At 41.1% G+C, this 57,671-nt stretch carries 48 protein-coding genes, 1 pseudogene and 2 riboswitches (2 of these 51 running past the window's edge); of the genes and pseudogenes, 32 read left to right on the plus strand and 17 right to left on the minus strand.

Annotated elements, in window-relative coordinates; translation table 11 throughout:
- The 4 genes from UP17_RS02350 to UP17_RS02365 form a co-directional block, all read left to right on the plus strand.
- On the plus strand, window positions 1–2,010 hold the 3' portion of the coding sequence (locus UP17_RS02350) for a GTPase domain-containing protein (RefSeq protein WP_250211742.1). The gene continues 732 nt to the left of window position 1, outside the view; the window shows 2,010 of its 2,742 coding nt (coding positions 733–2,742); the start codon falls outside the window, past its left edge; its stop codon occupies window positions 2,008–2,010.
- A 96-nt stretch (window positions 2,011–2,106) separates the two neighbouring features.
- A riboswitch (SAM riboswitch) is annotated at window positions 2,107–2,212 on the plus strand.
- A gap of 116 nt (window positions 2,213–2,328) precedes the next feature.
- Entirely contained in the window at window positions 2,329–3,441 is a 1,113-nt protein-coding gene (locus UP17_RS02355) for a sugar ABC transporter substrate-binding protein (RefSeq protein ID WP_061461366.1), read from the plus strand.
- A gap of 56 nt (window positions 3,442–3,497) precedes the next feature.
- A complete protein-coding gene (locus UP17_RS02360; protein ID WP_061461369.1) occupies window positions 3,498–5,000 on the plus strand; it encodes a sugar ABC transporter ATP-binding protein in 1,503 nt (500 codons plus the stop codon).
- A 1-nt stretch (window position 5,001) separates the two neighbouring features.
- Window positions 5,002–6,006, plus strand: a complete 1,005-nt coding sequence (locus UP17_RS02365; RefSeq protein WP_061461371.1) for an ABC transporter permease — start codon at window positions 5,002–5,004, stop codon at window positions 6,004–6,006.
- A 539-nt stretch (window positions 6,007–6,545) separates the two neighbouring features.
- On the opposite strand, the gene UP17_RS02370 is transcribed toward UP17_RS02365, so the two are convergent.
- Complete coding sequence (locus UP17_RS02370) at window positions 6,546–6,962, minus strand: hypothetical protein (RefSeq protein ID WP_061461373.1); 417 nt, start codon at window positions 6,960–6,962, stop codon at window positions 6,546–6,548.
- A 125-nt stretch (window positions 6,963–7,087) separates the two neighbouring features.
- Between UP17_RS02370 and UP17_RS02375 the strand changes: the two genes are divergently transcribed.
- The 9 genes and pseudogenes from UP17_RS02375 to UP17_RS02415 all read left to right on the plus strand — a co-directional run bounded on the left by UP17_RS02375 (window position 7,088) and on the right by UP17_RS02415 (window position 17,644).
- A complete protein-coding gene (locus UP17_RS02375; protein WP_061461375.1) occupies window positions 7,088–7,807 on the plus strand; it encodes a hypothetical protein in 720 nt (239 codons plus the stop codon).
- Window positions 7,808–8,008: 201 nt separating this feature from the next.
- Window positions 8,009–9,244: a S1C family serine protease gene (locus UP17_RS02380; RefSeq protein WP_061461377.1), complete on the plus strand. Its 1,236-nt coding sequence runs from the start codon at window positions 8,009–8,011 to the stop codon at window positions 9,242–9,244.
- Window positions 9,245–9,513: 269 nt separating this feature from the next.
- Window positions 9,514–9,828 (plus strand): hypothetical protein, encoded by a 315-nt coding sequence (locus tag UP17_RS02385; protein WP_061461379.1) that lies wholly within the window; start codon window positions 9,514–9,516, stop codon window positions 9,826–9,828.
- Between the two features lie 628 nt (window positions 9,829–10,456).
- Window positions 10,457–11,908, plus strand: a pseudogene (locus UP17_RS02390) (IS1182 family transposase).
- Window positions 11,909–12,884: 976 nt separating this feature from the next.
- Entirely contained in the window at window positions 12,885–13,829 is a 945-nt protein-coding gene (gene qoxA, locus UP17_RS02395; RefSeq protein WP_061461381.1) for a cytochrome aa3 quinol oxidase subunit II, read from the plus strand.
- A 73-nt stretch (window positions 13,830–13,902) separates the two neighbouring features.
- Window positions 13,903–15,849 carry a cytochrome aa3 quinol oxidase subunit I gene (gene qoxB, locus UP17_RS02400; protein WP_061461383.1) on the plus strand — a complete coding sequence of 649 codons (1,947 nt, stop codon included), beginning with the start codon at window positions 13,903–13,905 and terminating at the stop codon, window positions 15,847–15,849.
- Window positions 15,849–16,445: a cytochrome aa3 quinol oxidase subunit III gene (gene qoxC, locus UP17_RS02405; protein ID WP_061461385.1), complete on the plus strand. Its 597-nt coding sequence runs from the start codon at window positions 15,849–15,851 to the stop codon at window positions 16,443–16,445. The genes qoxB and qoxC overlap by 1 nt, the downstream gene beginning before the upstream one ends.
- A 1-nt stretch (window position 16,446) precedes the next feature.
- On the plus strand, window positions 16,447–16,731 hold the full coding sequence (gene qoxD / locus UP17_RS02410) for a cytochrome aa3 quinol oxidase subunit IV (RefSeq protein ID WP_061461387.1): 285 nt from the start codon (window positions 16,447–16,449) through the stop codon (window positions 16,729–16,731).
- Window positions 16,732–17,194: 463 nt separating this feature from the next.
- Window positions 17,195–17,644 carry a YfmQ family protein gene (locus UP17_RS02415; RefSeq protein ID WP_061461389.1) on the plus strand — a complete coding sequence of 150 codons (450 nt, stop codon included), beginning with the start codon at window positions 17,195–17,197 and terminating at the stop codon, window positions 17,642–17,644.
- A 274-nt stretch (window positions 17,645–17,918) separates the two neighbouring features.
- Here UP17_RS02415 and UP17_RS02420 read toward each other — a convergent pair whose 3' ends face one another.
- Entirely contained in the window at window positions 17,919–18,053 is a 135-nt protein-coding gene (locus tag UP17_RS02420; RefSeq protein ID WP_061461391.1) for a BA3454 family stress response protein, read from the minus strand.
- A 526-nt stretch (window positions 18,054–18,579) separates the two neighbouring features.
- Window positions 18,580–19,437 (minus strand): DMT family transporter, encoded by an 858-nt coding sequence (locus tag UP17_RS02425; protein ID WP_250211743.1) that lies wholly within the window; start codon window positions 19,435–19,437, stop codon window positions 18,580–18,582.
- 127 nt (window positions 19,438–19,564) lie between these two features.
- Window positions 19,565–19,610, plus strand: a riboswitch (PreQ1 riboswitch).
- 108 nt (window positions 19,611–19,718) lie between these two features.
- On the opposite strand from UP17_RS02425, the gene queF reads away from it, so the two are divergent.
- Window positions 19,719–20,219 (plus strand): preQ(1) synthase, encoded by a 501-nt coding sequence (queF, locus tag UP17_RS02430; RefSeq protein WP_061461394.1) that lies wholly within the window; start codon window positions 19,719–19,721, stop codon window positions 20,217–20,219.
- A 203-nt stretch (window positions 20,220–20,422) separates the two neighbouring features.
- On the plus strand, window positions 20,423–21,769 hold the full coding sequence (locus UP17_RS02435) for an aspartate kinase (RefSeq protein WP_061461396.1): 1,347 nt from the start codon (window positions 20,423–20,425) through the stop codon (window positions 21,767–21,769).
- 189 nt (window positions 21,770–21,958) lie between these two features.
- Here the strand turns inward: UP17_RS02435 and UP17_RS02440 are convergent, their stop codons facing one another.
- Window positions 21,959–22,519 (minus strand): nitroreductase family protein, encoded by a 561-nt coding sequence (locus UP17_RS02440; protein ID WP_061461398.1) that lies wholly within the window; start codon window positions 22,517–22,519, stop codon window positions 21,959–21,961.
- 447 nt (window positions 22,520–22,966) lie between these two features.
- Between UP17_RS02440 and UP17_RS02450 the strand changes: the two genes are divergently transcribed.
- Both UP17_RS02450 and UP17_RS02455 read left to right on the plus strand, forming a co-directional pair.
- Window positions 22,967–24,715, plus strand: coding sequence for an ABC transporter ATP-binding protein (locus UP17_RS02450; protein ID WP_061461402.1), 1,749 nt, complete (start codon window positions 22,967–22,969; stop codon window positions 24,713–24,715).
- Window positions 24,690–26,480, plus strand: a complete 1,791-nt coding sequence (locus UP17_RS02455; protein ID WP_250211744.1) for an ABC transporter ATP-binding protein — start codon at window positions 24,690–24,692, stop codon at window positions 26,478–26,480. Before UP17_RS02450 ends, UP17_RS02455 begins: the two co-directional genes overlap by 26 nt.
- Before the next feature lie 236 nt (window positions 26,481–26,716).
- On the opposite strand, the gene UP17_RS02460 is transcribed toward UP17_RS02455, so the two are convergent.
- Window positions 26,717–27,115, minus strand: a complete 399-nt coding sequence (locus UP17_RS02460; protein WP_081108672.1) for a hypothetical protein — start codon at window positions 27,113–27,115, stop codon at window positions 26,717–26,719.
- Here UP17_RS02460 and UP17_RS02465 point away from each other — a divergent pair.
- The 8 genes from UP17_RS02465 (at window position 27,093) to UP17_RS02505 (ending at window position 36,432) form a co-directional block, all read left to right on the plus strand.
- Window positions 27,093–27,740 carry a CPBP family intramembrane glutamic endopeptidase gene (locus tag UP17_RS02465; protein WP_081108673.1) on the plus strand — a complete coding sequence of 216 codons (648 nt, stop codon included), beginning with the start codon at window positions 27,093–27,095 and terminating at the stop codon, window positions 27,738–27,740. The two genes, UP17_RS02460 and UP17_RS02465, sit on opposite strands and share 23 nt — an antisense overlap.
- 196 nt (window positions 27,741–27,936) lie before the next feature.
- Window positions 27,937–29,991 (plus strand): carbon starvation CstA family protein, encoded by a 2,055-nt coding sequence (locus tag UP17_RS02470; RefSeq protein WP_061461411.1) that lies wholly within the window; start codon window positions 27,937–27,939, stop codon window positions 29,989–29,991.
- A 13-nt stretch (window positions 29,992–30,004) separates the two neighbouring features.
- Window positions 30,005–30,208, plus strand: a complete 204-nt coding sequence (locus UP17_RS02475) for a YbdD/YjiX family protein (RefSeq protein ID WP_061461413.1) — start codon at window positions 30,005–30,007, stop codon at window positions 30,206–30,208.
- Between the two features lie 295 nt (window positions 30,209–30,503).
- Window positions 30,504–31,718, plus strand: coding sequence for an ammonium transporter (locus tag UP17_RS02480; protein WP_061461415.1), 1,215 nt, complete (start codon window positions 30,504–30,506; stop codon window positions 31,716–31,718).
- A 15-nt stretch (window positions 31,719–31,733) separates the two neighbouring features.
- On the plus strand, window positions 31,734–32,096 hold the full coding sequence (locus UP17_RS02485; RefSeq protein ID WP_061461417.1) for a P-II family nitrogen regulator: 363 nt from the start codon (window positions 31,734–31,736) through the stop codon (window positions 32,094–32,096).
- 513 nt (window positions 32,097–32,609) lie between these two features.
- Window positions 32,610–33,260 (plus strand): LytTR family DNA-binding domain-containing protein, encoded by a 651-nt coding sequence (locus UP17_RS02495; RefSeq protein WP_061461422.1) that lies wholly within the window; start codon window positions 32,610–32,612, stop codon window positions 33,258–33,260.
- A 131-nt stretch (window positions 33,261–33,391) separates the two neighbouring features.
- Complete coding sequence (locus tag UP17_RS02500) at window positions 33,392–34,918, plus strand: succinyl-CoA:acetate CoA-transferase ScpC (RefSeq protein WP_061461424.1); 1,527 nt, start codon at window positions 33,392–33,394, stop codon at window positions 34,916–34,918.
- Between the two features lie 407 nt (window positions 34,919–35,325).
- Window positions 35,326–36,432 (plus strand): AI-2E family transporter, encoded by a 1,107-nt coding sequence (locus UP17_RS02505; protein WP_061461426.1) that lies wholly within the window; start codon window positions 35,326–35,328, stop codon window positions 36,430–36,432.
- Window positions 36,433–36,496: 64 nt separating this feature from the next.
- Here the strand turns inward: UP17_RS02505 and UP17_RS02510 are convergent, their stop codons facing one another.
- The 5 genes from UP17_RS02510 to UP17_RS02530 form a co-directional block, all read right to left on the minus strand.
- Window positions 36,497–37,915 carry an NAD-dependent succinate-semialdehyde dehydrogenase gene (locus UP17_RS02510; RefSeq protein ID WP_061461428.1) on the minus strand — a complete coding sequence of 473 codons (1,419 nt, stop codon included), beginning with the start codon at window positions 37,913–37,915 and terminating at the stop codon, window positions 36,497–36,499.
- 216 nt (window positions 37,916–38,131) lie between these two features.
- Window positions 38,132–39,400 carry a dicarboxylate/amino acid:cation symporter gene (locus UP17_RS02515; RefSeq protein WP_061461430.1) on the minus strand — a complete coding sequence of 423 codons (1,269 nt, stop codon included), beginning with the start codon at window positions 39,398–39,400 and terminating at the stop codon, window positions 38,132–38,134.
- 219 nt (window positions 39,401–39,619) lie between these two features.
- Window positions 39,620–40,540: a ketopantoate reductase family protein gene (locus tag UP17_RS02520; RefSeq protein ID WP_349817585.1), complete on the minus strand. Its 921-nt coding sequence runs from the start codon at window positions 40,538–40,540 to the stop codon at window positions 39,620–39,622.
- 146 nt (window positions 40,541–40,686) lie between these two features.
- Complete coding sequence (locus UP17_RS02525; protein ID WP_061461434.1) at window positions 40,687–41,247, minus strand: 3D domain-containing protein; 561 nt, start codon at window positions 41,245–41,247, stop codon at window positions 40,687–40,689.
- A 397-nt stretch (window positions 41,248–41,644) separates the two neighbouring features.
- Entirely contained in the window at window positions 41,645–42,709 is a 1,065-nt protein-coding gene (locus UP17_RS02530) for a M20 family metallopeptidase (RefSeq protein WP_061461436.1), read from the minus strand.
- Window positions 42,710–42,872: 163 nt separating this feature from the next.
- Here UP17_RS02530 and UP17_RS02535 point away from each other — a divergent pair, with 163 nt between their 5' ends.
- Window positions 42,873–43,379, plus strand: coding sequence for a YflT domain-containing protein (locus tag UP17_RS02535; RefSeq protein ID WP_061461438.1), 507 nt, complete (start codon window positions 42,873–42,875; stop codon window positions 43,377–43,379).
- A gap of 28 nt (window positions 43,380–43,407) precedes the next feature.
- On the opposite strand, the gene UP17_RS02540 is transcribed toward UP17_RS02535, so the two are convergent.
- The 4 genes from UP17_RS02540 to UP17_RS02555 all read right to left on the minus strand — a co-directional run bounded on the left by UP17_RS02540 (window position 43,408) and on the right by UP17_RS02555 (window position 46,103).
- Window positions 43,408–43,641 (minus strand): methyl-accepting chemotaxis protein, encoded by a 234-nt coding sequence (locus UP17_RS02540; protein ID WP_155727182.1) that lies wholly within the window; start codon window positions 43,639–43,641, stop codon window positions 43,408–43,410.
- Between the two features lie 5 nt (window positions 43,642–43,646).
- On the minus strand, window positions 43,647–43,922 hold the full coding sequence (locus UP17_RS02545) for a hypothetical protein (protein WP_061461442.1): 276 nt from the start codon (window positions 43,920–43,922) through the stop codon (window positions 43,647–43,649).
- A gap of 217 nt (window positions 43,923–44,139) precedes the next feature.
- Window positions 44,140–45,606: a PH domain-containing protein gene (locus tag UP17_RS02550; protein ID WP_061461443.1), complete on the minus strand. Its 1,467-nt coding sequence runs from the start codon at window positions 45,604–45,606 to the stop codon at window positions 44,140–44,142.
- A 2-nt stretch (window positions 45,607–45,608) separates the two neighbouring features.
- A complete protein-coding gene (locus UP17_RS02555; RefSeq protein WP_061461445.1) occupies window positions 45,609–46,103 on the minus strand; it encodes a PH domain-containing protein in 495 nt (164 codons plus the stop codon).
- Window positions 46,104–46,349: 246 nt separating this feature from the next.
- On the opposite strand from UP17_RS02555, the gene dacB reads away from it, so the two are divergent.
- Entirely contained in the window at window positions 46,350–47,840 is a 1,491-nt protein-coding gene (gene dacB / locus UP17_RS02560; protein WP_061461447.1) for a D-alanyl-D-alanine carboxypeptidase/D-alanyl-D-alanine endopeptidase, read from the plus strand.
- Here the strand turns inward: dacB and UP17_RS02565 are convergent.
- Window positions 47,820–48,503, minus strand: a complete 684-nt coding sequence (locus tag UP17_RS02565) for an HAD hydrolase-like protein (protein WP_061461449.1) — start codon at window positions 48,501–48,503, stop codon at window positions 47,820–47,822. The two genes, dacB and UP17_RS02565, sit on opposite strands and share 21 nt — an antisense overlap.
- 96 nt (window positions 48,504–48,599) lie before the next feature.
- Between UP17_RS02565 and UP17_RS02570 the strand changes: the two genes are divergently transcribed.
- Entirely contained in the window at window positions 48,600–49,205 is a 606-nt protein-coding gene (locus UP17_RS02570; protein WP_061461450.1) for a uridine kinase family protein, read from the plus strand.
- Between the two features lie 107 nt (window positions 49,206–49,312).
- A complete protein-coding gene (gene bluB, locus UP17_RS02575; protein WP_061461453.1) occupies window positions 49,313–49,954 on the plus strand; it encodes a 5,6-dimethylbenzimidazole synthase in 642 nt (213 codons plus the stop codon).
- A 556-nt stretch (window positions 49,955–50,510) separates the two neighbouring features.
- Here the strand turns inward: bluB and UP17_RS29410 are convergent.
- Complete coding sequence (locus UP17_RS29410; protein WP_349817598.1) at window positions 50,511–50,630, minus strand: RNA polymerase factor sigma-54; 120 nt, start codon at window positions 50,628–50,630, stop codon at window positions 50,511–50,513.
- A gap of 437 nt (window positions 50,631–51,067) precedes the next feature.
- Between UP17_RS29410 and UP17_RS02580 the strand changes: the two genes are divergently transcribed.
- The 3 genes from UP17_RS02580 (at window position 51,068) to UP17_RS02590 (ending at window position 55,617) form a co-directional block, all read left to right on the plus strand.
- Window positions 51,068–52,393, plus strand: a complete 1,326-nt coding sequence (locus UP17_RS02580; RefSeq protein WP_061461455.1) for an aminotransferase family protein — start codon at window positions 51,068–51,070, stop codon at window positions 52,391–52,393.
- An 18-nt stretch (window positions 52,394–52,411) separates the two neighbouring features.
- Window positions 52,412–53,845, plus strand: coding sequence for an aldehyde dehydrogenase family protein (locus tag UP17_RS02585; protein ID WP_061465947.1), 1,434 nt, complete (start codon window positions 52,412–52,414; stop codon window positions 53,843–53,845).
- Window positions 53,846–54,096: 251 nt separating this feature from the next.
- Entirely contained in the window at window positions 54,097–55,617 is a 1,521-nt protein-coding gene (locus UP17_RS02590) for an aldehyde dehydrogenase family protein (RefSeq protein ID WP_061461457.1), read from the plus strand.
- Window positions 55,618–55,840: 223 nt separating this feature from the next.
- Here UP17_RS02590 and UP17_RS02595 read toward each other — a convergent pair whose 3' ends face one another.
- Window positions 55,841–57,671: the 3' portion of a molybdopterin oxidoreductase family protein gene (locus tag UP17_RS02595; protein WP_061461460.1), read on the minus strand. Its footprint extends 218 nt past the window's final position; the window shows 1,831 of its 2,049 coding nt (coding positions 219–2,049); the start codon falls outside the window, past its right edge — the gene reads right to left on this strand; the stop codon is at window positions 55,841–55,843.

Raw genomic sequence — 57,671 nt, forward strand, 5'->3', positions numbered from 1 at the left:
ATCGAATTAAACCAAGGGGATGTATGGGATGAGCTTTCCGTCTATTACAGGGATGCATATGCAGGTCTGTTGGAAGGAACGCACCTAATCAAAGATTTAAGCCCTGTCGTGCCAAGGTTGCTGGAAAACTGGCTGAAAATCGCAGATGGGGAGCTTTCGCTGTTTGCGGCGGCATCCGCGCTGTCCTGGAATGAAATCTTCCCGGATACGATTAATGCGCTGGTCATTCAGGATGCAGAAAGCCTACTTTCGAAATCGCCTAAATTGGGAGGCGGACTGGAAGCGGGAGAGAAACTGTTCAATTCTATCATCCAATGGGCTGAGGAGAATGATTTAAGGGTTGGCAATAAGCTTAAATGGATGGTCGAGGGGCTTAAGGATACCGGAAATTTCAATCTTCTTCTTGTGGGAAGTACAGGAAATGGCAAGACATCCTTTATACAGTCAATAGTTGGCGAGAGCATCGCTGCCGAAGATCATTCTTCACTAGTCAGCGTCAAAGACGGGGATGATTTGGAAATCCTTGAAATTACCGATACAGATAGCAAGGTTGTCATGGAGCTAACTGAATTGGATGAAACACGCCGCCAGCGCGGGACTATTGTCGATGTGACGCTTATTAGTGACTATCTTAGAAATAATCGTCTGCGATTATTGGATACACCGGGGTTCAATGGGGAAAAAAGCGTGGAATCGGATTTCCAAGGCTATTTACATGGCAGTGATGGCCTGATGTTCGTTCTTGATGCCCGGGCGCCTTTCACCGGTAGTGAACGGGACCTGTTATTGGAAATTCAAATGATGGCTCCGAAACTGCCGATTCATTTCTTATTAAATAAAATGGATACGATATACAGTGATCAAGTCGCGGTCCGGATGGAAGACGAAACATGGGATAAAGTGAATGCATATTTCCCGAATGCGAAAGTGTTCGCTTTCTCTAAACTTTATGACAGCAAGCAGCAGTTGAATGACCTTTCTGCATTCCTTCAATCGAATTATCAAGATGATAATTGGAAAGAAAGAAGATCTGAAAAAATCCTTGCTTTCATTCGTAAAACTTTATCTTATCTGTTAGAAAAACGGACAGCCAATGAACGGAAATGCGAGCATTCCATCTCTTGGAATGAACAGATGGAAGTCAAATTGAATGGTGCGGTCAATCAACTGGCTGATTTAGAAAAAGAAAAAAGTGAAAATATCATAAGGTCGTACCGTGTGCTTAAGGATGAAGTGAAAAGTCAGCTTTCTTCTAAAATTCCTGAATTACTGAGAGATTGCTCTAAATCGTTAACGGAAAGCAGTGATTTCAGTCAGGTCCATATACAGTTGAACCATGAAATGAATGAGCGGATTCAAGCCTTCATTTCTGACAAGATCATGCCTCAATATTACCGTTCTCTTCAAGATTGGATTGCTAGTTCCCAAATGGAGTTCTCACAAAGCCAACAGTTTATGGATGAGATGAGTGCCGGATTCAATGAATTATACAAAGAAGAACGGATTATGCTGGCAGGTGACTTCAGGGTATTGGATGACTGGCGCCGTGATGCCGACCGGATGACAAGCAGTATCCGCATCGATGACGTTAATATCCTTTTGCGAAGGACTCCATCACAATTGCTGCTTAAAGGAGCAGGAAAGCTGTTTGGGGCAATACCGCAAAATAAAGCCAATATGTACAATCGTTATAAGAAATACTTGGAAAGTGAAGATTACCAGGATGTTGCAGAAATGATCACTGAACGCTTCCTTACCCAATTTGGATTGTTTGAAAAATCTTTAGATCGGGACATCTCACTTTTCTATCGCAGCTCATTTGCCTTACTTCAAAAAACAATAGAGCAAACGCAGACAGAAATTAAAGACTACCAGGCTGCATTGGAGCATATGAAAGAAAATCCGGAAGTTTACCGTGATCCGATCACTGTGTTCGAAGTGAAACTACGTCAGTTGGAGAGACTTGAAAAAATTGAGAAAAAGCGTCTAGCCCAGCTTCAAAGAAAATAAAAGTAACAGAGAACATTTCAAATATTCGAAAAACTATTGACTTTACGACTATATCCCTATAAAGTGATAATTACGAAAAACGTAACATGATATATTCTCTTATCAAGAGTGGCGGAGGGACTGGCCCTAAGATGCCCAGCAACCGTTCCATTAGGAATTGGTGCTAAATCCTGCAAAACAGAAATGTTTTGACAGATAAGAGAGGGATAAGTCTGCAATACAGCTGATTAAACCTCTCTATTACTAGAGAGGTTTTTATTTTATGATTTACACCAACTTAACAGATAAGAATAATAAGAGAATGTGGAGGGAAACAAGATGGGAAGATCTATTAAAGGGATATTCGTTTCAGCCATCGCTTCGGCGTTGCTTTTAACGGGTTGTTCTACAGGACAGAGTTCCACAGAATCGAAGAAAGAAGAAAAAGTATCATTTGAAAATGTACCGGAAAGATTTGCTGATGGGGAAGGGGCCAAAATCAAAGTGATCCGTAAAATTGGCGGTGATGATCATACGGCCCAATACCTTGCTGGAGCGAAGGAAGAAGGAGAAGCAATGGGCTTTCAAGTGGATACGTATACAGCCAATGGGGATACGGCTAAATTCCATGATGCGATCGCGCAGGCTTTGCAGGAAGATTATGACGGCTATATCATCTCCCATGGTGATGATGCAGCAACAGTGAATGACGTTCAAAAGTTGGTTGATGCAGGTAAAAGCGTTGTCACATTCGATTCAATTAGCGATTTATCTAAAATAGAAGGTGTGACATTAACTTCACAGGATGATGAAGCGTTGGCAACACTGGCTTTTGATAAACTGATAGAAGAACAGAAAGGTGAAGCGGCGATTGCTTACCTTTGGGTGGATGGTTTTCCTCCAATGGTGAGAAGAAATTCAGTTTATCAGGAAAAATTAAAAGAAAACCCTGGAATTAGGGAAGTCGAAAGATTCGGAGTGGCATCTGCAGATACTTCGGTTCAAACACAAAATGCAGTAGCCGCAATGCTGAATAAATACCCAAAAGGTAAATTGGATGCCATTTTCGCAACATGGGATGCCTTCGCTATCGGTGCCGCCCGGGCGATTAAAGAAGCGGGCCGCGATGAAGTGAAGATATACGGAATTGATGTATCGAATGCAGATCTTCAGGTAATTCAATCGGCCGCTAGCTCATGGTCCTACACGGCAGCCGTCGATCCCAAGTTGATTGGTGCAGTGAATATGAGGATATTGGCAAAAAAATTAGCGGGCGAAAAAACACCGCAAACCTATGACTTAGAGGCTTCACTTATTTCACAAAAGCAAATCCAAGCCTCAAAAGAAGCCGTAAACATGGCAAATCTGTCTGGTATTGTCGAAGGATGGGGTGTATCAACGGAATTTGAAGAAGATTGGATGAAAGTTTTGAAAGCTCATTATAAAAAGTAAAAGGGGACACTCTCTTTCAAGTGAAGGGAGTGTCTGTTCAATAAGGGGGAATGGACATGGGCACGCAACTAGAAATGAAGAAAATCTCGATTGAATTTCCAGGAGTGAAGGCGCTTAGTGAAGTTGACTTTTCTATACAATCAGGGGCAACCCACGCATTGGTCGGTGCAAACGGAGCAGGGAAATCGACGTTAATGAAGGTTTTATCGGGAGCCCATGTTCATTATTCAGGTGACATTCTTATTGATGGGATAAAGCAGGATATCCGCTCGCCCAAAGCGGCGCAGGAACAGGGTATTCAAATAGTTTATCAGGAAGTAGATACGGCCCTCATCCCTTATTTAACCGTTGGGGAAAATATAATGTTGAATGATATGGTCCAAAACATGGGAAAAAAACAGATAGTTCAATGGAAAGAGCTACACAACCAAGCCTCTTTAATTCTTGAAGATATGAAAATTCGTGTCCCTTCGAAAAAGCTGGTAAGAGACCTTACTTTGGCTGAAAAACAGATGGTCCTGATAGCAAGAGCCGTTTCGACAGAATGCAAATTCCTGATTCTCGACGAACCAACTGCTCCGTTAAGTCATACAGAAACGACAGAACTTTTTCGGATTGTAAATGAATTAAAGCAAAAAGGTGTTGGAGTCATTTTCATTTCACATCGTCTGCCTGAGATTTTTGAAATCTGTGAGGAAATTACGATCATGAGGAATGGGGAGCTTGTCACTTGTCGAAAGATGGAAGACATCACCCGTAACGAAGTGATAGAGAATATGCTAGGGAAAACCATGGATGAACAGTTCCCTGAAGTGAATTCTTCGATTGGCGACGTTATTCTGGAAGTGAAGGGATTGTCAGATACAAAGAAAGTTAAAAATGTCAGTCTGCATATTAAAGCAGGGGAGATAATCGGCTTGGCAGGGTTGGTCGGGTCTGGGAAAACGGAGTTGTGTAAAAGCCTTTTCGGTCATACTTCGATTACAGCAGGTGAAATCATCCTAAATGGCCGAAAGCTTTCTTTGAAATCACCGCACCAAGCAGTAAAAAGCGGTCTGGCACTTATACCTGAGGAACGCAGGAAAGAAGGGGTCCTTGTTCAGGAATCAGTATCTGCGAACTTGACTGCAGCCAGTATCGGCAAATTCTGCAAGACATTCAGTTTTGTGGATCGTAAGGCGGAAATGGAAAAAGCGAAGGAAATGATCGCAAGTCTCGGCATTAAAACTCCTTCCGGGGAGATGAAAGTCGAAAACCTTTCAGGTGGTAACCAGCAAAAGGTTGCCATTGGAAAATGGCTTATAGCCGATGCGGATGTATACATATTCGATGAACCAACGAAAGGTGTCGATGTTGGAGCCAAGAAGGATATATTCGAAATGATTGCAAAGCTTGCGAGGGATGGGAAAGCGATCATTTATGCATCATCCGAGCTCTCCGAAATCATTGGCATTACTAACCGGACATACGTGTTATATGACGGGAGCACTGTCATCGAACTAGAAACAAGCAAAACGAATGAAGAAGAACTACTATTCTATTCAACAGGAGGAAATTAGGATGAGTACACCCATTTCTGTTACACAGACAGCGAAAGCGAAGAAAAAGGTGGACCTGTTCGAATTTTTCTATAAATACGGCACAATATTAACGATTGTCATTCTAATTGGAATTTTTGCCGTGTCCAATCCATCTTTCATTCAAACTACTAATCTGATCAACATCCTGCGTTCCATCTCAATCGTGACCATCATTGCGATCGGCATAACGATATCCTTGACAGTGAATGGGTTCGACCTTTCCGTCGGCTCCGTCGCATCATTGGCTAATGCCATCGTCATATCAATGTTTGTCTGGTTTTCACAGGATACATTGATTGCCATATTAGCTGCAATCGGTGCCTCACTTGTCGTAGGGGCATTGAATTCATTCATGATCGTTAACTTAAGAATTCCCGACATGCTGATGACATTGGCTACGATGTTCATTATCCAGGGAATTGCCCTTACCTATACAAAAGGGGCCACGGTTTCGCAAAATATGGTCATGCCCGACGGGACATTCGCAACAGGACAAATCAGCCAGCTTTTCGCAAAGGTTGGCCAGGTACCATGGATAATCCTGATCATGGCAGTCATTGTGATTGCGACCCATATCTTTTTGACTTATACGAAGCACGGCCGTTATATGTACATGATTGGGGGAAATAAGGAAGCGGCGAGACTTTCCGGGATTTCGGTCAATAAATACAAAGTCCTTGCCTATCTGCTTTCGGCTCTATTTGCTGCAATCGGGGGGATTGTCCTAGCTTCAAGGGTCATGACATCGGAAATCAATTCAGGGTCCCCTTATTTAATGGATGCCGTTGCAGCAGCCTTCATTGGTTCCTCCGTTTTAGGAGCGGGAAAACCGAATGCCTTTGGAACCTTCGTCGGTGCAATCTTGATCGGAATCCTTCAAAATGGGCTGATCATGATGGCTGTTCCATATTATGCAATGGATATCGTCAAAGGAACAGTGCTGGCCCTTGCGCTCGCGGTAACTTATTATAAACAAAAACATTAAAATGAATCTAACACCTTAAATTATTAAGAGGCCGTTTCCCATTTAGGGTAAGGGGTAGACATTGTCCTTATTAGATTCTTCTTGCAAGAATCCTGTCATTATTAATTTTGAATAAAGATTGATAAAAATCCTGTTGGATATGAACAGGATTTTTCGTTGGCACCTAAAGGGCGGGGTAATCGAGATAAGAATTTCGTTTATGTATCGTCTTCATTTTACTCTATCACCTCTTATAATAAAGTCACCAAAAGCAATTATAAAAGAAGGCGGAGCTAGTTCGATAACCGCAAATGACGCTAGTTGCTGAGGGTTGAGAATTTGGGTGCAGCGGCTCCCCAGCTGATGGTCAGAAGGCTTCTTTTAGAAAAGGCAGAAATAAAACGTCCAGAAAAATGCTAAGCAAAGATACTCGCCCCAAATAAAAACTTATATGATAGACCTCCTGATTTTTATTCAGAACACCATAATATTGTTAAGGGATAACACCAACTTATTTTCAAAAAACAGAACCTTTGAGTTTCAGGTTCTGTTCATATTTTCTATTTGAACTTTTGTACCTCTTCTTGTCCCTCGAATTTGTTGTCTTTCAATATACCGATTTCTTCGATATGGTTTCGGGCCGTTTCATCGCCAAATTTATATATGAGGGCATAAAGCTTTTTCATGGCTGCATCGTATTTATCATTTGCCCGGTCATGATGATAGAGAAGATAGGGCACATGTGAACGGGCATATGCCTCCAGGTCATCTGTCCGGTGTTCCTCCAAGCATTGTTTCAATTCTGCCAGTTCCTCATCAGTTACGTGTACAGTGAAACTCGGGTTCTCTTCAAGTTTTTGTCCGAGTACGTCGCCGCTGACCAAATCGACATGATAGGTCTGTTTGTCCTGCCTCATTCTGCTCATCATCCCTTCATCGTTTATCCTTCTGACCACTTTTTGTAAAAAGGTAATCATAAAAGTCAACATTTCCTTAATGAAAATGATAGGAAATAGAGGTATCGGTTTTCTTATCAAAGGGTTTAAGATGGATGTATAGAATAATATGGGAGAGTATCTTTGGAAAAGTGAGGAGTGATGTAGTGAAGAGAACATTCATGGTTATTTTTTTGATGTTGATTGCTTCAGGCTGCGTAACAAGGAATTATGATTCCAATATGGATTTGGGGAAAAGTCAGTTGAATGAGGAAAATTATTTAGAAGCCCACGAGGCATTTGAATTAGCTTATATAGAAGCAAAAACACCGGAAGTAAGAGAATTAATGGATCTTTCAGGTTTTCTGGCGAGTGGAATGAAGAAATACGACGAACAGGATTTTGATTCGGCCCAAAGAGATTTTGAAGAAGCAGCCGCATATAAGGCAAAATACCAGGAAGGTAAACTAATGGTTTTAAAGGCGGCGGAAATGCATCCGGTATCAGGCCCAGCCACTATAGAAACCGTAGAGGGGAATGACGAAGTGGAACCGATGGAGGAAGCAAGTAAAGAAGGGACCATTGGATCCGAATTAGAAGATAAGGCGGAAACGGATACAAAAGCTGAGACGGTAAAAGGAAAAGAAGAGAGTAAGGATTCGGTTAGTACCTTAAGTAAATCTCAGGCGGAGAAGCTTGTGAAGGATTACGTGGACATGGAAAAGTTCCCGCATTTGCAAATAGAATATGATCATGATGCCGAAAAGGGAGATTACATTTTTCAAGTGTTCGAAGTGGATGAAGGCAGTCAGAAAAATGGCCATGCAGCTACTTGGGGCTGGTATGGCGTGAATAAGGAGACAAAAGAAGTGTATGAAGTCATGTAAAGATATATAACGGTCGAATTGAAAAGGGGCCCATGTTGAGGCCTTTTTGTTTTCTAGCATGCAAAATATCACATAGCAGGATTTGATAAAATTTTATATTTTTTATAAAAAAGGTGACTTATTTCTTTATTTCTTAAGAATTTTTTAATAATTACTGTATATGATTGAGCCAAGTAAAGGACAATCATAGGAGGGATAAAGATGGAGAATTATAATGGTGATGAGCAAGCCAGAGTGAAGACAGAAAGGAAGAAGGGTAAGTCCCTTTTGCTAACTGGCCTTGTTTCCGGAACAGTTGCTTCTATTGTTACATCTTCTGTATTTGTATTTGGCGGGGATTTTATAGATCAAGGGAAAGGTTCCGTGAATGAGTCAACCCAAAAGGCGGGTGTAGAGCAAACGGAAAACGTTGAAAAGGATAGAAGTGTAACGGCAGAAAAGTTATCGACAAGTACGGATTCAAATGATAGGGCAAAGATGGTGGAATCAGCGTCCAAATCGATTGTAGGGGTCGTGAATTTACAAGAGATGCAAAACCAGGACCCGTTCCAGCAGCAAAGCACGAAAAGCGAAACGGTTGCGAGCGGCACTGGTTCAGGGGTCATTTTTAAAAAGGCAAATGGGAAGGCCTATATCATTACGAACAATCATGTTATTGAGGGAGCAAAGAAAGTCGAAATTTCATTATATGATGGACAAAAGGCAACTGCAGTGGTTGTCGGTGCGGATGCTTTAACGGACTTAGCAGTTTTGACAATTGATGCCTCGAAAGCACCTGATGGAATTAAATTCGGGAATTCTGATAGCATGCGTCCAGGTGAAGAAGTATTGGCGATTGGTAACCCTCTTGGACTTGATTTTTCACGTTCGGTTACACAAGGGATCGTCAGTGCGACCGGACGCTCCATTTCAGTCGATACATCGGATGGTGAGTGGGAACTTGATGTCCTTCAAACAGATGCAGCGATCAACCCTGGCAATAGCGGCGGGGCATTGATCAATACAGCTGGGGAAGTGATAGGCATAAACAGCTTGAAGATTTCCGAAAATGGTGTGGAGGGCCTAGGTTTTGCCATACCAAGTAATGATGTGATTCCGATTGTTACGGAACTGATTGAAAACGGAAAAATCACGCGCCCGTATTTAGGAGTAAGCTTGGCCAGTATAGAAGAACTGCCACAGTATTACCTACAAAATGTTCCTGAAGCTGCAAAGTCGGGTGTCATGGTTACAAGTATTGATCCGGGATCGGCAGCAGCGAATGGAGGGCTTAAGCAACAGGATATCATCGCGGAGATTGATGGAACGAAAATAAATACGGCAGCAGAATTAAGGAAAGTCTTATACACGGATAAGAAAATCGGAGATAAAGTGAAGGTTAAAGTGTATCGGGGTGCTGAAAAGAAAACGTTAACGATAACCTTGCAGAAATCATAGAAAGATGAATGGCCCCTGATAAATTCATCAGGGGTCATTTATTTGATATTGAAGTCAAAAAGTTTTTAAAAGTATGGAAAAGGATAGTATTGGAAAAAATGATAGTGTATTTATACTGTTTTACAGATTTTTCATATAGTCTTGAATACCTAAAAGTAAATTGTGGCGTCTTCTATTTGTCAAGGTTTACATTGTGGATATGTTAAAAAATAGAAAAGAATTGACAAATTTGTGAAATGTCATAAAATAGAAAGAAAGGGGATGAAATAATGGAAACTAATCAGAAGATGATGGATGCAGTGAAGTGGGTATCAGGCACAGGTTGTGTAATCGGAATTTTAATTTTTAGTTTAAGTTTTTTTGTAAGCGATTACAATAAGGATTATTTATTAACCGCTGTTGGGATGGCCATTACACTAAGCGCAGCTGCCATTTTTCTAGTTGGTATATTTTTTGTCCTGACAGAAGAAATGGTGATGAACACAAAAAAGGGTGAAAGAGTTGTACCGGATACAACTAAAGTTATAAAATTAAAATCAAAAGCTATTCCTAAAACAAAAAGGAGTACCGAATACAGTAACTAAAAAAGGACAATCATTCCTGTTCTGAAAGAAAGGCCACACGACAACACCAAGAGCAACGGCTGTAAGAACATGGAGAATAGGAACCCCATTGTATATCCACGTAGAAATAATTGTTTCATACTCGTATTACATCATTCCTTACAGGTAGATGAGGCTAGAACCCGGAATGCTTGTGAAGAATCAGCTGTCGGTACGGTAGCGAAGTTGTATTCGGGAACTTTGGAATTGGGAGTAGGCCAATACTCTGAATTTTAAAGGGTCGCTTGAAATATTTCTTGGTGCATAACGAGTGCTGCAGAAAATTGTAACACGATTAAAATGTAACCAAACGATAACCCAAGTGCACTAACGAATGAAAGCGTATTCAATAACCCGGATCCAGTTGACTTAGAATATGTGTACATTCGACGTGCTTGGCCATCCAAACCAAACTTGCCCACATTCCTAAATGAAAAGTTCTCACTCTACATCATGAACTATACCCACGAAAAAAAATGGACACCTTAAAATGAGGGCACTGGAAAAGTCCCTTCGGGCCAATAGAGGTAGATTTTCTCAGTTTATTCTGAGGAAATCTACCTTTTTTTGTTTTATAATCAAAGGTAATAAATTTATGTGGGTGAGTACGATGATTCAAAAACAAACGTCCATGGTTTTTAGTCCATATATGGCCATTTATGATGTAGTGGTTCCAAAGGATAACATGTTACGCAAGATCAATGAACTTATTGACTTTTCTTTTGTGTTGGAAGAATTGAGGGACAACTACTGTCTTCATAACGCTAGGAATGCTGTCAATCCAATACGTATGTTTAAATATTTGCTGCTCAAGACCATTCATTACCTATCAGATGTGGATATAGTTGAGCGCTCCAGGTATGACATGTCCTTTAAATATTTCCTCGGCATGGCTCCAGAAGATCCAGTCCCATTGACCCTAGCTCCTTAACGAAATTTCGAAAGCTCCGTTTAAAAGACATAAACCTTTTTGATATGCTCATTCATAAAACGGTTGAGATTGCGATTGAAAAGGAAATCATTAAAAACAAAACGATTATTGTGGATGCCACCCACACGAAAGCCAGATACAATCATAAGACTCCAAAAGAAATATTGATGGACCAATCTAAAAGATTAAGAAAAGTAATCTATTCGATAGATGAAGAGATGAAAAATAAATTCCATCCAAAACCACTACTGATGTATTGCAGGGTGAAATACTTATTGCCAGAAGCTCATCGAGGTAGTGGAAACAGAAGAGCGTATCACCCAATATCCAAAGGTAAAAGAGCAGTTAAATCTATTAAAGGAAACGGTATCCGATGATATCGAATAGTTAAGGATCTCCAAAGACCAAGATGTCAAGATTGGCCACAAGAGTGCTGACTCTTCTTTCTTTGGATACAAAACACATATTGCGATGAGTGAGGAACGAATCATTACAGCTGCGACTATCACTACAGGTGAAAAAATGGACGGTAAAGAATTAAAGGCATTAATTGAAAAGAGCAAGGCTGCCGGTAGGGTGATTGAGACCGTGATTGGCGATACAGCTTACTCAGAGAAGGGAAATATTGAATACAGTGAAGAAAATAACATTAAACTAGTCGCAAAATTGAATCCTTCTGTTACACAGGGATTCCGGAAGAAGGAAGAGGAACTTCAATTTAATAAGGATGCAGGAATGTACGTTTGTAAGGCTGGGCATTTGGCTATCAGGAAAGCTCGCCAGGGCAAAAAAGATGTAGCGACGAATCAAACAGATACCTATTACTTCGATATAGAAAAGTGTAAGATTTGTCCCTTAAAAGAGGGCTGTTATAAAGAAGGAGCGAAAAGCAAGACCTATTCTGTCAGTATTAAATCCAATGAACATACAGAACAGGCTACATTCCAGGAAAGTGAGTATTTTAAAGAAAAATCAAAAGAGCGATATAAAATAGAAGCGGAAAACAGTGAATTGAAACATAGACACGGGCATGATGTTGCAAAATCCTCGGGTCTACTTGGCATGGAATTACAAGGAGCAATGGCTATTTTCACCGTTAACTTGAAAAGAATATTGAAATTAATTGCCTAAAAAAGTGACACACAGAAGCAAAAAAAGACGATTTCCATTCAAGTATCGAATGAGAATTTGTCTTTTTTAAGTTTGATTTACCGTACTAGTTAGAAAAACGTGAGTTTTTCAGCAGCCCCCCTTAAAATGTCCATTTTTTTTCGTTTTTTTTGTGCGTTTACTAAAAGAAATGCAGTTATCTAATGAGTTTCTTTTATGCTAGGCACCAAAATGCAGTTTTACTAAAAAGGACAACTGAGGTGAAGTGGTTTTTGCAATAGCATATTGGGATAATTATTGGATTAATGTCCTAAACTGCTGTTGGGAAATACTGACAGGGCAGTAAGTGTTTATTGGGGAAGTAACCCAATTAGCAATCAAAGTGGGAAGGCAATCAAGTAATTATCATAAGGATCGGAATGTTCATTTCAGACTCTTTGCTTCCATATATAGTGACCAGTGTTGGACCGTAAGGGTATTGAAGCAGAAAAAACGACATGGTGTGCACAATGCCGTTACCCACGTCCGTGGTCGAGTTAGAAAAATTCGTTATTAAATCCTGGCTAACATCGTCATCATTCACGATCCCATCGATAGTTACCTAATTAACATGATAGGTAATGGAATTCGTAGTGTTAAGAAAATTCAGATTTGTTCTTGAGGTTATGTACGCGGCGAATATATTGTAAAAATTATATTTCATTATATTAAAGTAACATTAAATGGAAAATGGAGCAGAGCTACTTTTTAATCCTAAACTCCATATGTAAGGAATTAAACACTTATTATATTTCATTTCCTTAAGATTTTCGAACATTTCAGTTCATTTACCAACTTCTTACTGTATTTTAATGAACTTTATGTGACAGATGTCACTTTGTATTGTCTTTTTTTTAACTTGGGATTAATATTGTTATGTCGGGGTTTGTGAACATGGTAACACTTTGTCCGAATAATTACCAATAGGAATTTTATTATGTAAGAAAGGGGTAGTACTATGAAAATAAAATGGGCTTTATTAACTATACTTTTTACCATCGCCACTATGCTAACGGGTTGCGATAACCCATTAATGGTCTTGGACCCTAAAGGGCCAGTAGCTGCAACACAAGCAGATGTCATTATGATATCGATATGGACAATGGCCTTTGTCGTTCTTGTCGTAATCGTACTGTATGTCTTCATGATAATGAAATATCGTGCTTCCAAACAGCGTGATGATTATGAACCACCTCATATTGAAGGAAGTAAGGTTCTAGAAATAATTTGGGTTGCAATCCCAATCATAATCGTCGCTTTCCTTGCCGTTGTTACTGTTAAAACAACAAATGAAGTCGAGGCAACACCTAAAGGATACGAAAAGCAGAAACCATTAGTTATCTACGCTGCATCTTCTAACTGGAAGTGGCACTTTAGTTATCCGGAAGAAAATATCGAAACAGTTAACTATCTGTTTTTACCGACTAACCGACCAATTGAATTTAAACTTTATTCATACGGACCAATTGCTAGTTTCTGGATTCCGCAACTTGGAGGACAAAAATATGCGATGTCTGATATGGTTACCACGTTGCACTTAGCAGCTGAAGTACCAGGTGAGTATATGGGCCGAAATTCAAACTTCAGTGGTTCAGGTTTTGCTCAGCAAACGTTCAACGTAAATGTATTGCCTAAAAAAGAATATGATAAATGGGTAAAAGAAATTAAAGCAACTGCTAAACCGATTACTAAGGATAAATTCAATAAATTACTAGAACCTGGTCATGTGGGACAATCCACGTATACTGGAACTCACTTAAAGTTTTCTCCAGCTCCAGAAGGTGAAAATTCAGGTCATCACCACGGATCATCTGATACTGAAAAAAAATCAGATGAATCTACCAAAGGTTCACACGAGGAACATTCAGAACACAACAACATGAACATGAACATGAATCAATAAGGGTTTAACTCACATTCTACTAAACAATTAGTTTTACGATAAGGAATATTTTCCTGAAAGGAGTCACAAAAGTATGGATTACTTTGATCGATTTGCCGTACCTCATCCAAGTCCTGCGATATATGCATCCATGGTTGCCATTGGCCTAACTATGATTGCGCTTGTTGCCGGAATTACCTATTTTAAAAAATGGGGTTACTTATGGCGTGAGTGGTTAACAACGGTTGACCATAAACGTATTGGTATCATGTACATCTTGTCAGCACTACTTATGCTTTTCCGTGGTGGCGCCGATGCTCTCTTGATGCGTGCCCAAACGGCTATTCCAAATAACGGCTTGTTGGATGGACAGCATTATAATGAAATTTTTACAACACACGGGGTTGTCATGATCCTGTTTATGGCGATGCCATTTATCATTGGGTTAATGAACATTGTTACACCATTACAAATAGGGGCACGTGACGTAGCATTCCCACGTCTAAACGCAGTAAGCTTCTGGTTATTCTTTATGGGGGCAATGCTATTTAACATCTCTTTCGTAGTCGGTGGTTCTCCTGATGCAGGCTGGACATCTTACTTCCCGCTGGCAAGTAACGATTTCAGTGAATCAGTAGGTTCGAACTATTACGCGATTGCAATTCAAATAGCTGGTATCGGTACATTACTGACTGGTATCAACTTTATCGTAACCATCTTGAAAATGAGAGCACCTGGCATGAACTTAATGAAAATGCCAATGTTCACATGGTCTATCTTGATCACAAACTTTATTATCGTTTTCGCTTTCCCTGTATTGACAGTGGCACTTGCGTTAATGACAATGGATCGACTATTCGGAACTCAGTTCTTTACGATGGCTAATGGCGGTAGCGATATGCTTTGGGCAAACTTGTTCTGGGTTTGGGGACATCCTGAAGTTTATATAGTTATTCTTCCGGCTTTCGGTATTTACAGTGAAATCATTTCGACTTTTGCACGTCGTAACCTGTACGGGTATAATTCGATGGTTATCTCTATGGTAGCTATTTCTACACTATCCTTCGTTGTATGGGCTCACCATTTTTATACAATGGGTCACGGTGCAATGGTTAACGGTATCTTCTCGGTTACCACAATGGCAATTGCTGTTCCGACCGGTGTTAAGATTTTCAACTGGTTGTTCACACTTTGGAAAGGTAAAATCGTTTTTACCGTCCCAATGTTATACTCTTTAGCTTTCATTCCGATTTTCACTCTCGGTGGGGTAACTGGGGTTATGCTTGCCATGGCAAGTGCTGACTACCAATACCATAATACAATGTTCTTAGTAGCTCACTTCCACTACGTTTTGATCCCTGGTACTGTATTTGCCGTACTTGCTGGTTTTACGTACTGGTGGCCAAAAATGTTTGGTTTCATGTTGAGCGAAAAGATAGGGAAATGGTCGTTCTGGTTCATTACAATCAGCTTTAATGTTACATTCTTCCCGATGTTCATAACTGGTTTAGATGGGCAAGCACGTCGTATGTATACGTACTCTGAATCAACGGGCTATGGTCCATTGAATTTGCTCTCTTTCGTTGGAGCAATTGGCATGGCAATAGGTTTTGCGCTTATTGTGTACAATATCTATTGGAGTACTCGTTATGCATCAAGAAATATTTCAAAAGATCCATGGGATGCACGTTCTCTAGAATGGGCTACACATACACCAATTCCAGAATACAATTTTGCAATTGTACCTACAGTTGATTCTACAGAAGCATTCTGGGATTCTAAGAAAAAGGGCTTTAAATTATTTGGTGGTAAAGTAGAAAAGATTCATATGCCAAATAACAGTGGCGTGCCGTTTATCTTGAGCTGTATCTTCTTCGTTTGGGGCTTTGCAATGGTATTCAGCATGTGGATCATTGCAATCATTGCCACACTTGGTATCTTTGCTTGTATGGCTCACCGTTCATTCGAAAAAGACCACGGACGTTATATCTCCGTTGAAGAGATTGAAGAAACTGAAAATAAATTGCGAGGTGCTAAGTAATGAAAATAGATAACTCGCTGCCACTAGAATATAGCACGGAAGAAAATCGCTTAAAGATTTTTGGATTTTGGATTTTCCTGGGGGCAGAAATAGCTCTTTTCGCTACACTGTTCGCCACTTATTTTGTATTAGTTCATGGTACTGGAAATGGTCCTACAGGGGACGAACTCTTTAAAGTACCAACCCTAATGCTTCAAACAATTTTTCTTTTAACCAGTAGTTTTACCATTGGTCTTGGAATCAATGCAATGAGACTTGGTAGACAGAAAGCAATGCTTGGTTTCTTCATTATCACCCTTATTCTTGGTTTAGGCTTTTTGGGAGTCGAAATCTATGAATTCGTGGAGTATGTACATGAAGGAGCAACCATTCAAACAAGTGGTTTCTTATCTAGTTTGTTTGCGTTACTAGGTACGCATGGAGCTCACGTTACACTTGGTTTATTCTGGGGAACCTTCATCATTCTGCAGATTAAAAAACGCGGTATGACTCCAGAAACTACAAACAAAGCTTTCATCTTTTCTCTTTACTGGCATTTCTTAGACGTTGTCTGGATTTTCATCTTCAGTTTCGTCTACCTGAAAGGAATGATGTAATATGAAAGAATTATTCCCACGGGGCCAAGTTATGGGATTTGCTTTTTCACTAGTCCTGACTTTGGTTGCACTATCAGTTATAGTGTATGATCTCTCACTTAAAATGGCTTTAATCATCCTACTTGTTACAGCCTTCATGCAAGCTGCACTTCAATTTGTTATGTTCATGCATGCAGGAGAGTCTGAAGATAAAGCATCGATTTACACAAACGTTTACTACGGATTGTTTGTTGCATTGGTTACAATTTTCGGTACAATGCTAACAATGATTTGGGGATATCAATAATCCATTCCTGCAAAACTGGGCGTCTTGATGACGCCCAGTTTTTTTGTATTCAAATTATGGTGAGCGTAAAATTACATACATTCAATTCACTGCATTATAGAAGTTTGTATTGATAAGAAAGAAGAGGGGGTAGGAGAGGCAAATACTGTGATGGAAAATAATTAAGTATCTCCTTAATTTATTGTGTATCCTGTATTATATTGGGGTACGGTGGACTTTTTGCATTTAGATATATTGAAAATGAGACTCAAATTCAAACGTGATATTGGATATATCTATAAAAAATACAAAAAGATCCATTTTTGAAATTAGATGATCAAGATGATTAAGTTAGTATAAAGTTTTTATATTCACCAATAGTTAAACGTTAATAGAACGGACACATTTCCTAATAAAAGCTTTCCGCTCTTTTGATATAATAAGTGATATAGTAGTTAACTATGCCTTAGCGGAGATGATGAATATGACATTGCCGGTTTTGATTTTGACAATTCTCATAAGTTTGATTAAATTATTAGTTACCTGTCTTCCAACAGATGCAGTGAATTGGATTCTCAGCAAATTTGAAATGCATTCAGAACTTAGTGACGCGAATGCCATCGTAACCTTTGACGGAAAACGGTTTGAAGGTGAAGAAAAAATTCAAGTTATTAATTATTTCAACAAAGCTAAATTTTTGAAAAAGAATCATATATTTCCGGGTAACGAACAATTATTTTTACATCCAGAGAACAGTGGGGCTCCATTAGTCATTGATACTAAAAAAGGCAAGAAGGATGTTAGGTTATTTTTGTACATTTACAACGACCACGTGGATGTAGTTAAACAGTACAAGAAGAAAGTAGTTGCGTATAGTCTGTTCTCCAATAGCCTTCAAGAACGTTCAATGCCATTAATTAGGGATGTAGTTTAAAAGGAACATAAACAAAGTCGCTCTTTTTTTCTGATTCAGATTGAGAGTTGAATGTTCACAAACTGACACATTCAAATTGGTATTATGTGGGGAAATTTATTAAAAGTGGATTTAGGGAAAAATCGTTATCGAGGAGTTCTTTGAATAGAAAAAATTCATTAGAATACTATAAATGAAATACAATAAATCTGGATTGAAATGCGAAAAGTAATTTTGATGATTATGTCTAAAAGGGTAATAAAAAAAGCAGGTATCTAAAGCGATGCCTGCTTTTTTAAGCTTTCCATTGTTTTTCCACTTGATTAAAGGCTTGTTGTAAAATTTCTTCTTGATTAGTACCTGGTTTAGTAAGGACGTTAGTTTGATAAGATTTTCCTTGGAAATCAACTGTTACTGTAACTTTTACCATTATGCATCTTTCCTTTCTTTGTTCAGTAATGAGGTGGTTGTACCTACTTCTTTTATACCCATGGGGGAAGACTTTTCAAACATTGCGAAGTAGCAAGTGTGGGGATTTAATATTCAAAATTATCTGATATTTTGAAGGGGATGTCAACACTTTTTTTTGACAGACTCCATTTCCTTATTTATTTTTAGGCTGTTTTCACATACTTTGTTTTTATTTACCAGGTAGTGAGTTGTGGTTGATTTCCCCTCCAGAAGCTCGCTTTCCGCGGGGCGGGCGGTGAGCCTCCTCGGCGTAAACGCCTGTGGGGTCTCACCTGTCCCGCTGCTCCCGCAGGAGTCTCGCACTTCCGCTCCAATCAACCTTAAATAGTTTCGTTTTAAAAACAACAATCTTTACGAAAAGAGCCTATTTTTATGTGTACAAGGCTTGTGTATTGGGGTCAGACCATACCCTTTTTTGCGGCTATATAAAGAAGACCTGGCTTGTGTGCGCATAACAGCCAGGTTGTTTTTGTAAAATTAACTATTCATATTTTAGTTAAGATAATTCCGATTAATGCTGCAAGTACGCCGGCAATTTGATAGGATTTAAGTTTTTCTTTGAATAAATAACAACCAGCGAATACGACAACTAAACAGTTCAGGCTGACGACAGGGAAGATGATGCTGGCGATTCCAGTATTTAATGCAAAGAAATAACATCCATAGGCTATGATGCTTAATAATCCTACGAGTGATCCAATTTTCACTTCCATTAACTTAATCTTCTCATTCTTGATGGCTAATGCCGAAATGAGATAAAGTGTTCCGCCACCATACATTGATACTAGGATATCAAGGGAGTTTAAATGAAGACGGGTTGATGTCGTCATTAAGATACCTAGCACACCAAATGAGAAAATCGCGAATAATGTGTGCATCATCCAAGGTAAATATTGATGATTGCCCTTAGCATTAGGTGTATACTGAATGACAAGGGTAGCGAGCAGCATGCAGACAATTCCGCTCCACTGCAGTGAAGAAATATGCTCATGAAAAATTAATGCAGCACAGAGGATGGGAAAAATTGCATTTGCCGCAATCAGTGGTGATGTCAAACTTGCCGGTCCTTTTTCAAAGGCACTTGCCATCTGGATATTACCGTTAGCGTTCAGTACACCAATGGCTCCACCAAGCAAGATGGATGGCAAGTTAGTAGTCAAGCCATCTACAAATCCGCTATATAAAAGTGCCATGATGAAGGCGGTAAAATAAAAGAAAAATTGGATATGTACCTTTGAGTAACCCTTTCCGTTACTCCATTTAAAAATGCTGTTATTGATTCCGAAACATAAACTAGTGATAAGAGCCGCAAAAATCCACATTGCTTTAATCTCTTCCTTCATGTAGGATAAACTTCTTCTACATTTTAAGCCGAATACGTGTAGGAATCAAACTAAAATAAAAAGTAGATTGACAGATTAGATTTTTTTTTCTATATTTACTATGACAATTTTAAATATTTCCCGATAAACGGGAGAGGTTCATAGCTTCACCCTCTTAAAAAAACTATGGCTTTGATTATTTTTTTGCGAATCAACCATATCTTTGAGGAGATATGGTTTTTGTTATATAGAGGCCCATTTTATGAATCTCCCCTGACAAACGTGGATGAGGAGGACTTTTTATGTCTGGAAGAAAAGAAGAAGAATTAAAAAAAGATATCACACTGCTTGGGAATCAAGGGACAAAATATACATTTGACTATGCGCCTGAAATTCTGGAATCATTCGATAACAAGCATCCGAACCGGGACTATTTCGTCAAATTCAATTGCCCGGAATTCACTAGCTTATGTCCAATAACGGGCCAGCCGGACTTTGCAACCATTTACATCAGCTATATTCCAAGTGTGAAGATGGTGGAAAGCAAGTCATTGAAACTTTATTTATTCAGCTTCCGTAATCATGGTGATTTCCATGAAGACTGCATGAACATCATCATGAATGATTTAATCGAGTTGATGGATCCCAAATATATTGAAGTCTGGGGCAAGTTTACACCTAGAGGCGGAATCTCCATCGATCCTTACACAAATTATGGTAAACCAGGTACGAAGTATGAGGAAATGGCGGATTACCGCTTGATGAATCATGACTTATACCCGGAAACGGTGGATAATCGCTAAAGATTAGAAAAAGACAACTGGCTTATGCCGTTGTCTTTTTCTGGTTTTTTGCTATTCTCATTCAGTAAACTCACTATTTTGTATTCTTTAAAAACACAAATGTCCTCCTGTAACGGAATTAACACTTGATTGTTTCGTGGAAAAACGTAATAATAGGAAGAGTTAATTTTGACAGAATATTTTCAAAAATAGGGGATGTCGTGATGAAAGTTGCAAAGTTTGGCGGAAGTTCACTTGCGTCAGGTGAACAGGTGAAAAAGGTATTCGAAATTGTAGTTGCTGATCCAGAGAGGAAGATTGTAGTCGTTTCGGCTCCAGGGAAACGCAATTCAAATGATATAAAGGTGACGGATCTATTGATTGAGGCTGCGGAACAGCAGCTGCGCGGGGATAACGGAGAGCATTTGATAGAAGATGTGGTATCCCGCTATGCGAGCATTGCTGAAGAGCTGGATATATCCGAGGAGGTCATCACTGGGATTCATGGAAATCTAAAAGCACTGTTGCATGGAGACCAATCTAACCCGAAGCGCTATTTGGATGCTTTAATGGCCAGTGGCGAGGATAATAATGCGAAGCTGGTTGCAGGTTATTTTCAAAGCCGTGGTGTAGAGGCTCAGTATATAAATCCAAAGAAGGCTGGCTTGATCGTAACGGATGAAGATGGATTTACCCAGGTGATGCCAGAATCGTATGATCGGTTATATGCTCTACGTGATGAGCCAGGAATCATAGTATTCCCAGGGTTCTTCGGATACACGTTAGATGGTGAGGTTTTAACATTCTCAAGAAGCGGTTCCGATATTACGGGTTCGATTCTTGCGAATGGGGTCAAAGCCGATTTGTATGAGAACTTTACGGATGTGGATGCAGTTTATGCGGTGAATCCAAATGTGGTTTCCAATCCGAAGGGAATCAGGGAATTGACCTATCGTGAAATGCGGGAGCTTTCTTATGCCGGTTTCTCGGTATTTCATGATGAGGCGCTGATTCCTGCATTCCGTGCGGGAATACCAGTCCATATACAAAATACAAACAATCCGGCTGCACAAGGGACCCGCATTGTAAGTTCACGGGATAATACGAATGGGCCGGTTATTGGAATTGCAAGTGATAAAGGATTTTGCAGTATTTACATTAGCAAATATTTGATGAACCGGGAAGTTGGTTTTGGCCGGAAACTGCTGCATATCCTTGAAGATTACGGAGTTTCGTATGAGCATATTCCATCAGGCATCGATGATGTGACACTTATTCTAAGGCAGGACCAGATGGAGGGTGAAACCGAGAAGAAAATCATTTCACGAATTAAGAAAGAGCTACATGCCGATGAGGTGAATGTGGAGCATGATCTTGCTTTGATCATGATTGTAGGTGAAGGAATGCGTCATAATGTCGGTACAACGGCAAGGGCGTCAAAAGCGCTGGCCGAAGCAAAGGTGAACATTGAAATGATCAACCAAGGCTCTTCGGAAGTAAGCATGATGTTCGGTGTGAAAGGGAACAGTGAAGAGACGGCCATTCAGGCCTTATATCACGAGTTTTTTTGAGTAAGAGCGTTTAGGGACCTCCTTGAAAAGGGAGGTTTTTTGGATATGAATTGTCCCCGCTAAGTTCAAATGAATAAAAGACGCGCCGAGGGTCTTTAAGGGAGTATTATAAGTGAAAAACAACATTTGCCTGCGTTTTGCTCTTAAATATAAAAGGAAAGCCTCCAAATAGAAGATTGTCCTTTTATATCAGTCCATAATTGTCAGCAGTTGATCGATCGCGTTCCTTGGACGCGGGGCAGGGATCATATCGGGATAGCCGACGTGAAGGCTGCCGACGATCTTCTCTCCGGGTTTCACGCCTAAAGCTTCACGAAACTCGATGCTGTGTATCATGCCGTATGTTTCCCATATCAACCCGATTCCTTGTTCCCAGGCAAGCAGGCTGAAATTCTGGATCAAGGCACTTGTAGCCGCATAATCTTCTTCACGTGTCATAGGATTCGGATTCTCTTCCATGATCACCGCGACAAACATCGGAACAGCTATAAGTTTATTATATCCTCGCTGTCCGGCTGCTTCTTTCTTTTCCGGGTCCTTCTCTTTGCCTGCCATGAAAGCACGGGTTGCCTCTGCGAGTTTTAATCGGCTATCACCATGCACCACGACAAAGCGCCATGGTTGGGTAAGTTTATGGTTCGGTGCCCATGTCGAAGTTTCCAATAGTGATCGGATGGTATCAATAGGAACAGGAATGTCCTTAAATCGTTTGATGCTGCGCCGTTCTTTAATGATATCTTCAAGTTTCATGATCATCCTGCTCCTTTATATAAGTAAGTTTGTTAGTTTTTTTAAAAAAATAATCCCCGGCTGCCTAATATGCTTCCAACGTGAATGAATACTTGAATAAAGAGGGGGCAATATTCCAGTGAACTGCATTCGCTAATGAGCATATAATTTTTACTAGGCACAGAGGAGCCGGGGCGACATTGTATCTATGTACAATATCAAAAAGGTACGATATGAGATTATCGTAATTGTTTATCAAATTTCAGAGATTGATGATGAAATTGAAAATCATTATCAATTAGAATTTTCGCCTATTTCCTGTTATTTGTCAAGGGTATTTATTAAAAAAAATCAAGTTATTTACCAATCCTTTAAATCAGTTAAAATCTTTTAAATAATCTGTATAAAAATGTATAATGAGAGATGAAAAGATGCTATCTACATATGAAGAATTGAAGGGTGTCATAGATGAAAAAACTGGCCTCATTTCTTAAGCCATACTGGCTCTTGATCATTCTTGCTTTATTCTTGATGATTGTCGAGCTCGGTGTAGAACTGTTACAACCTCTATTTATTGCTAAAATAATTGATGATGGCATTCTACAGAAAGATTTATCGGTAGTGATTAAATGGGGAAGTGTCATGGTTGGACTTTCCATTTTTTCATTTCTTGGCGGGATCGTTAATTCCTTTACAGCATCACATGTAAGTCAGAGCTTTGGACATGATGTAAGAAAAAGCCTTTTTGGTAAGATACAGGCGTTTTCTTTTGCGAATTTGAATAATATCCCGACTTCATCGTTGATTACAAGGATGACGAATGATGTGACCCAGCTTCAAAATACGGTTTTCATGGGCCTTCGTATCATGGCAAGGGCGCCTTTGATAGTAATCGGGGGGGCGATAATGGCGATTGCGGTGGATTTGAAACTCTCCCTTGTTTTGGTCATTTCGATTCCGGTTCTTGTTTTCTTCCTGGGATGGGTTATGAAACGGGCTGCTAAGCTGTTTAAGCTCGTACAGAAAAAGCTCGATAATGTCAATGGGGTCATGAGGGAAAACCTGACAGGCATGCGCTTGATCAAGGCCTTTCTTCGTAAGGAGCATGAAATCGGACGGTTTGACGATGCGAATGACGAGTTGAAAAGAAAGACTGTGACTTCCCTTCGTTTAATTGAAACGACAATGCCTGTTCTGATGCTGGTCATGAATGTGGCGATTCTGATCATTCTTTGGCTTGGAAGCGAATTTATTACAACGGGAGATATACAGGTAGGGGAAGTTGTGGCGATTGTCAACTATGCCACAAGGATTGCGGCATCACTTTCCGTTTTTTCATGGCTGATCACGGTCATTTCCCGTGCAAAGGCTTCAGCGGAACGTGTGACGGAAATATTTGAAACCCCGATAGATATTGATGAAGGCAAAATTGAAAGCAAGAGTGATACCGTCAAAGGGGGAGGCATCAAGTTTCTAGATGTATCTTTCCGCTATCCTGGAACAGATGCACCGGTATTGAAAAACTTGAACTTCTCTATCGATCCGGGAGAATCGCTTGCCATCATAGGAGCAACAGGATCAGGGAAAACATCCTTGTTTCAGCTGATTCCGAGATTGTACGAAGTTGAGAGCGGATCCATTCTAATAGATGACCAGAATGTGAAAGATATTCCCTTGAATTCGCTGCGGAAAAGGATCGGCTATGTACCGCAAGAAGCCTTGCTTTTTTCAGGAACCATAAAAAATAATGTTGCTTGGGGAAAAGAAGGGGCCTCGATGGGGGAAATCATGGCAGCTGCCATGGATGCTCAGGTTCATGAGACCGTAATGAAACTCCCAAAACAATATGAGACGCAGTTAGGGCAAAAAGGGGTGAATCTGTCCGGAGGTCAAAAACAACGGTTATCGATTGCGAGGGCATTAGTGCGCAGACCGAAGATTCTCCTTCTGGATGACAGTACGAGTGCGCTGGATTTGAAAACGGAAAGTAAATTGCTCGCCGCTTTAAAGACCTATACATGTACAACACTCATCATTACACAAAAAATCAGTACAGCCATTGAGGCGGACAAGATCCTGTTGCTGGAAAATGGCCAAGTGCTTGCGCTGGGGAAACATCAGGATTTGATTCAAACAAGTGATCTTTATCGAAAAATCGTTCACTCACAGTTTGGGGAGGAGGGGATTTCTCTTGAGTCGAAGAATATCTCCCGATAAGAAAAAGGCAAAACCAGTCAACTCATGGAATACGATAAAAAGGATCACCCCCTACTTAGCAACGAATAAAAGCCTGCTGTTTTTTGTCCTTTTCATGGTACTGGTAAGCTCGGTTTTAGGGTTGCTTGGCCCATTTCTTGTAGGGATGGCCATCGATGACTATATTGTAACAAAGGATAGCGGGGGGCTGATTAGCCTTCTTATCGGGCTTCTCGGAGTCTATATATTCTATTCACTATCCATGTGGCTTCAGAATTATTGGATGATCGGAATCGCACAGGATACAGTTTATGCGATGCGCAATCAACTGTTCAAAAAGCTTCACCAATTGTCCATTCCCTTTTTTGACCGGCGTCAGCATGGGGAATTGATGAGCCGGGTCACGAATGATATAGAAAATGTCAGTTCCACTTTGAATAGTTCCGTCATCCAGATTTTCTCAAGTGTGCTGACACTGGTCGGGACGATCGGAGTGATGCTGTATTTAAGCCCGTTATTAACTGTTTTAACCTTATTCATCGTTCCTCTTATGTTTTTTGGGCTGAAGTGGATAACGAACAGGACGGGCAAGCTTTTTAAGGAACAGCAGAAGAACCTTGGAGACTTGAATGGGTTTATAGAAGAAACGATTTCGGGGCAACGGATCGTAAAGGCATTTTCGCAGGAAGATAAAGTGATCCGTGATTTTATCACCCGGAGTGAAAACTTAAAGAAAGCCGGATTCTTATCACAATCATACTCTGGGCTGATTCCAAAACTGATGAATTTACTGAACAACTTAAGTTTTACTGTAATAGCAGCTGTCGGGGGTTTTTTGGCGATGAGTGGCATAGGAACGGTTTCCATCGGGGTCATTGTCATTTTCACCGAGTATTCAAGGCAATTCACCCGTCCGCTCAATGACCTGGCTAATCAATTCAATACACTCCTCTCGGCTGTTGCTGGTGCGGAGCGGGTTTTCGCCATACTTGATGAAAAAGAAGAAGAAGTGGATGAGAAACAGGCCTCTGAACTTCGGGATGTATGTGGTGAGGTGGACTTTGAGGATGTTTCCTTTTCGTACAATGATGAGGGCCAAACGATATATGATGTTAGTTTCCATGCAGAAAAAGGGGAGACCATCGCGCTTGTAGGTCCCACTGGGGCCGGTAAGACTACGGTCATTAATCTGCTTGCACGTTTTTACGAGCCGAACAGCGGCCGGATCTTGATCGATGGCCAGAATATCCAGCAGGTGACGAGGTCCAGTCTCCGCAAGCATATGGGCTTTGTTTTACAGGATTCCTTTTTGTTTCAAGGTACGATTCGTGAAAATATTCGCTACGGTCGGCTGGAGGCGGGCGATGTAGAAGTGGTGGATGCAGCCAAGCTTGCCAATGCCCATTCCTTTATCATGAAACTGCCAGACCGCTATGATACCATCTTGAATCAGGATGGCAGTGGAATCAGTCAGGGACAGCGCCAGCTTTTATCGATTGCCAGGGCTATTTTAGCCGATCCCGTTCTATTGATTTTGGATGAGGCGACAAGCAGTATAGATACGATTACCGAGCTAAAAATCCAGGAAGCATTACATCGTTTGATGAAGGGGAGGACAAGTTTTGTTATTGCCCATCGATTGAATACGATTCAGCAAAGTGATCAGATCTTGGTGCTTGATGAAGGAAGGATCATTGAAAAGGGATCACATGATGAATTATTGCGGCGAAGGGGTTTTTATTACGAACTCTATCGCAGCTCATTAAAGGAAAATCAGACCGGATGATGAAAAAATGTGTGCCGTTAGGCGCACATTTTTTGTTTTGGTCACAAAACCTTATACTTTGAACTTGCAATCCATTTCATTTAAAGAGGCGACTGCCTCCTCTAAAAATAAGGATTTCTTCCTTACCGGATGAACCTGCCGAGTAAGAGTCAGCTGCGGATTTACGAACTTCCCAGAATTTCTCCTCTAAATCTTTGTTTCCTTCGAAAATCAATTCGGATAAAAGCAGGCAATCTTCAGCGATCAGCCTGCCTTCCTCGGATTCGGCAGGAAATCCTATTTTGATGGTTAATTCTATACGTTTTATTAGGTTGATCCATTGTTTCGATATTATCTTTTTCCATCTTAGGTAGTTTGTCCAAGGTTTTCCGTTCTTCTTTGCTGAAGGATTGATCACGATTATGTTCTTTTCTTTTCATTGGCGGCAGCAGCAGCTCCCAATCGAGATCTCCTTCGACTTCTATGCTATTTAACAAGGTTTGGATGTTCTTAAGGGTTTTTTTCGCTTCCCTTATGCTTGATATCGTCTGTTGTTGTTGAAGAAGGAGCAATTCTTTGAAGGCCTTTTTATCCAACACGGTCTTTAAATCAGGAATTAAGGAAGGAGTATGGATGTTGGGGTTATCATGCTTCATTGTGCCTGTTTTCATTGAATTCTTGCTGAGAGAGCAGATAGACTCATTTTTTCGGAATGGTTTATATGCAGGAACGACCATGGGCTTCATTATGGCCATCGTTTTTATGACGGGTGTTTATTTCGTATGCTTAAGACCGTGTAGCTTATCTTGGAAGGAAGTGGGGGTTCGCCGATTTACGGCGTCTTACTGGGGGCCGATAGCAGGTTGGACCATTGTATTGATAATTAGCAGTATTATGGTGCTTGCCCTGATCATGGCGGTAGGAGGAACGTATAAAAATGAAAAAACGGAAAGTTTAAAACAGAAAGTTACAGTCTTTAATTTCTTCATAGGCTTCATTTCTGCCGCCATCATTTCTCCCGTTTATGAGGAGATCCTTTATCGGGGATTCATATACCGTTGGGTCAGAGTCCGAACGGGAAAGAGCTGGGGAATGTTCATCAGCTCCTTCCTTTTCATGGTCGTTCATATCCCTGCTTATAATACACTGATGGTCAATTTTATAAGCGGTTTGGTATTTGCTTGGGCATACGAAAAAACAGGGTCCATCTGGCCATCTGTTTTGATTCATGGATTATTTAACGGACTTGGCGGTGATATTGACGTTCTTAGAGTGAAATAACCAATACAGGAAAAGGAAAATATCGACAAAATAATGGGAAATACTTTACAAATCGTCTGTTTTGCTATTGCTAAAAAACATTATAATAACATATAATTCTGAATATACGTAAAATTCTTTAAATTAAAATGGATCATAGCCTAACTCCATATGATATGAAGATTTTTTAAGTAAACCATTGAGAGGAGATGGAAAAATGAAGGCGCTTAAGTCGGTTATTCTTTGGGGAATCATATCTGCATTGGGTGCGGTGAGTTTTGGTTTCGTCGCGCTAAACCGGGGGGAAAGCATCAATGCCATGTGGATTGTCACTGCAGCACTCTGTGTTTATTCGATTGCATACCGCTTTTATAGTAAATTCATTGCACAGAAAGTGTTTGAGCTAGATGATAATCGCCAGACTCCATCGGAAGCGAACAATGATGGGAAGGACTACGTGCCTACAAATAAGTGGGTGTTGTTTGGCCACCATTTCGCAGCAATTGCCGGAGCAGGCCCTCTTGTTGGACCCATCCTTGCAGCACAGATGGGGTATTTGCCAGGGACACTGTGGCTTGTAGTCGGAGTTGTATTAGCTGGTGCCGTGCAGGATTTCATCATTCTCTTCGGTTCGATGCGCCGTAACGGCAAATCATTGGGAGAGATGATCAAAGAGGAAATTGGACCGATTACAGGTTTGATAGCCATGATCGGTATTCTGGGTATCATGATTATTTTATTGGCGGTACTTGCCCTTGTTGTCGTAAAAGCGTTGGTGGGCAGTCCATGGGGCATGTTCACGATTGCCTCGACCATACCGATTGCAGTCCTCATGGGCATCTATATGCGCTACATAAGGCCGGGACGGGTTGGTGAAGGATCGATTATTGGAATCATACTATTGATGCTTGCATTATATTTCGGCCGCTTTGTATCTGAAAGCGCAACATTGGCACCGCTGTTCACTTTCAGTGGGGAAACGATCGCCATCATGCTGATTGTATATGGTTTCGTTGCCTCCGTTTTGCCGGTATGGATGTTATTGGCACCTCGTGATTACTTAAGCACATTCTTGAAAATCGGCACGATCATCGGACTTGCGCTTGGTATTTTCATTGTCATGCCGAGCCTTGAAATGCCTGCCGTCACTCAATTCATTGATGGAACAGGACCCGTTTTTTCAGGGAATTTATTCCCATTCTTATTCATAACGATCGCTTGTGGAGCGGTGTCGGGGTTCCATGCTCTCGTTTCATCGGGAACGACTCCGAAAATGATTGAACGTGAATCACATTCACGTCCAATCGGATACGGGGCGATGTTGACTGAGTCCTTTGTAGCCATCATGGCTATGATAGCAGCCTGTGTACTGACGCCAGGGATTTATTTTGCCATTAACAGCCCGGGCGCCGTTGTGGGAACGGAGCCGGCTCAAGTGGCGGCTACGATATCCGATTGGGGTTTCATTTTGACACCTGAAATGATTACCGGCCTTGCAGATGATGTTGGGGAAGAGACCATTTTATCCCGCACTGGCGGAGCGCCAACCTTTGCAATCGGTATGGCCCATATCTTCTCACAAGTGATTGGTGGAGCGTCCCTGATGGCGTTCTGGTATCATTTCGCGATCCTATTCGAGGCATTGTTCATATTGACCACCATTGATGCGGGAACCAGGGTAGGGCGTTTTATGATACAGGATATTATCGGCACCTTTTACAAGCCATTTGCCGAAACGAATAAATGGCTACCTAATATTATTGCGACTGCCATTTGTGTAATCGGTTGGGGGTATTTCCTATATCAAGGGGTCATTGATCCTCTTGGCGGAATCAATACCCTTTGGCCATTGTTTGGAATTGCGAACCAGATGCTTTCCGCCATTGCGTTGCTGCTTGGGACGACAGTCCTTTTCAAAATGGGCAAAAAAGCGTATACATGGGTCACTCTTGTGCCAACTACATTCTTATTGATAGTGACCATGACGGCTGGATGGCAAAAGCTTTTCCACGAAAACCCGGCGATTGGCTTTTTGGCACATAAGGATAAATTTAAAGCGGCCTATGATAACGGGGAAATTCTCGCTCCGGCAGCAAATCTATCTGAGATGAAACGGGTTATCGTCAATGATTATGTGGATGCTGCCCTATGTGCCATCTTCATGATCGTTGTGATCACTGTCCTGATTTCCGCCATTAAGTTATGGATAAAGGTCTTGAAGAACGAGAAAATAGATTTACATGAATCACCTTATGTATCGAGGTCATCATAAGGGAGGGAAGAAAATGTTGAAAAGATTAGTTAAGATTCTCAGCTACAGAAAGCAGTTCGTCAGTTTGCTTGTCGGCGTTCCGAGTTATGATACTTATGTGGCACATATGAGAGTGCACCATCCTGAAGATCCCGTGAAAACCAGGAAAGAATTTTTCTGCGAAGCCCAGGATGAACGCTATAACGCAAGGGGTGGGAAAGTGTCTCGTTGCTGTTAACTGAATATTTTTTTGAAGGGCCCTCAATAGGAGGGCCTTTTTTATTTGAATCTATGAACCCGGACATGAGTAGAGGGAGAAATATAACGACGATAGAATAAAAAAACTTTTAAAAAATTTTTAGGGCACGTTTCCTGGTTCTTTATTCAAAGCTAATGATGTTATTTAACCTAACATTATTAGTATGAAACATTAAAAAATAAGTTGAATTATTAGAAAATTAAGTTTATGATAAAAAATATAACATTTAATGTTAATAAACATAACATATACAAAAGCAAGGGGGAAAAACAGTATGCAAATGGCAGATTCAGTATTCATGTTTTTGGCGACGATGATGGTTTGGTTAATGACACCAGGGATTGCCCTATTTTATGGAGGGATGGTAAAAAGTAAAAATGTCCTGAATACGGCAATGCATAGTTACATGCCACTTGCTGTCATTTCGATTCTTTGGGTGCTGATTGGATATTCTTTATCATTTTCACCTGGTAATACATTTCTGGGCGGTCTGGACTGGGTTGGCTTAAATGATGTAGGCTTTGCACCTGGACCATACAGCGAAACAATTCCTCATAGTTTGTTCATGTTATTCCAAATGACATTTGCCGTTTTAACAGTATCGATCATTGCAGGTGGCATTGCTGAGCGGATGAAGTTTTCAGCATTCTTGATTTTTACGATCCTTTGGTCTTTATTCGTATACGCTCCTGTTGCTCACTGGGTATGGGGAGGCGGCTGGTTAGCAGAGCTTGGTACTCTTGATTTTGCAGGTGGCAACGTTGTTCATATTTCTTCGGGGGTTGCCGGTCTGGTTTTAGCGATTATGTTAGGTAAAAGGAAAGAGTCGGGGGACACTGCACCACATAATCTTCCTTTAACATTCCTAGGCGGATCATTAATATGGTTCGGTTGGTACGGCTTCAACGTCGGAAGCGCTCTGACAATCAATGAAGTGGCGATGAACGTATTCGTTAATACTGCTGTTGCAGCAGCAGCTGGTATCGTTGGCTGGCTGATCGTTGAGTATATGGCTAATAAAAAGGCGACATTGCTGGGGGCAGTATCCGGAGCTATTTCTGGGTTGGTTGCCATTACACCGGCTTGCGGATTTGTAACGCCTGCATCATCCATCATCATCGGGGTCATAGGCGGCGCCGTTTGTTTTTGGGGCGTATTCTTCTTGAAGAATAAACTGGGCTACGACGATGCTCTTGATGCTTTCGGATTACATGGGATCGGTGGAACTTGGGGTGGCATCGCTACAGGTTTATTCGCGACCACTTCCGTCAATAAAAGCGGGGCAAACGGTTTATTCTATGGAGATTTCAACCTATTGTGGAAGCAGCTCATAGCGATCGTTGTAACTTATATTTTCGTTGCCGTGGTCACATATATCATCGCTAAAGCCATTAACCTTTTCGTTCCGTTACGTGTCAGTGAAGAAGATGAGTACATGGGGCTTGACCTTACACTTCATGGAGAAAAAGCCTATCATGAATCAATTTAAAAGGGGGTTGATCATATGTCCGAGGTTTTAACGAAAATAGAAATCATTACACGTCCCATTAAATTTGAACAATTCAAAACGGAACTAGCAAAAATAGGGGTAAGCGGAATGACTGTTTCGGAAGTAAAAGGAACGGGTCTTCAGAAAAGTTATGTGGAAACATATAGAGGCAGAAATCGTGAAATGTCATTACATGACCGAATGAAGATTGAAATCGTCGTGTGTGAAGTTCCAGTTCAGGATGTTGTGGATGTAGCAAGGAAATTCTTGAGTACCGGTAAACCAGGTGACGGAAAAATCTTCATTTATGAATTGGCGAATGTTGTGAATATACGTACCGGAAAAGAAGGCCATGATGCGTTAAAGAATGAGATTTGATGCAGTGACTCAATCGACCAAATGTGCCGGATCCAATAAATAAAAGAAAGGGAGCTGAAAATGGGGAGACTGGTCCGAATTGTTAATGCAAAAAAACAGAAGATCGTTAATACGCTCATTTCAGAGGATGTATATCAACCTGATGACCGACCCTTTTTATTGGAATTACCATTAAAAAATTTAGAAGAAATTTTATCACTTCGAATAAAGTCCTCGTTTCAGGATCCCCGATTTAAAAAATAACCTTTTAGCCGTTTCCTTATGAAGGAGAACGGCTTTTTTATGCATCCCCATGGAAATCGAGGAGCTTTCCAACTATAATAGATAAAAGGACATAAATTTAAATCCAATTTTTTTGCCTTTTTTGATACTTTTCGCTTAGTTAATTCGTTTTTTCTTTAATTTGCGAAAAGTGAATTCGAAAAAATGTAAGTCCTCAAAAAAAAATATTCGCGAATGCCCTGTTTATGATGGGGGAAATTATTAATTTGTTCTTTTAAGAGGTGAAGGGAAATGGATCAATTTACGGTCGAATCCGTTTTAAATATCATCAGGGAGTTTGTTCCGAAGGATGCTTCAATTTCTGTGGCTGATTCCAAAAAATACATTTATTATCAACCGAGCAAACAAGTTGACCTAAGAATAAAACCGGGTGATTTAATTAGTGAAAACACGGCGACATATAAAGCTCTGAGTGTCCGTAAAAAAATAGGGGTGCAAGTTGAAAGTAATGTTTTTGGCGTACCCTACTATGGGCTGAGTGTACCTATTATGGACGAGGGCAATCCTTTAGGGGCGGTAACAGCCATTTTGCCTTCAAAGCCATTAATTTTACCGACATCATTCTTGACCATTAAAACAGATGAACGCTGGATACCGCTTCCTTATGATGAAATTATGTATTTGGAAGCTCAAAATAGGAAAACTAAAATTCAGTCCGAACGTGTGAGTGGATTTCATAAAATGAACTTAAGTGAATTGGAATACATTTTACCTAGTGAATTATTCATTCGTGTGCATCGTTCGTACATCGTCAATATTAACTATATACAGGAAATCCTTCCTGATTTTCATTCTACATTTTTACTAATAATGAAGGACAATTCCAAAATCCAAGTAAGTCAAACATATGCAAGTCAATTCAGAAGGGCTTTAGGATTTTAGTGTTACTCCTTTGTGTGAAATAAATGCTGGTTTATGCTCCATTTAAGGCTTTTCATTCAGAAATGAATGTAACTATTACACTGGCTTGGTAAAATTAAGTGTAAGAAAAGCGAAAAATGGGGGTCTTTTGTATGAACGAAAGCGTTTTCAAAAAAATTCGCAACGAACAATTTAAGGGGAAAGTAGTTACAGCGGAAGAAGCAGCTTCATGGATTAAAGATGGGATGAAACTCGGTATGAGTGGATTTACCCGTGCTGGTGATGCTAAAGTTATTCCAATGGCTCTGGTTGAAAGAGCTAAAACTGAAAAATTCAAAGTTGATGTTTATACTGGTGCTTCTTTAGGACCTGAAGTCGACCAACATATGGCGGAAGCTGGTATCATTAACAAACGCTTACCGTTCCAAGCGGACAAAGGCATTCGTAATAAAATCAATGCTGATGAAGTCACATATGTGGATCAGCATTTATCTCATACAGCTGAACAAGTCCGTCAAGGCATTGTCGGACCTATAGATTTTGCAATCATCGAAGCACTGGCGATTACAGAAGAAGGGTTAATCATCCCGACAACTTCTGTAGGTAACTCAGCCATATTCGTTCAAGAAGCTAAACATGTAATCATTGAATTGAACGTATCCCATCCAGAAGGATTGGAAGGGTTGCATGATATATATACACCAGCTAAACAAGGGGAACGCGAACCGATTCCTATGACTAGCGTAAGCGATCGTCTAGGTTCGATCGGTATTCAGGTTGACCCTGAAAAGGTAATGGGGGTCGTCGTTTCTACAGATCTTGATGCACCTTCTACAATCGTGCCGCCGGATGAAGAAACTGCAACCATCGCAAACCACCTTATTAACTTCCTTCGTGAAGAAATCAAGGCTGGTCGTTTAACTGAAAGCCTGGCTCCGCTTCAATCAGGTGTAGGATCAGTGGCAAATGCAGTATTCGCGGGCTTCCTTGATTCTGAATTTAAAGATTTGGAAGTGTATTCAGAAGTGCTGCAAGATGCGGTATTCGATTTAATCGATGCTGGAAAAGTTAAATTCGCTTCAGGTTGTTCGATTACATTAGCTGAAGAAAAAGGAAAACAGGTTTACGGTGAACTTGAGAAGTACCGTGATAAACTTGTTCTTCGTCCACAAGAAATATCTAACCACCCTGAGATCATCCGCCGTCTTGGTTTGATTTCAATCAATACAGCGTTAGAGTGTGATATCTACGGTAATGTAAACTCAACACATGTTTCTGGGACAAGAATGATGAATGGAATTGGTGGATCGGGAGATTTTGCCCGCAACTCACGCTTAGGTATTTTCGTAACGAAATCATATGCAAAAGGCGGCAATATTTCCAGTATCGTTCCTTTCGTTTCTCATGTGGATCACACTGAACATGATGTGGATGTATTAGTGACAGAGCAAGGGATCGCTGATTTACGCGGGTTGGCACCAAAAGAGCGCGTAGAGTTAATCATCGAAAACTGTGCGCATCCTGACTACCGTCCGCAGCTTCGTGCATACTTCACTGAAGCTGTTGCGCAAACTGGAGGACATCAAACTCCACATATTCTTGAAAAAGCATTCTCATGGCATACAAACCTAGCTAAAAACGGTACGATGCTTGAAGCAGTACTTCAAGATCAAAAATAAGAGTCAAACCCCCGCCATTAAAGCGGGTTTTTTTTTATTTGGATTCGCCCTTGTTACTTATCCACTTTATGAAATTTGTGGAAACCAATGAATCTTTCGTCAACTCCAATGGAATATTGAAAGGCAAATAGATTTTTCTCCTGTGCAATTTGTATGGTGTTTCCAATTAGTTCTTTTTCCTTCAACTTATAACGGATTTAAAGTGTAAAATGAAGCTTAACCATCAAAAAGGTAGGGAATGGCGTCATTATGATTTTTTCTTTTATTTTTGTATATAATTATTCATTCAAGTTATGGAAATATGGTAAACTGCTAACAATGAAAGATTATCATCATAGGATTTTCCGAATTTATGATGTTGTTTCCTTAGGGGAGTTAAATAGAATGGTAATAGTGGAGGAGATAATTTGTTCAAGACAAAACTGCATTTTTGGACGTTAGAGTTATTACTATTGTCTTTACTTTTTTATGTTGGTACAAAGATTTCTTTTCTTTTCGAACCAATAGTTATTTTTACATCTACATTGTTCTTTCCCATCTTGATTTCAGGTTTTCTCTACTTTTTGTTCAACCCCACTGTTGATTTCCTGGTTAAAAGAAGAGTGCCAAGGGGATTGGCCATAGTATTGCTTTATGTATTTTTCCTAGGATTGGTTAGTTTGTTGGTCGGTCTGGTTGGCCCATCACTTTCCAAACAGGTTACGGATTTAATCAATAACCTTCCGGATTATTTCAATCAAGTTAGGAAGTTCATTGAAGATTCAGCAGAGTCAAAATGGTTTTTGTGGACGGTGGAACAAGATTATGTCCCTTTGCAAGAAGTAGGAGATTCGCTTCAAAAATATTTGACGAATTTACCGAGTAATATAACGAACAGTTTATCTTCTGTTTTCAGCGTAGTGACGAATATAACATTAGTGGTCGTAACGGTTCCTTTCATCTTATTTTATATGTTGAAGGATGGGGATAAGCTTCCAAGCTCCATCATGAAGTTCGTACCGGTTCGCTATAGAAAACCAGCTTTAACAGTACTTCAGGAAACTGGCGGGACGCTTACTACATACATACAAGGACAGATGCTTGTTTGCTTGTTTGTTGGGATTGGAACGTTCATTGGGTATTTAATCATTGGTTTGCCTTACGCGTTCTTATTTGCGCTGATTGGTGCAGTAACTAATATCATTCCATATGTAGGTCCGTTTATCGGAGTGGCTCCTGCGGTCATAGTGGCATTGATTCATTCACCGGCCGAAGCGTTATTGGTCATTCTTGTTGTAACGGTCATCCAGCAACTGGATGGTAATTTCATTTCACCGTTAGTGATCGGGAAAAAATTGAACACACATCCGCTTACCATCATCATCCTATTGCTCGTCGCCGGAAATATTGCCGGTATCATCGGTATGATTTTGGCTGTTCCTACTTATTCCGTTGTTAAAACGATTGTATTGAATATCGTAAAATTCATCAGGATCAGGAAAGAGGAAAAGCTTGAAGAGGATATATTGGAATGAAAAAACGGGTCCGACTCATTTGAGTCGGCCCCGTTTTCTTAGTGAAGGAACGAAAGCTTATTAATTACAAACCTAACGAAATATATTTTACTTCAAGGTATTCTTCGATGCCTTGGTGTCCACCTTCGCGGCCGAGCCCACTTTGCTTGAATCCGCCAAATGGAGCTTGTGGAACGGAAGGAAGTCCGTCGTTCAATCCTACAATACCGAATTCAAGTGCCTCGGTGAATTTGATGCCTTTGGTGATATTTTCAGTGAATACGTAAGCTGCCAAACCGAAGATGGAGTCATTTGCCCTTTTGATTGCCTCTTCATCGGTCTTGAAGGATGCAATTGGAGCTAGTGGACCGAATGTCTCTTCCTTCATGCAAAGCATGCTGTCATCAATGTTGGACAGTACGGTTGGTTGAAGAAAAAGGCCGCCGATTGATTTTCCGCCAGCTTCGAGCTTAGCTCCGCTGCTGATTGCTTCATCAATTTGTTTTTGAACCTTATCCACTGCATTTTGATCGATAAGCGGACCGATATCGACGCCATCTTCCAATCCGTTTCCTACTTTTAGTTCTTTGACCCTGGCAACGAGCTTTTCGATAAAGGCTTCCTGAATGGCTTCGTGGACATAAATGCGATTTGAACAGACGCATGTTTGTCCAGCGTTACGGAATTTTGAACTGATGATGCCATCAACCGCTTTATTAAGGTCGGCATCTTCAAGAACGATCGCGGGGGCGTGACCTCCAAGTTCAAGCGAGATTTTCTTTACTGTGTCGGCTGAGCCCCTCATTAAGGTTTTACCGACTTCTGTAGACCCGGTGAACGTCAACTTACGGACCCTTTTATCTTGAAGCCAAGTTTCACCGATTTCTGATGATTTTCCTGTCACGACATTGATGACTCCTTTTGGAATCCCAGCTTCTTCCGCTAACTCAGCCATTTTTAAAGCTGTTATGGGAGTCAGGTTTGCTGGTTTAATGACGACTGTGCAGCCGACGGCAAGGGCTGGTGCCACTTTTCTTGTAATCATGGCTGCTGGAAAGTTCCAAGGCGTAATGACAGCTACAACTCCTACAGGCTGTTTAGTCACGAAAAGCCGCTTATTGGACACGGAAGCAGGAATCGTTTCGCCGTAGACCCGTTTCCCTTCTTCGGCAAACCAAGATAAAAAGCCATTTGCATATGTCATTTCGCCAAGAGCCTCTTTAAAGGGCTTGCCTTGCTCCTCAGTCATGATTTTGGCAAGTTCTTCTTTATTATCATCAATCAATCGATGCCATTTCCAAATTAGTTCTGCACGTTCGTAGACTGAGAGTGCTGACCAATCCGTAAAGGCATCATAAGCGGCATCTGCAGCCTTCGCTGCTTCAGTCGCACCGCCTTTAGGAACGGTGGCAACTATTTCATCCGTTGCCGGGTTTTTCACTTCCATTTTATCCAACCCAAAATCCGACCACTCACCGTTAATAAATAATCCGTAATCCTTCATGATAAAACCTCCTATTTTGGTTAAATCCATCAAACTACTAAAAAACTTTTAACTTTATACCTTTACCTGTTACATAAAAGTATAAACACTTTCCGATGATACTGAAATTTATTTGATTGGCTATTTTTTTGAAACTCGACTATTCCTTGTAGAAGGTGGAGGAGGAAGACATAAAAAAGAGGTGCAAGTTGCACACCTCTACATTCATGGTTTCGATTATTTTTCCGATGAGACGGCCACTTCACCCATATCACCTGAGATGGCTTGATTTGGATTGAATTCACCTTCGGATTTAGAAATGACCACAGTAGCAACACTGTTACCGATTAGATTAGTGATTGCGCGTGCTTCAGACATGAAGCGGTCGACTCCAAGAAGTAGTGCCATTCCTTCAACCGGAATCATTGGGAAGGCAGCTAATGTTGCAGCAAGTGTAATGAAACCGGATCCCGTTACACCAGCAGCTCCTTTGGACGTTAACATCAAGATTCCCAGAAGGGTTAATTCCTGCCAGATGCTTAAATCGATACCATAGGCTTGGGCGATGAAAATCGCTGCCATGGATAAGTAAATGGATGTGCCATCAAGGTTAAAAGAGTAACCAGTTGGGACAACTAAACCGACTACGGATTTTGAACAACCGTATTTTTCGAGTTTTTTCATCACGCTTGGGAGGGCGGATTCCGACGAAGATGTACCTAAAACTAAGAGGATCTCTTCTTTTAAATAGGCAATGAACTTGAAAATATTAAAGCCGTAGATTTTTGCGATCGAACCAAGGATAAGAATGATGAATAGTGCCATGGTGATATATACGCTACCCATTAATTGTCCTAAGGAACTTAGTGAACTAAGACCGAACTTACCGATTGTGTAAGCCATTGCCCCAAAAGCCGCCAATGGAGATACTTTCATGATCATACTGACTATGCCGAAGAAAATATCAGCAATATGTTGAAGGAAGGAGACGACAGGTTGTACTTTTGGTCCCATCGCCGCCATTGATAATCCGAATAATACGGCAAAGAATAAAATAGGGAGTAAGTCCCCGCCAGCCATTGCAGCAACAGCATTATCAGGGATGATGTTAGAAATGAAGGCCATTGCGCCATGTTCCGTTTCGGAAGCGGCTGTTGTATATTGTGATACATCGCCGCCTTCGACTGAATCGATGTTGAAACCTTTACCAGGTCCTAACATATTAACTACGATAATTCCGATAGCAAGGGCGAAGGTGGTAACGATTTCAAAATAGAGCAGGGCCTTTCCGCCGATGCGGCCCACCTTTTTCATATCGCCCATACCGCCAATCCCGATTACGACGGTTAGGAAGATGATTGGTGCAATGACCATTTTAATCATTTTAATAAATAAATCAGCTAATATCTTCAGCTGTTCACCAAAAGCAGGGAAGAAGATACCGACTGTTATACCCAAAATGATACCGATGATGACCTGAACTGTTAGATTTTTTAATATTTTCAAGGTACATTCTCCTTTGCTATATGATAGCGCTTTCTTAACTTGACTATAGTGTAACAGAATGAAGAATCAGAATATTCTTTTGGTGATATTGTTCTTTTTGGTCTTTTTGGTCTTGTGGATTTCAAATGATGGGTAGAGGAGGAAATGATAGTGATTTAGGTCTCATGTATACCTAAGCAGCATAAAAAAATACCGGCGGAGCTCCGGTATTGAGGAAAATCAATTTTCAAATGGTTTTATGAGTGCATAAAGGGCTCCAATCACAGGAAGTTTCAAACCAGCCTTGTCAGCAAGACGCAGTGCGCCGCCCTGTAAATGTTCTACTTCGAGGGTTTGGCCCTTCCTTCGGTCCTGATGCATGGAAGAGGTTGATTCATCCGGTAAACCTGCCATGTTTTTCAAAGCCTGAGCAATATTCTGCCTGGTAATCCCAACGTCATAAGCGTTTGCAAGTTCCTTCATTTCAACTAGGACATTTTCCAGCAATCCATTGGTTTCCGGGAATCTCCGTATCGTGCCGATAGGGAGGTTGGAGGCGGTTGTTACACCCGAGAAAGCGGTGATGAACATGTATTTGATCCACATCCTGATTAATATGTTTTCCGTCCTGCTAACCTCCATGATAGCTGTTCCGACCGCCTGTTCAAATTCATCACAAATCTTTTTCTGTGAAGGGTGAAGCGGGCCATAGATTAAATCGTGATTATCATTGGAGTGAATGACATGACCTTTTTCATCAAGGGTGGCAATGATGAAGGCACTTCCTCCCATGACGGCTTCATCGCCCAGTTCTTCCTGTAAAATGGATATATGCTCCAATCCATTCAAAAGCGGAAGGACCTTTGCGCCCTTTTCAACAAGGACCTTTAAATCTGTGAGGGTACCTTGCAGATGCTGGCCTTTTACGGCGAGAACCACAAGGTCAACCTTGTCTATATCAATTACATTTTCTGTGATATGCAGGTCGTTAAATTGATAGTTTCCATGTGGGCTTGATATGCTGATGCCGTTTTCTTTCAATTGTTCGGCACGTTTTTTTCGGACAAGGTATTGAACATGCTGACCAGCCTGCTGCAATCTGCCTCCAAAGTAAGAACCGAGTGCTCCGGCCCCTATAATGACAATATTCAAAGTGCACACCTCTCTTTTGGTTAAGATGTACTAATCATAACATTGACTGAATTTTCGGTAAATGTTTATCATTTAAGGGTAAACTAGCTGTTTTAAAGTGTGTAAGTGGAAAAAACAAAAGACCAGCCTGAAAGATATCAGGCTGGCACTTATCATTATTTATAGACTTTTACTTTAACCGTTTTTCTGCCCCAATTCATTGCTTTTGAATGAGAAGAGTAGAAGACGTCAATTTTATTCCCTTTGATTGCGCCGCCTTTATCTGCAGCAATGGCCTCCCCGTATCCTTCTACATGAACTTTAGTTCCTAGCGGAATGACCTTAGGATCGACTGAGATTGCTTTTGCGTTAGGGTTTTTCTTTAAGTTAAGACCTGATGCTGTAATACCGCTGCAACCTTTGCAGTTCGCTGTGTAAGCTGTCGCATTGACGGTGATCGTTTTATATTTCTTGGATGATGTTGTTTTAGCTTTAGCTTTAGGTTTAGCAGAGGTCGAAGTTTTCTTAACCTTCAAAACTTGATTTGGATGGATGTTATCTTTTTTCAGGTTGTTCCAACCTTTGAGTTGATTGACTGTTATATTATGTTTATTGGCGATACCCCATAGTGTGTCGCCGCTTTTAACTTTGTATGTAGTAGTAGCAGCCGATGAAACTCCGGAAAAACTAAATACCAGCAAGAAAGCAGTGAATAGTGGAAGTAGTATTTTTTTCAAAATGAATAGTCTCCTTTGTTTTAAATCGTAGACTTAGAATAACAGGTATATATGACAATAATGTTTCGGTGGAATAGTAATTGTGTTACAAAAACGTTTCCGTTGATAAATAAATGTAATGTAAACTAGGTCTAAAGGACTTGTCCATTAAATGGAAATGTACATTTATTATGTCAGTATGAGCGTTTTTTTTGTTTAATAATGTTGATACCATGGCATATTTTGTTTAATTATAAAAAAATTGGTTGATTGATACTTAGTTTTAAAGTCCTGTATATTTTGTAAAAATACAACGCGATAATAGACAAATACCTGCTGTATATTTTAGTGAGAGAGGATTTTTAGGAAATGAAAAAATCCGACATCTAATGATGCCGGATGTTAACATCCAAATGGATTAAGTTAAAGAAAATTCAGAAGCGAAGTCGACTAGCATTTTTTGATATACTGCCACAGATTCAAGATTAACGCATTCCCTATCTCCATGCCAGTTCTCACCTTTAGGTCCGAATTCAATGGCCGGTATATTATATGCCGCAAAAAAGACGGTATCTGCGGAGCCATGTTGTCCAAAAATGACAGCATCTCGATGGGTGTTCTTTTCGATAATCGGGCGAAGCAGTGTAATGAATGGGTCTGACTCTTCTGTTTTTACAGGTTTACTGTACATATTAAGGTGGAGATTCATTCCTGTCACACTTTCGATCTGAGCAATGATCTCTTCCATTGTTTGCGTAGGAAGATAGCGGATATCAAGACTGAGCAAACACGCATCCGGTACCTTATTGTAGACATCCCCACCTTTTATTTTTGCTAGGTTAATTGAAGGGGAAGAGTAAAGAGGGGTATGATCCCTGGTGAAAGGAAGTTCCTTTATTTTTTGATAGAGATCATAGGCCTTTTCGATTGCATTTACGCCTTCCCATGGTCGGCTTCCGTGTGCGGATTTGCCGGATACTTCAATATCGAGTCGAAGTGCACCCTTTGCCTGGAGACCGATTCCCAATTGTGTCGGTTCAGCGCATATTACGAAGTCCCCTCTGTAACCATGTTTCGCTAAATATCCAGAACAGTTCAACCCGCCAATTTCTTCATCTGATACAATCTGTAGCTGGATTTTCAAACCTAGGCCCTTATCTTTCAGTTCGGTAAATGCACACATCATCCCTGCAAGCCCAGCTTTCATATCGGCTGCCCCGCGTCCATATAAATTTCCTTCATGAACTTCAGGGAAAAATTGATCAGGCGTCCCGCTGACAACATCGACATGGCCATTCCAAATTACGGTTTTATCTCCGCTGCCAATCTCGCTAACAAGCATTTTATAACCGTTATTGACGATCACATTTACGGTAATTCCTTGTTTTTTAAGCCAGTTCGCACAGTATTCAACTGCTTCGTTGGCTCCTTCTTTCGATGAACTATCAATAGATACTAAATCCTTAAGTAACTCGATTAGCAAAAAGAAAACCCCCTAAAAATATGCATACTATTAGTATATATACCCTTTCTTAGTAAGGGTTAACTCAAAAATATTTTCTTGTTAAAAAACGTTTAACCTTTTCTTCCTGTGGGGTATGTAAAGGGGGAGCGACAATTTACATTCTTTAAGGAGGATGATAAATATGGATAAACGTATAATTGGTGTATATGAAACTGGAGAAGAAGCCATTAAGGCTGTTGAGTCATTGCAGGCACAAGGATATAACCGTGAAGATATTTCAGTAGTGGCGAAAGATAAAGAAGAATTAAAGACAGTGAATGAAGAAACGGGTACAAAGGTTGAAGAGGGACTTGCAGCAGGTGCGGCGACCGGAGGAATTTTGGGCGGTGCTGCCGGATTATTGGCAGGTGTGGGTGCACTGGCGATTCCGGGAATCGGACCGGTACTTGCAGCAGGGCCGCTTGCTGCCACATTAGCCGGAGCGGCTGTAGGTGCAAGTACTGGCGGATTGGCCGGTACATTAATCGGTATGGGCATACCTGAAGAAGAGGCGAATCGTTATGAAGCGGATGTTAAGGGTGGCAAGCTGCTTGTGTTAGTCGATTCGGATGCGAGTAAACCCAACTCTTCCTACTCAGGAATTACAGAGACCGATGAAACGCTAACGAACAGTAGAAGACCTCTTTAAATTGTAAGTTAAAAAAGGACGGATCCCGTTAGGGCCCGTCCTTTTTTTGATAGAATGTAAATTTCCGTATTTCCTTGTGCATATCCTGGGATAGGGCATCCAATTCACTAGCTAGGGCATTTAATTGTTCCATGGAAGCATTCGTTTGTTCTACGGAAGCAGATACTTCTTCAGTTCCTGCCGCAGTTTCCTGGCTGATCGAGTTTAATTGTTCTGCATTACTCGCCATTCGTGTGACCTCGGATACCATTTCGTTCATCATCTTTTTTATTTCGTCAAAATTGCTGAATGTATCCGCGATATAGGATACTTACCGATCCTATACAATTGATTCTCTGTTTTTTGAAAGAAGATTTCGAAAGAATCGTTCATTGATTTTACTTGCTCTTCCGTCGTTCCGGTAAGTACCTGGGTCGTCATATCGATACTATTTTTATAGCTCATGTAGGAGATGGCCATTCCGCTTATCATGATCAAAGCTAAAAAGGGAATCAATATTTGTTTTTTTAGCGAATTAAAATACCAGTCCTTCAGTCTTTTCATATGGACAATCCTCCTTATATACCTCTAATTAATTTTGGCTTCTATAGATATTTCGGTCTGTTTTCCCTTTTTTGAAGATTGAAGTTGGAAAATTGCCAATATAAATTTTGTCGGAATCTCCAACATAAATATAAGGTATTCTGCGGTTGGCATGGAGTGGAATATAGATGAAAAAAAAGAGCTGACCGCTATAGTCAACTCTTCCAATCATTGAATCTTATTCGACTTGGATATTTTTTGTCCTGCCCGTATACCATGTGTAAAACTCGTCAGCATATTCAATGGATACATCTTGGAGCTTTGTATGGTGCACAGGCTTGGAGCGGTTGATCGTTTCGATTGAGGCAAGCCCGAAAAGCTTTTGCAACTTCGTACGTTCCACCTCAATTTGAATGACCTTGCTTCTTTTGGTAATGAATAGTGATGTTTCCAAACTTCCGGACTTAAACTGAATAAACTCATCATTTAACAAGTAACGGCTATTTTTGTAATCTAGAATTCTCAATGTATAAATGATGGCGAGTAAAATCAGCGATATATACCATAGGGAGGGTTTGAAATAATAGATTGCCACTGTTGTGAGAATCCAGAAAAAGCTGGGCCGCAGCATTCGGATTTTGAAGGCCTGCTTCGATAGCGACTCCATTGACCGTTCCACTTTGTAAGCGGGTAAAATCTCTTCTACCATTCCATATGCCATTTCAATCGATAAAAAAGGATAGAGAGTATTTGTTTCTAGCTCTTCATCACCCGTACTTCCTGCGCTGATCAGTTTCACTTCTGCCAAGCCTAGCAACCTTTTAATGATTGATTGGGAGATTTCGACAGCTTGTACTTTTTCTTTCTGAATGGAAAAAGCAGATTCATCCAGTAGACCTTTCTTGATATATATACGATCGTGATCGGATGAAATTTCATATTTTCCATATTTAACGAATGTGGAAATGATTCCGAAGGCAACAGCTATACATATGAGGCCGACAAGAACGATGGTAATGATCCACCACGTATCCAATAACTTGGCAAAGAACCCTTCGGCATTCTCCAAATTGATAAAATCATCGAGTGTATTATATAACGTAGCCACAATTGGGATAAGAGCCAAAAAGCTGAGTGATGTAAAGGAAGCTTTCAGCACATCCTGTTTAGTTGGCGTGAAATGGATCGTTTTTTCAATTGGTTCCATATCCTCCGCTTTTCGTTCTTCGGGGCTATCCAATTCGATAACCTGAAGTTCCTGTTTTGAAGAATATTCCCCCTCAAGCCGTTCGGCCTCTTTTCGGGAAATAACCTCAAAAGGTAAGGTACCCTGATCACCAGTCATCCCTGTTTCGAATGTTAAAGAGGTTAAACGGAAAATCTTATGGAATACCGTCGTACGTTGTTGAACATTCTGTACCTTATGAAGCGGGACCGTTCGATAAGATTTCGAAAAGATCCCTGAGGTAATATAAATGGTTCCTTCTTTGATTTGATATTTATACGTATACCATTTAAGGATGATAGAAAGGACATTCCAAATCAGATAAACTAAAAAAACGATTTGGAGTACCTTCATATACATCTTTTCAGAACCGAAGTTCAGGACATAAAGCATGATTATGAAAAACACATTCCCTTTCAGCAATTTCCATAATTCGAAGGGGATTTTGAAAGGGTGTAATCGTTTTGCATGTTTTTCCATCGTTAATCCACTTCCTTAATTTTAGCGAAATGGGCAATTTTATCTCGTAATTCATACGCCTCTTTCTCGGGGATGGCAGGTATGTCATGTGAGTCCCCCATTGTTCCGATACTTAGTGAATAAAGGTTATATTTTCGCAAAAACGGGCCTTGGTTCAATTTGACGGACTGAACCTTTGTCATCGGAATGAGTTCATGCGTTTCACTCCAGGCTCCGCGTTTTGTTTGAATGAATTCTTCGTTCACGTCGTAACGCCAATACTTTTGCAACAAGATTGGTTCAATGAAGATGGACCAGATTGCATGGAAAAAAGATAATGTGATAAGTCCGTATAAAATCCATCCAATCCATTCTTTCCAAGCGAAATAATCATCAACATATAATAGGATGCAAAAGACGGCGAGGGTAATGAAATTGGTAATGGCTTCGGTCATCCGCCATACCTTCACGGATTCTTTGGAAATTTTCTTCGTTGGTGGCTGTATCTTTGAATACATATATTCACTCCTTACTATGTCTTTATACTTATACGGATTATCATTCAAAAAAGTTCCCTGTAATCGTACATGTAAATGAATCATGAAGTAAGGATCGCCAATTGGATTCCATTGAATGGCGGTCGAATAATCCTGCCTTTCTTGAGTATGTATAAATAGAGACCATCATGTGGAAATTTTCTTTTTTAAATGACCGTAGAATGGACAAGATAGAAATGGTGAGTTTTTAGAGTGGGAGTGATAGGTTTGACATATAAAAGGAAGTTGAGTTTTATATTCTTCCTGTTTTTGATTTGTTTTTTTAATGGAGAATCGATGCAGGCTGCGAATGATGATGGAAACCTAGGACAGGAAATTCAACAAATTCTGGATGATTCACCAGAGTTGGGAGGGGCGTTAACGGGAATTTCCATCCGATCAGCGGAATCGGGGGTAATGATTTATGAACGAGGGTCGCAAACAAGATTGCGGCCTGCTTCGAACCTTAAGCTTTTGACTGCAGCAGCTGCGCTGGAAACATTAGGGGAAGATCATGTTTTTCAAACGGAACTATACATAAAAGGGGTGCAGGTTGGCCATGTTCTGCAGGGGAATGTTTATCTGAAGGGAAAAGGAGATCCAACATTATTGGAAAAGGATTTTGATGAGCTGGCATCGTCACTGAAGCACAAGCAAGTTAAGCTCGTTCATGGAGATCTTATAGGGGATGATTCTTGGTATGATGATATCCGTTATTCCCGAGACTTGGTCTGGAGCGATGAACAGGAATATTACGGAGCAGCTGTTTCAGCTTTAACCGCTTCCCCGAATGATGACTACGATACCGGTACCATCATCGTGGAGATAACCCCCGGGGAAAAGGCTGGCAAAATGGCAAAGGTGATGCTGAAGCCTGAAACGGATTACGTGAAGATCATCAACAAAACGAAAACAGTAGCGGCAGACGGCAAACAGGAAATTGAAGTCGAACGGTCTCATGGCACAGATGTCATTACAATCACCGGGACCATTCCGGAGCATGCCGGGGTGACCGAAGAATGGATCTCAGTGAAAGATCCCACAGAATATGCCCTGAGCCTATTTGAAAAGTCAATGAAGAAACATGGAATTAAAGTGTTGGGAAAAAGGAAAAAAGGAAAAGCCCCTGTAGGAGCGGACTTGATCGCCACTCATCAATCCATGCCACTTTCACAACTGCTTATTCCTTTCATGAAATTGAGCAATAACGGCCATGCTGAGGTTTTGGTGAAAGAAATGGGCAAAGAAGCAGCAGGGAAGGGAAGCTGGAAAGATGGTTTGAAGGTCGCTCGAAATCAAATGAAGGGTTTGGGTCTCAATATGCAAACAATCAAGATGCGTGATGGATCTGGCATATCCCAAGTCAATATGATTCCAGCGAATGAATTAACGAAACTGCTATATGCCGTACAGGAGAAAACGTGGTTTCCTGCTTACTTGAACGCTTTGCCGATTGCAGGAAATGAAAAGCGGATGGTAGGCGGTACGCTTAGAAAGAGAATGAAAGGGACAAATGCAGCTGGGAACGTTCGTGCGAAAACAGGGACCATTTCAGGAACGAGCTCTCTATCAGGTTATGTGACGACCAAAAGAGGGGAAAGAGTCATATTTTCGATCATCGTGAATAATTTCATGGAAGAAAAGGGCATTACGGCAATCCAGGATAAGATAGCCGTGATGCTTGCAGAACAGGAAAAGCTATTGGTGAGCGGACTTTAGTATCCATTTTGAAAGGTAATCTTGAAGTTCAGAAAAATCTGCGATGAACAGATCAGCATCAGCCAATTCATTTTCTTCGGCAAATCCAAATTGGCAGCCTACAGCCGATAAGCCATTTTTCTTTGCTGCCTCGATGTCGGATTTCCGATCCCCAATCACAATGGCGCTATCAATTCGATAGTCTTTCAACAACATTTGCACTAATTCGGTCTTCGAGCCTTTCGAGGACCTTTCCACGCTATATATGTCCGTAACGAATTCATGCAGCCCAAAATAAGAACAGATTTCTTCCAGGTACTTTACTAGACCGTTGCTAGCAATGAAAATGGAAATTCCAAGCTGTTTGATCGTTGACAAGGTCTCCATGACGAGGGGGAAAAGCTGACCATTCCCTTGTTTGATTTCTTGAATCAAGCAATCTAAAAAAAGTTGGTCAGCCTGTCGGCGAATATGATCGGGATGCTTAGGTAATAGAGTTTCCCATACGACTGTCAGCGGCACGCCCATTATCTCTTGATACTTGGCAAGGGGGGTATTCCCCGTCCAGCTCCCTTCTGATCGAAGTATCTCAAATGTTCTTTCAAGTGAAGAACCTAATATCTTGTTTGTTTGAAACAAGGTGCCGTCCATATCGAAAATGGCGGCAAATTGGATTCTGTTCATTACTAGCACCTTCTTCTTAGTTTTTTTCATTTTATCCCCACAAGGAAGGAATATAAGGGAGGACGAATAGAAATAAGTAGTATAGGAGGAATGCTTATGAACTTTCCAACACTTAATGGACAGTATACGATTAAAAATCTTATTGCTGAAATTCACGAAATTTCCCAAAAAAGATCTCCATATATTATGGCCATCGATGGTCGGGGCGGGTCTGGAAAAAGTACACTCGCTTCCCTTATCCATGCAAAGTATCCAGGTAGCGCAGTCGTTCATATGGATGATTTTTATTTGCCATCATCGAAAAGGATCCAGTTGCCCCCAGCCCAAAAACAGATTGGAGCGGATTGTGATTGGGAACGGGTTTTTAACCAAATCCTAAAACCGCTTACCGTAGGGAATGATGCAAGGTATCAAAGGTATGATTGGGAAACGGACACTATGGCCGAATGGCATATCGTTCCTGCTGGAGGCCTTGTCATTATTGAAGGGACGTATTCTATCCGTAAAGAATTGGCAGGGTCCCATGATTTCACGATATGGGTGGAATGTCCCCGCGATCAGCGCTTGAAACGTGGTCTCGAGCGGGATGGTGAAGATGCGCGTCAAATGTGGGAGGATAATTGGATGGTTCACGAAGATCTATATGTCGACGCGCAAAGGCCGCAAGAAAGAGCGAATCTTGTTGTGGACGGAATGAGCTGAATCCTGGGATATCTGGAAAGTCACTTTTAATTGTAAGTGTTTACCTGTAAAATTCATATTGAATTTTTAGATAAATTTCTGGGAAGCCAGAAGCATGGGGGGAAATTATGTTTAATAATGAAGAACAAGCAGCCGTATATAAAGCCATTTATAACCGAAGGGATATCAGGAGTTTTTTGCCCAAGCCCATTTCAAAGGATATACTCCGCAGAATCTTGGATGCTGCACATCATGCGCCGTCTGTAGGATTCATGCAGCCTTGGAGTTTCATTGTAATTTCATCTCAGGAAACCAAGAACAGTTTGGCATGGGCAGCGGATAAAGAAAGAAGGGCACTAGCTATTCATTATGAAGGGGGTAAAGAAAATAAGTTTCTTAGTTTGAAAGTGGAAGGGTTAAAAGAAGCACCCTACACCATTTGTGTAACATGTGACCCGACACGTGGCGGCTCCCATGTTTTGGGGAGGAACTCTATTCCGGAAACGGATATCCTATCAACGGCCTGTGCAATTCAAAATATGTGGCTGGCTGCCTGTGCGGAAGGATTGGCAATGGGATGGGTAAGCTTTTATAAGAAGAATGATATTCGTGACATTTTGGAGATTCCGCCGCATGTAGAACCCATTGCACTCATGTCAATTGGCTATACGGATCAATATCCGGATAAACCCATTCTTGAACTTGCCAATTGGGAAAAAAGAAGGCCGATGGATGAACTTATTTTCGAGGATAAATGGGGTAAAAGATGAAACTTTTATAATAAATGAAGGACATGGATTCTGAATCCTCTTCGAGTGAACTGGGGAGGGTTTGGGAAAATCAGTTACACAGGTATTGGAAAGTTAATCTTAACAAAGTTATAAAGCCCCTGGATTAGGGGTTTTTGTTGTGAGGAAATGGTTTTCTGAGAAAAAAACAGAAGGGCACTCATTCATTATGGGCGATTAAAAAGATTAATCCTGTTGACACATTTACGTTGGAGGGGAAGGCAACGGACCTGCAGCCATCACGAAGTGGTTGTAAATGAAAGAAGCAGTGGAAATATAAAAGGCTCTTTCGGAAGATACATATTCTGAAAGAGTCTTATTGAATGTACGTATTCAATAATTTCCGAGGATCCTGGTAAGCCTTTGTGAACACCGATAAACTAAAAATAAAAACTGGCTGCACTTTTAACGTTGTAAGTTTTTTGATTTTAAAGTCGCCTTTTGGAGGATTCAGGTATACCGAGATCTTCATGGTTTTCTTGTAGGTTTTTCTGCTGAATCCGGTTAGTGCTTTTTATCGATCGTATATGCCAATTCATTAATCCTTAAGCTCCCACAGCTGAATGAGTAAACAATCAGTCAGATCTTTAGCCCCAACTCCAATGGGGCCAAGGAATTGCAATACTTGATTCATATCTTCTATTTCTACCACGGACACGGAAAATGCGAGGCAGCCCAATTTACATCCAATTCAAGAAATCCATATTCATTTAAGCCCCCCATTGGGGAATCTCCCTTTCGATAGCTTTCAAGGATCTTAGCATGCTCGTTTCTTCTAGTTTTTCCAGTGTTTCTGCTTTGCTGGAATAATAATCGTTCGGGTTGTAAACATCGTCGCCGTTGAAACTCGACAATATGCCTGTCATTTAGCACTTAATGTAATGGATGGGGTGATTAATGATTTGAATACGAATCGAATGATTTATATATGAATCAATACTTGCTCGTGATGATTTGATTATGAATCGTTGTACCTTGAATACCTTTAATATAAGACTCATATAATTTGGCATGCATCTTGCTATATCTATATATATAAATATAAAAATAAATTAGCTTGAAAAAAATCCATAACATGAGAAGGGTGTTTTTTACATGATTAAAGAGAAGACGGGTATTCAGGAATTAATCGATTTGGACAAAAAGCATTTTATTCATCCGACTACGGCAATCGAGCAACAGCAGGCAGATGGTCCAAGTTTCATCTTTAAGGAAGGGAAGGGAATATATCTTACGGATGTCACGGGCAGGACAGTCATTGATGGCATGGCTTCACTTTGGAATGTGAATATTGGACATGGACAAGAAGAGATGGCTGAAGTCGCGAAGGAACAAATGGCGAAGCTAGCTTTCACCTCAAGTTTCGCCACTTTCAGCAATGAGCCGGCAATCCGGTTGGCGGCCAAAATCGCTTCCATCGCTCCTGGGGATTTGAATGCAGTTTTCTTCACTTCAGGTGGATCAGAGTCGAATGATACGGCCATCAAACTTGCTCGTCATTACTGGCTTTTGAAAGGGCAGCCTAATCGTCAAAAAATCATTTCCCGCTCGAAATCCTATCATGGAGTGGCAATGGGAGCTACAAGTGCGACTGGCCTGAAGCCGTTCCGGGACTTCACGAATTCAATCGCACCGGATTTTTACCATGTGGACGGTTCTTCCATTGAAGAGTTGCGTAAGGTCATAGAACAGGAAGGACCAGAAACGATTGCGGCATTTATCGCTGAACCGATTCAAGGGGCCGGTGGCGTGAACCTTCCTCCTGAAGGCTATTTTAAGGAAGTAAGGGAGATTTGTAATGAATACGGCATTTTAATGGTGACGGATGAAGTCATTACAGGTTTCGGAAGAACAGGGACTTATTTTGGGATTGAACATTTTGGTGTTGTACCTGATATGATGTGCTTCGCAAAAGGTGTGACGAGCGGATATGCACAGTTAGGCGGTGTCGTCCTGAATGATAAGATGCATCAGGATTTCATTGCCCTTTCAAAAGGTACGCTTTTACACGGCTACACATACAGCGGGCATCCTATGGCTTGTGCGGTTGCTTTGAAAAATATTGAAATAATTGAACGTGAAAACTTGATAGAAAACTCGAAACAGCGTGGTGAAGAGTTGCTTGCCGGCTTCAAGAAGCTTCAAAGCAAACACCCGATTGTTGGTGATGTCAGGGCACTTGGATTAATTGGAGGCATCTCCATCGTAAAGGACAAACAAACAGGTGAAGGCTTTGAGACACAGCTTGCTCCAAGACTGGTTGCTGAAGCGGCGAAGAATGGTTTGATTTGCCGGTCTGTTACGTTTGATCAAGATACACTCGTATTCGCCCCACCTTTAATTATTACTAAATCGGAAGTCGAAAGAATAATTGAAATCCTTGATGAGACATTTACTGCTGTTGAAAAAGAAATATTATAAGAGGTGAAAAGGATGGTCATGACGGAAACGCTGAAAAAGAAATTATTCATTAATGGTAAATGGCAAGAAGCTGAAAAGTTCACGACACTAAAGTCTCCCTATAGCGGGGAAGTTCTAGCGGAGATTCCTTCTGCAAGCCTTGAAGATGTCGAGTTGGCAATAGAATCAGCCTATCAAGCTAGAAAAACAATGGCAGCTTTGCCTAGTCATAAACGCGCTGCCATACTTGAAAAGCTCGCGAGTCTTTTGGAAAGCCGTCAAGATGAGGCAGCTGAAATTATTGCTAAAGAGGCAGCGAAACCGATTAAAACGGCAATGGTTGAAGTATCCCGGACAATTGCCACATATAAATTTGCAGCAGAGGAAGCAAAAAGGATTCATGGAGAAACATTGACGATGGATGCTACAGCTGACGGAGAAGGAAGGATAGGATACACAGTCCGTGAGCCTCTTGGCGTTGTGGGTGCGATTACCCCATTTAATTTTCCAATGAACCTTGTAGCCCATAAAGTAGGCCCGGCCATTGCTGCCGGGAATACACTTGTCCTGAAACCTGCGAGCCAAACACCGCTATCTTCGCTATTTCTTGCTGAACTATTAGCCGAAACGGATTTGCCGGCAGGTGCGTTTAATTTAGTTACCGGAAGCGGTTCGGTTATTGGTGATAGATTAGTCACCGATTCACGGGTGAAGAGCATTTCATTTACTGGAAGTCCTGCTGTCGGAATCGGGATTCGTAATAAGGCCGGATTAAAGAAAGTGAGTCTTGAACTAGGTTCGAATGCGGCTGTAATCGTTGATAAGGGGATCAATATCGATAAAATCATCCAACGCTGTGTATCGGCAGCATTCGCTTTTCAAGGGCAGGTCTGTATTTCCTTACAGCGTGCATATGTTCATGAAGAGGTATATGATGAGTTCGTCAAAAAATTCATAGAAGCAACGAATGGCTTGAAACTAGGAGATTCTTTGGACCCGTCGGTGGATATTTCGGCATTGATCAGCGCTGGTGATGTACAGCGAAGCCTGGATTGGATCGGTGAGGCTAGACAACACGGTGCGATCGTTGCAGCAGGAGGTAAATCTGAAGGGAATATCCTGCATCCAACTGTGTTGCTGGAAGTGGATGCAGTGCTTAAGGTATCATGTCAGGAAGTCTTCGCTCCCATTGTTTTGATCAATAAGGTTTCGTCCGTTGAGGAAGCGATTGATTTGGTCAATGATTCCGAATTTGGATTGCAGGCCGGGATTTACACAGAAAATATCAATCTGGCTCTTTCTGCCGCAGAAAAATTGGAAGTCGGCGGTGTTATCATTAATGATATCCCAACTTACCGTGTCGACAACATGCCATATGGCGGAGTTAAAAAAAGCGGAACGGGCCGCGAAGGGCTGAAATATGCAATTGAAGAAATGACGGAAATGAAACTGGTCATTATTAACCGAAATTAATCAAAAAAAGAGATGAGCAGCTGCTCATCTCTTTTTTTGAGCTGCGGGTTTCATTTTTCTAGGAATCTTGAAAGAGATTGAGATGAAGGATTGCCCATGTGGTATGCAAAAATGAATAGGTAATTCACGGATGAATTTAAATGGTTGACGGGAACGGGGAAGAAAACGTGATTTCCCTATTATTTCAAACTGGCATGAATCTTGCTCATATTATATATAGGTAGAAAACTTAAAACCGAGGAGGAATTTAGATGCAGGAAACTTTACAAAATAACACGAAAAAGGAAGGAACGGGAGCACTGGACTTAAAGATGTTCATCAATGGAAAATGGGTGAATTCGACTTCAGGTGAAAAGAGGGATGTATTGAATCCGGCCACGGGAGAAGTTATTGCTACAGCTGCGGAAGGCACACAGGAAGATGTGGATGCAGCGGTAGAAGCAGCAAAATATGCATTCTATGAAGGTGGATGGTGGGGTACTCCGGCAGTGGAGCGAGCTCGCATTTTATTCAAAATTGCTGACAAAATAGAAGAAAAGGCTGAAGAACTTGCTGCGTTGGAAACATTGGATAATGGGAAACCGTTGCGTGAGGCTCGTTATGACATAGATGATTCAGCAGCCTGTTTTAGATATTATGCAGGGTTGGCTACAAAACCGACTGGTCAGACTTACGAAGTTCCTGATGGTCAGCAAGCGATGGTCGTAAGGGAACCGATCGGTGTATGCGGGCAGATCGTTCCTTGGAATTTCCCTCTAATGATGTCAGCCTGGAAATTGGCCCCGGCACTTGCTGCAGGAAATTCAGTTGTGTTCAAACCATCGGAGGTTACACCAGTGACAGCGGTCAAACTATTTGAAATCATGGATGAGGTCGGATTGCCAAAAGGTGTCGCAAACCTTGTGTTAGGAGCGGGACCAGTTGTCGGACAGGCCATTGCCGAACATGAGGAAATCGATAAAGTAGCCTTTACGGGTGGAACGGAAACAGGACGTAAGATCATGGAGGCTTCACTGGGTAACCTGAAGAAGGTGACATTGGAGCTCGGCGGAAAATCGCCCAATATCGTATTTGCGGACTCTGACTTTGAGACTGCAGTGGATTATGCTCTATATGGGATTTTCTGTAATCAAGGACAGGTTTGTTCAGCAGGCTCCCGGTTACTTTTGGAGGAGTCCATTTACGATCAGTTCATTGCAAGTCTTACCGCGAAGGCAAAACAGATCAAAGTAGGTTCAGGATCTGATGAAAAGAGCCAAATGGGCCCTGTCGTTTCAGAGGCACATATGAACAAAATATTATCGTATATCCAAATTGGAAAGGAAGAAGGAGCCAAGTTAATCGTCGGTGGGAATAGAATTAAAGGAAACGGTTTGGAAAAGGGATTTTTTGTCGAACCTACCATTTTTGTTGATACGACACCGGATATGCGTATTGTACAGGAAGAAATTTTTGGCCCAGTGCTTGTCGTTCAAAAGTTCAAGGATGAAGCTGAAGCTCTTCGACTTGCCAATGATACGAAATATGGATTAGCGGGAGCGGTGTTCACGAATGATATCGCAAAAGCATACCGTGTCATAAAAAAAGTGCGTGCCGGCATCACGTGGATAAACTCATATCATCCGACCTATAATGAAGCTCCTTGGGGAGGATTCAAGCAAAGTGGAAATGGACGTGAACTCGGCACTTTTGGTTACGAGGCTTATACGGAAGTGAAGCAAATCAATAACAACTTGGATATTCAACCAACAGGTTGGTTTGATGAAGAGTAAATAGCTTGACGAAAAGGCTGTTCCTTGGGGAACAGCCTTTTTTGTGGAATCGCAGTTATAATGCCAGAATCATAAATATATTTCTAGAATCGCAGATAAAATCCCGGAAATAGAGATATATTTCTAGAATCGCAGATAAAATCCGGAAATCGTAGATATATTTCTAGAACCGCAGATAAAATCCGGAAATCGTAGATATATTCAAAGGTTGCTGGACATTGATTTACTTTTGTTGGACTTTTTCAAGATCCACCCGTCCTGAAAAGAAAACGGCGCCATTACCCATATCTGAAAGGCGATCTGGGGTAAGGGAATTGATGTGTTGTTTGGTCTCAGGTGTATTCCGCCATAAGCCTTGGCTGACTAGTACGCCGGGTAACACATTTTCACCGGGAGCAGCGGTGAGCAAACATTCACCGCGTCCGTTCCAGATTTTAACCATATCTCCGGAAGCTATTCCTAATGTTTTGGCATCAGCGGCATTCATGTGCAGCTTCGGTTCCTTTTCCAAGGAGATATGTTTGGCATTATTTGAAAAGGTTGAATTCAAGAAGTTGTGATTAGGTGCCGGTATGAATAAAAATGGCAGGTCACTGTCTTTTATGATTGGCGTATATGTTGGCAGAGGCTGGTATCCATCCAGTTTCATCCGATCTGAGTAAAGTTCGATTTTTCCGCTTGGTGTCGGTAGTTTACCTGGGAATATCCGGCGCATCTTTGCTTTGACAAATTGATTCCTTGATAGGGAGTCATAGGTGATGCCATCTAAGTGCGGGTTATCGGGAAAATCCAGCGCCTGCCGTATCATTTCTTCCTCTGAATCTCTAAAAGCTTGTTCCTCAAAGCCCATTCCAACAGCCAAAAGTTTGAACAATTCAACATTCGATTTCGACTCTCCATATTTATTGACTACAGGTTTTTGTATTTGGACGTAATTATGCCAGTATGAATTATAAAAATCCTCCGTTTCATAAGATGATGTGGCAGGGAGGACAAGGTCAGCATACATGGCCGTTTCGGTTAAGAATAGGTCATGGACCACTGTGAATAGATTTTCCCGCATTAAACCTTGCTTCACTTTATTTGCATTCGGAGCGACAAGTGCTGGGTTGGAGCCGTATACAAACATGGATCTAATCGGGTTATCCTTTTCCAAAAGAGCTTGACCGATTTGGTTCATATTAATGGTCCGGGTAGCTTTATTATTCAATAAATCAGGACGTCTTAAGGCATTTGTATTAAAAGCAAGATAGCCTGAATTCCCTTTGATCGCTCCGCCGCCTTCCACCATCCATTGTCCGGTAAGTGCAGGCAGGCAGGCAATGGTACGTACTGCCATGCCGCCATTGTCATGGTGCTGAAGGCCATTGCCTATGCGAACGAATGATGGAGTGGTGGTGCCATACATCCTGGCTAATTCATATAAATCATCAATTGGAACGCCAGTGATCGCGGAGACGGTCGCAGGCTCATATTGGCGGACGTGTTCGCGCAATTCAGCAGCACCCACTGTGTATTCATCGAGAAAAGGCTGATCGACTAGATTCTCGTCAAATAGTATATGCATTAAACCGAGGGCGAGGGCAGTGTCTGTACCAGGAAGAATCGGTATGAACCAATCTGCCCACTTACCGGTTTGGTTTTTATGTACGTCAATGACAACTACTTTGGCCCCGTTTTTTCGGGCTTGCTGCGCAAGCGTAACTTGGTGCATATTTGTGCTCACGGCGTTAATGCCCCACAAGATGAAAAGCTTTGTATGAATTGTTTCTTCAGGGTCGATGCCGAATGAACCACCCATTGTATAGCTGTATCCGACTGAGCCGGCTGCATTACAGATGGAGCGCTCAAGCATGCTTGCACCGAGTTTGTGAAAAAAACGCCGATCCATCCCCTCTGCGCTGAGGTTGCCCATGTTTCCATAAAAGCTGTAGGGAAGTATGCTTTCAGGACCATGCATTTCGATCAGTTCTTTCCACTTTGAAGTGATTGTGTCAATGGCATCTTCCCAGCTGATTGGAGTGAAATTCCCTTCTCCTTTCGGGCCGATGCGC

Source organism: Peribacillus simplex, from assembly GCF_001578185.1.
GTDB lineage: Bacteria > Bacillota > Bacilli > Bacillales > DSM-1321 > Peribacillus > Peribacillus simplex_A.

Excerpts from the sequence above, each read along its gene's own strand:
- UP17_RS02355 (WP_061461366.1), top strand. The coding sequence starts at position 2,329 with ATGGGAAGATCTATTAAAGGGATATTCGTTTCAGCCATCGCTTCGGCG.
- UP17_RS02360 (WP_061461369.1), top strand. The coding sequence starts at position 3,498 with ATGGGCACGCAACTAGAAATGAAGAAAATCTCGATTGAATTTCCAGGA.
- UP17_RS02365 (WP_061461371.1), top strand. The coding sequence starts at position 5,002 with ATGAGTACACCCATTTCTGTTACACAGACAGCGAAAGCGAAGAAAAAG.
- UP17_RS02370 (WP_061461373.1), bottom strand. The coding sequence starts at position 6,962 with ATGATTACCTTTTTACAAAAAGTGGTCAGAAGGATAAACGATGAAGGG.
- UP17_RS02380 (WP_061461377.1), top strand. The coding sequence starts at position 8,009 with ATGGAGAATTATAATGGTGATGAGCAAGCCAGAGTGAAGACAGAAAGG.
- UP17_RS02385 (WP_061461379.1), top strand. The coding sequence starts at position 9,514 with ATGGAAACTAATCAGAAGATGATGGATGCAGTGAAGTGGGTATCAGGC.
- qoxA (WP_061461381.1), top strand. The coding sequence starts at position 12,885 with ATGAAAATAAAATGGGCTTTATTAACTATACTTTTTACCATCGCCACT.
- qoxB (WP_061461383.1), top strand. The coding sequence starts at position 13,903 with ATGGATTACTTTGATCGATTTGCCGTACCTCATCCAAGTCCTGCGATA.
- qoxC (WP_061461385.1), top strand. The coding sequence starts at position 15,849 with ATGAAAATAGATAACTCGCTGCCACTAGAATATAGCACGGAAGAAAAT.
- qoxD (WP_061461387.1), top strand. The coding sequence starts at position 16,447 with ATGAAAGAATTATTCCCACGGGGCCAAGTTATGGGATTTGCTTTTTCA.
- UP17_RS02415 (WP_061461389.1), top strand. The coding sequence starts at position 17,195 with ATGACATTGCCGGTTTTGATTTTGACAATTCTCATAAGTTTGATTAAA.
- UP17_RS02420 (WP_061461391.1), bottom strand. The coding sequence starts at position 18,053 with ATGGTAAAAGTTACAGTAACAGTTGATTTCCAAGGAAAATCTTATCAA.
- UP17_RS02425 (WP_250211743.1), bottom strand. The coding sequence starts at position 19,437 with ATGAAGGAAGAGATTAAAGCAATGTGGATTTTTGCGGCTCTTATCACT.
- queF (WP_061461394.1), top strand. The coding sequence starts at position 19,719 with ATGTCTGGAAGAAAAGAAGAAGAATTAAAAAAAGATATCACACTGCTT.
- UP17_RS02435 (WP_061461396.1), top strand. The coding sequence starts at position 20,423 with ATGAAAGTTGCAAAGTTTGGCGGAAGTTCACTTGCGTCAGGTGAACAG.
- UP17_RS02440 (WP_061461398.1), bottom strand. The coding sequence starts at position 22,519 with ATGAAACTTGAAGATATCATTAAAGAACGGCGCAGCATCAAACGATTT.
- UP17_RS02450 (WP_061461402.1), top strand. The coding sequence starts at position 22,967 with ATGAAAAAACTGGCCTCATTTCTTAAGCCATACTGGCTCTTGATCATT.
- UP17_RS02465 (WP_081108673.1), top strand. The coding sequence starts at position 27,093 with ATGTTGGGGTTATCATGCTTCATTGTGCCTGTTTTCATTGAATTCTTG.
- UP17_RS02460 (WP_081108672.1), bottom strand. The coding sequence starts at position 27,115 with ATGAAGCATGATAACCCCAACATCCATACTCCTTCCTTAATTCCTGAT.
- UP17_RS02470 (WP_061461411.1), top strand. The coding sequence starts at position 27,937 with ATGAAGGCGCTTAAGTCGGTTATTCTTTGGGGAATCATATCTGCATTG.
- UP17_RS02475 (WP_061461413.1), top strand. The coding sequence starts at position 30,005 with ATGTTGAAAAGATTAGTTAAGATTCTCAGCTACAGAAAGCAGTTCGTC.
- UP17_RS02480 (WP_061461415.1), top strand. The coding sequence starts at position 30,504 with ATGCAAATGGCAGATTCAGTATTCATGTTTTTGGCGACGATGATGGTT.
- UP17_RS02485 (WP_061461417.1), top strand. The coding sequence starts at position 31,734 with ATGTCCGAGGTTTTAACGAAAATAGAAATCATTACACGTCCCATTAAA.
- UP17_RS02495 (WP_061461422.1), top strand. The coding sequence starts at position 32,610 with ATGGATCAATTTACGGTCGAATCCGTTTTAAATATCATCAGGGAGTTT.
- UP17_RS02500 (WP_061461424.1), top strand. The coding sequence starts at position 33,392 with ATGAACGAAAGCGTTTTCAAAAAAATTCGCAACGAACAATTTAAGGGG.
- UP17_RS02510 (WP_061461428.1), bottom strand. The coding sequence starts at position 37,915 with ATGAAGGATTACGGATTATTTATTAACGGTGAGTGGTCGGATTTTGGG.
- UP17_RS02535 (WP_061461438.1), top strand. The coding sequence starts at position 42,873 with ATGGATAAACGTATAATTGGTGTATATGAAACTGGAGAAGAAGCCATT.
- UP17_RS02540 (WP_155727182.1), bottom strand. The coding sequence starts at position 43,641 with ATGATGAACGAAATGGTATCCGAGGTCACACGAATGGCGAGTAATGCA.
- UP17_RS02545 (WP_061461442.1), bottom strand. The coding sequence starts at position 43,922 with ATGAAAAGACTGAAGGACTGGTATTTTAATTCGCTAAAAAAACAAATA.
- UP17_RS02550 (WP_061461443.1), bottom strand. The coding sequence starts at position 45,606 with ATGGAAAAACATGCAAAACGATTACACCCTTTCAAAATCCCCTTCGAA.
- UP17_RS02555 (WP_061461445.1), bottom strand. The coding sequence starts at position 46,103 with ATGTATTCAAAGATACAGCCACCAACGAAGAAAATTTCCAAAGAATCC.
- UP17_RS02565 (WP_061461449.1), bottom strand. The coding sequence starts at position 48,503 with ATGAACAGAATCCAATTTGCCGCCATTTTCGATATGGACGGCACCTTG.
- UP17_RS02570 (WP_061461450.1), top strand. The coding sequence starts at position 48,600 with ATGAACTTTCCAACACTTAATGGACAGTATACGATTAAAAATCTTATT.
- bluB (WP_061461453.1), top strand. The coding sequence starts at position 49,313 with ATGTTTAATAATGAAGAACAAGCAGCCGTATATAAAGCCATTTATAAC.
- UP17_RS02580 (WP_061461455.1), top strand. The coding sequence starts at position 51,068 with ATGATTAAAGAGAAGACGGGTATTCAGGAATTAATCGATTTGGACAAA.
- UP17_RS02585 (WP_061465947.1), top strand. The coding sequence starts at position 52,412 with ATGACGGAAACGCTGAAAAAGAAATTATTCATTAATGGTAAATGGCAA.
- UP17_RS02590 (WP_061461457.1), top strand. The coding sequence starts at position 54,097 with ATGCAGGAAACTTTACAAAATAACACGAAAAAGGAAGGAACGGGAGCA.